The organism is Candidatus Aquicultor sp., from assembly GCF_054640775.1.
Genome location: NZ_JBTSLF010000003.1, coordinates 1 through 44,757 on the forward strand (window position 1 = coordinate 1; position 44,757 = coordinate 44,757).

The 44,757-nt window shown below is 49.3% G+C and carries 42 protein-coding genes; 29 read left to right on the top strand and 13 right to left on the bottom strand.

What is annotated here, in order from left to right:
- Positions 1–38: 38 nt before the first annotated feature.
- Complete coding sequence (locus ACYC56_RS00505) at positions 39–326, bottom strand: type II toxin-antitoxin system RelE/ParE family toxin (protein WP_461372213.1); 288 nt, start codon at positions 324–326, stop codon at positions 39–41.
- Between the two features lie 319 nt (positions 327–645).
- Between ACYC56_RS00505 and ACYC56_RS00510 the strand changes: the two genes are divergently transcribed.
- Positions 646–987, top strand: a complete 342-nt coding sequence (locus ACYC56_RS00510) for a hypothetical protein (protein ID WP_461372214.1) — start codon at positions 646–648, stop codon at positions 985–987.
- Between the two features lie 218 nt (positions 988–1,205).
- Here ACYC56_RS00510 and sat read toward each other — a convergent pair whose 3' ends face one another.
- The 5 genes from sat to ACYC56_RS00535 all read right to left on the bottom strand — a co-directional run bounded on the left by sat (position 1,206) and on the right by ACYC56_RS00535 (position 6,805).
- The gene (gene sat, locus ACYC56_RS00515) at positions 1,206–2,426 is read right to left on the bottom strand and encodes a sulfate adenylyltransferase (protein ID WP_461372215.1); all 1,221 of its coding nucleotides are present in this window, start codon (positions 2,424–2,426) and stop codon (positions 1,206–1,208) included.
- 432 nt (positions 2,427–2,858) lie between these two features.
- Positions 2,859–3,434: a hypothetical protein gene (locus tag ACYC56_RS00520; RefSeq protein WP_461372216.1), complete on the bottom strand. Its 576-nt coding sequence runs from the start codon at positions 3,432–3,434 to the stop codon at positions 2,859–2,861.
- A gap of 48 nt (positions 3,435–3,482) precedes the next feature.
- Positions 3,483–4,451: a sulfite exporter TauE/SafE family protein gene (locus ACYC56_RS00525; protein WP_461372217.1), complete on the bottom strand. Its 969-nt coding sequence runs from the start codon at positions 4,449–4,451 to the stop codon at positions 3,483–3,485.
- Positions 4,452–5,322: 871 nt separating this feature from the next.
- Positions 5,323–5,808, bottom strand: a complete 486-nt coding sequence (locus tag ACYC56_RS00530) for a hypothetical protein (RefSeq protein WP_461372218.1) — start codon at positions 5,806–5,808, stop codon at positions 5,323–5,325.
- Between the two features lie 94 nt (positions 5,809–5,902).
- On the bottom strand, positions 5,903–6,805 hold the full coding sequence (locus ACYC56_RS00535) for a sulfite exporter TauE/SafE family protein (protein WP_461372254.1): 903 nt from the start codon (positions 6,803–6,805) through the stop codon (positions 5,903–5,905).
- A gap of 667 nt (positions 6,806–7,472) precedes the next feature.
- Here ACYC56_RS00535 and ACYC56_RS00540 point away from each other — a divergent pair.
- From ACYC56_RS00540 to ACYC56_RS00560, 5 genes are all read left to right on the top strand, one after another.
- Positions 7,473–7,715 (top strand): hypothetical protein, encoded by a 243-nt coding sequence (locus ACYC56_RS00540; RefSeq protein ID WP_461372219.1) that lies wholly within the window; start codon positions 7,473–7,475, stop codon positions 7,713–7,715.
- Between the two features lie 72 nt (positions 7,716–7,787).
- Positions 7,788–8,960 (top strand): sulfite exporter TauE/SafE family protein, encoded by a 1,173-nt coding sequence (locus tag ACYC56_RS00545; protein ID WP_461372220.1) that lies wholly within the window; start codon positions 7,788–7,790, stop codon positions 8,958–8,960.
- Positions 8,961–9,043: 83 nt separating this feature from the next.
- Entirely contained in the window at positions 9,044–9,925 is an 882-nt protein-coding gene (locus ACYC56_RS00550; protein ID WP_461372221.1) for a universal stress protein, read from the top strand.
- Positions 9,926–10,150: 225 nt separating this feature from the next.
- Positions 10,151–11,005, top strand: coding sequence for a universal stress protein (locus tag ACYC56_RS00555; RefSeq protein ID WP_461372222.1), 855 nt, complete (start codon positions 10,151–10,153; stop codon positions 11,003–11,005).
- Positions 11,006–11,238: 233 nt separating this feature from the next.
- Positions 11,239–12,096, top strand: coding sequence for a universal stress protein (locus ACYC56_RS00560; RefSeq protein WP_461372223.1), 858 nt, complete (start codon positions 11,239–11,241; stop codon positions 12,094–12,096).
- Here ACYC56_RS00560 and ACYC56_RS00565 read toward each other — a convergent pair.
- Positions 12,083–14,104, bottom strand: coding sequence for a PAS domain S-box protein (locus ACYC56_RS00565; protein WP_461372224.1), 2,022 nt, complete (start codon positions 14,102–14,104; stop codon positions 12,083–12,085). The genes ACYC56_RS00560 and ACYC56_RS00565 overlap by 14 nt on opposite strands.
- A gap of 14 nt (positions 14,105–14,118) precedes the next feature.
- A complete protein-coding gene (locus ACYC56_RS00570) occupies positions 14,119–14,772 on the bottom strand; it encodes a response regulator transcription factor (protein ID WP_461372225.1) in 654 nt (217 codons plus the stop codon).
- Between the two features lie 417 nt (positions 14,773–15,189).
- On the opposite strand from ACYC56_RS00570, the gene ACYC56_RS00575 reads away from it, so the two are divergent.
- The 10 genes from ACYC56_RS00575 to dsrP all read left to right on the top strand — a co-directional run bounded on the left by ACYC56_RS00575 (position 15,190) and on the right by dsrP (position 27,954).
- Entirely contained in the window at positions 15,190–15,489 is a 300-nt protein-coding gene (locus tag ACYC56_RS00575; protein WP_461372226.1) for a hypothetical protein, read from the top strand.
- 66 nt (positions 15,490–15,555) lie between these two features.
- Entirely contained in the window at positions 15,556–16,059 is a 504-nt protein-coding gene (gene nuoE, locus ACYC56_RS00580) for an NADH-quinone oxidoreductase subunit NuoE (RefSeq protein WP_461372227.1), read from the top strand.
- A complete protein-coding gene (locus ACYC56_RS00585) occupies positions 16,060–17,847 on the top strand; it encodes an NADH-ubiquinone oxidoreductase-F iron-sulfur binding region domain-containing protein (protein WP_461372228.1) in 1,788 nt (595 codons plus the stop codon).
- A gap of 11 nt (positions 17,848–17,858) precedes the next feature.
- Positions 17,859–21,542, top strand: a complete 3,684-nt coding sequence (locus ACYC56_RS00590; protein ID WP_461372229.1) for an NAD(P)-binding protein — start codon at positions 17,859–17,861, stop codon at positions 21,540–21,542.
- Positions 21,543–22,270: 728 nt separating this feature from the next.
- Positions 22,271–22,894, top strand: a complete 624-nt coding sequence (locus ACYC56_RS00595) for an RsbRD N-terminal domain-containing protein (RefSeq protein WP_461372230.1) — start codon at positions 22,271–22,273, stop codon at positions 22,892–22,894.
- Between the two features lie 23 nt (positions 22,895–22,917).
- The gene (gene dsrM / locus ACYC56_RS00600; RefSeq protein ID WP_461372231.1) at positions 22,918–23,982 is read left to right on the top strand and encodes a sulfate reduction electron transfer complex DsrMKJOP subunit DsrM; all 1,065 of its coding nucleotides are present in this window, start codon (positions 22,918–22,920) and stop codon (positions 23,980–23,982) included.
- 2 nt (positions 23,983–23,984) lie between these two features.
- Entirely contained in the window at positions 23,985–25,601 is a 1,617-nt protein-coding gene (gene dsrK / locus ACYC56_RS00605; protein WP_461372232.1) for a sulfate reduction electron transfer complex DsrMKJOP subunit DsrK, read from the top strand.
- Positions 25,594–25,989 carry a sulfate reduction electron transfer complex DsrMKJOP subunit DsrJ gene (gene dsrJ / locus ACYC56_RS00610; RefSeq protein ID WP_461372233.1) on the top strand — a complete coding sequence of 132 codons (396 nt, stop codon included), beginning with the start codon at positions 25,594–25,596 and terminating at the stop codon, positions 25,987–25,989. Before dsrK ends, dsrJ begins: the two co-directional genes overlap by 8 nt.
- Positions 25,989–26,789 (top strand): sulfate reduction electron transfer complex DsrMKJOP subunit DsrO, encoded by an 801-nt coding sequence (gene dsrO, locus ACYC56_RS00615; protein WP_461372234.1) that lies wholly within the window; start codon positions 25,989–25,991, stop codon positions 26,787–26,789. Before dsrJ ends, dsrO begins: the two co-directional genes overlap by 1 nt.
- Complete coding sequence (gene dsrP, locus ACYC56_RS00620; RefSeq protein ID WP_461372235.1) at positions 26,782–27,954, top strand: sulfate reduction electron transfer complex DsrMKJOP subunit DsrP; 1,173 nt, start codon at positions 26,782–26,784, stop codon at positions 27,952–27,954. Before dsrO ends, dsrP begins: the two co-directional genes overlap by 8 nt.
- Positions 27,955–28,071: 117 nt before the next feature.
- Here the strand turns inward: dsrP and ACYC56_RS00625 are convergent, their stop codons facing one another.
- Positions 28,072–29,565: an ASKHA domain-containing protein gene (locus ACYC56_RS00625; RefSeq protein WP_461372236.1), complete on the bottom strand. Its 1,494-nt coding sequence runs from the start codon at positions 29,563–29,565 to the stop codon at positions 28,072–28,074.
- A 1-nt stretch (position 29,566) separates the two neighbouring features.
- On the bottom strand, positions 29,567–30,793 hold the full coding sequence (locus ACYC56_RS00630; RefSeq protein ID WP_461372237.1) for an MFS transporter: 1,227 nt from the start codon (positions 30,791–30,793) through the stop codon (positions 29,567–29,569).
- A 123-nt stretch (positions 30,794–30,916) separates the two neighbouring features.
- On the opposite strand from ACYC56_RS00630, the gene ACYC56_RS00635 reads away from it, so the two are divergent.
- The 9 genes from ACYC56_RS00635 (at position 30,917) to ACYC56_RS00675 (ending at position 39,109) form a co-directional block, all read left to right on the top strand.
- Positions 30,917–32,287, top strand: a complete 1,371-nt coding sequence (locus ACYC56_RS00635) for a cobyrinate a,c-diamide synthase (protein WP_461372238.1) — start codon at positions 30,917–30,919, stop codon at positions 32,285–32,287.
- Between the two features lie 234 nt (positions 32,288–32,521).
- Entirely contained in the window at positions 32,522–32,854 is a 333-nt protein-coding gene (locus ACYC56_RS00640; protein WP_461372239.1) for a TusE/DsrC/DsvC family sulfur relay protein, read from the top strand.
- A 348-nt stretch (positions 32,855–33,202) separates the two neighbouring features.
- Complete coding sequence (locus ACYC56_RS00645; protein WP_461372240.1) at positions 33,203–33,496, top strand: hypothetical protein; 294 nt, start codon at positions 33,203–33,205, stop codon at positions 33,494–33,496.
- 270 nt (positions 33,497–33,766) lie between these two features.
- Entirely contained in the window at positions 33,767–34,954 is a 1,188-nt protein-coding gene (dsrA, locus tag ACYC56_RS00650) for a dissimilatory-type sulfite reductase subunit alpha (RefSeq protein WP_461372241.1), read from the top strand.
- Between the two features lie 60 nt (positions 34,955–35,014).
- The gene (gene dsrB, locus ACYC56_RS00655; RefSeq protein WP_461372242.1) at positions 35,015–36,094 is read left to right on the top strand and encodes a dissimilatory-type sulfite reductase subunit beta; all 1,080 of its coding nucleotides are present in this window, start codon (positions 35,015–35,017) and stop codon (positions 36,092–36,094) included.
- 12 nt (positions 36,095–36,106) lie between these two features.
- Positions 36,107–36,355: a hypothetical protein gene (locus tag ACYC56_RS00660; protein ID WP_461372243.1), complete on the top strand. Its 249-nt coding sequence runs from the start codon at positions 36,107–36,109 to the stop codon at positions 36,353–36,355.
- Between the two features lie 127 nt (positions 36,356–36,482).
- Positions 36,483–38,168 carry an NAD(P)-binding protein gene (locus ACYC56_RS00665; RefSeq protein ID WP_461372244.1) on the top strand — a complete coding sequence of 562 codons (1,686 nt, stop codon included), beginning with the start codon at positions 36,483–36,485 and terminating at the stop codon, positions 38,166–38,168.
- 167 nt (positions 38,169–38,335) lie between these two features.
- Positions 38,336–38,566 carry a hypothetical protein gene (locus ACYC56_RS00670; protein ID WP_461372245.1) on the top strand — a complete coding sequence of 77 codons (231 nt, stop codon included), beginning with the start codon at positions 38,336–38,338 and terminating at the stop codon, positions 38,564–38,566.
- A gap of 102 nt (positions 38,567–38,668) precedes the next feature.
- Entirely contained in the window at positions 38,669–39,109 is a 441-nt protein-coding gene (locus ACYC56_RS00675) for an SRPBCC family protein (protein WP_461372246.1), read from the top strand.
- A gap of 37 nt (positions 39,110–39,146) precedes the next feature.
- Here ACYC56_RS00675 and ACYC56_RS00680 read toward each other — a convergent pair whose 3' ends face one another.
- Positions 39,147–39,863, bottom strand: a complete 717-nt coding sequence (locus ACYC56_RS00680) for a hypothetical protein (protein WP_461372247.1) — start codon at positions 39,861–39,863, stop codon at positions 39,147–39,149.
- A 146-nt stretch (positions 39,864–40,009) separates the two neighbouring features.
- On the opposite strand from ACYC56_RS00680, the gene ACYC56_RS00685 reads away from it, so the two are divergent.
- The 3 genes from ACYC56_RS00685 (at position 40,010) to ACYC56_RS00695 (ending at position 42,792) form a co-directional block, all read left to right on the top strand.
- Entirely contained in the window at positions 40,010–40,255 is a 246-nt protein-coding gene (locus ACYC56_RS00685; RefSeq protein ID WP_461372248.1) for a GNAT family N-acetyltransferase, read from the top strand.
- Between the two features lie 120 nt (positions 40,256–40,375).
- Entirely contained in the window at positions 40,376–42,475 is a 2,100-nt protein-coding gene (locus ACYC56_RS00690; protein ID WP_461372249.1) for a PAS domain S-box protein, read from the top strand.
- Positions 42,415–42,792, top strand: a complete 378-nt coding sequence (locus tag ACYC56_RS00695; RefSeq protein WP_461372250.1) for a PP2C family protein-serine/threonine phosphatase — start codon at positions 42,415–42,417, stop codon at positions 42,790–42,792. Before ACYC56_RS00690 ends, ACYC56_RS00695 begins: the two co-directional genes overlap by 61 nt.
- 50 nt (positions 42,793–42,842) lie before the next feature.
- Here the strand turns inward: ACYC56_RS00695 and ACYC56_RS00700 are convergent, their stop codons facing one another.
- Positions 42,843–43,208, bottom strand: a complete 366-nt coding sequence (locus tag ACYC56_RS00700) for an STAS domain-containing protein (RefSeq protein ID WP_461372251.1) — start codon at positions 43,206–43,208, stop codon at positions 42,843–42,845.
- Positions 43,209–43,323: 115 nt separating this feature from the next.
- Positions 43,324–43,947: an LURP-one-related/scramblase family protein gene (locus ACYC56_RS00705; protein WP_461372252.1), complete on the bottom strand. Its 624-nt coding sequence runs from the start codon at positions 43,945–43,947 to the stop codon at positions 43,324–43,326.
- Positions 43,948–44,368: 421 nt separating this feature from the next.
- Between ACYC56_RS00705 and ACYC56_RS00710 the strand changes: the two genes are divergently transcribed.
- The coding region (locus ACYC56_RS00710; RefSeq protein WP_461372253.1) for an aminotransferase class III-fold pyridoxal phosphate-dependent enzyme at positions 44,369–44,757 on the top strand (389 nt) is incomplete at its 3' end.

The window sequence follows — 44,757 nt, forward strand, 5'->3', positions numbered from 1 at the left end:
GTTGGTTGTCTTTTCATTCTTCTCATGCTCTTACCTCTTTAGTGATAATCATCATAATCGACGACGTAAGCATCGCTGCCGATAAACTCGAAAAAGACTCTCCAGTTTCCGGATACCTTCACAGCATATTGGTCTTTTTTATCCCCTGTCAGCCTGTGTAAGTTAGAGCCCGGATAATTCATGTCTTTTATGTCTTTTATTTCATTTGCAGCGTTTAGTCTATCAAGAATTCTCTCAAGCCGGTCAGCGTGTTCGGGCTTTATGCCTTTCTTCTTTCCTGTATAGAAGAAGTCTTCGAGTTCTTTGTGTTTGAACGACTTGATCATGAGCCAATCGTAACCTATTAGGTTACGATTGTAAACAGCCCCGGTGACATCCGTCAGCTTAACTAGCAGGCTATATAATTCTTAAATATTGTGAATTTGTGCAATCGCTAAATCAAGGAGAATAAAACCTCCGGTATCACTGCCAGGGCTATCCGTGGAGGATAGGGGACTCGAACCCCGGATTTCTCGGTGTGGAAACGTTCTCGTGATGACACGAGATATACCTCTTTCATATAAGCGACCATGCGGCCGGGTTTTTGGTTAGCGGCCAAGTGGGCGCTGCCAAATCAGAATCACTACCGTTATCAGCACAAAAATAATGATGAGCGCGGGTAGGAAGAGTTCCCTTGCGGGGAAGGAAGGTGGACTCACCGTTGTCGTAGTTGTGCTTTGGCGGGTTCTTAATCTAGCCGGCGTTGTTGTAGGGGTAGTTACGGTTGTGCTGGGGCCCAACGTTGTGGTCGGCGCAAGTGTTGTGGTTGTGGCAAGGGTGGTCGTGGTACTACTTGTTGTGGTAGTGGATGGGGCGGTTGTTGATGTTGTTGTGGTCTGTCCCATACCAATATGCCCAAGCAATGCCGGGAGGATAAACAGTGTCGTTATAACAACTATTGTAGCAAAGAGCAATAAACGCCGTTTCATTTTGTCCTTTTTATCTTAGCAGCGCTTGTGCTGCCAATTTATGATTCGCACCGACCGGTAATCATCATGCCGGTTCAATCTCTCTAGGGGATTATTCCCAGGAATACGAGTTTTATAAAGGATTCACAAGGATACGTTTGTTGCCTGATAGCAGGGTAGTAATAGAGACGCAAAAAACATACCCCCACAGAATGGGGGTATGTTTATCTATATGTTGGCTTGAAAGAAACCGTATTTCTACTTTTCGCCTTCGGCGTATTTGTGAAGCTTGACTTCGACTTTTTCCTCGAGGCCTGCATAGTATTCTCTTAAAATCTCGAGAACCTCTGGACGGCTGAAGTGATCCGGCACTTCTTCGTTCTTTGAGAGCATACTGCGAAGCTTGGTACCGCTGAGCAGCAGGCGATCTTCTTTGCCATGCGGGCAGGTTCTCATTGAGGCCATACCGTCGCACTTGGTGCAATAGAAAGTCCAGTCTATTTTAAGTGGTTTTGTCTCGAGAGCGCCTTTGGGAATCTCATCGAAGATGTGGTGAGCATCAAATGGGCCGTAATACTCGCCAACACCAGCGTGGTCGCGGCCTACCAGAAGGTGGCTGCAGCCGTAGTTCTGTCTGAAGGTCGCATGCAGCAGAGCCTCGCGCGGGCCTGCATAGCGCATCTCCATCGGGTAACCTGCTTGGATGACTGTATTTGGAACGAAGTAATGCTCGACTAACTTATCGATGGCTTTAACCCTGACTTCCGCCGGGATATCGCCGGGTTTTAATTTTCCAACGAGCTGGTGGATGAGAACGCCATCGGTGATCTCAACAGCGATTTTCGCGAGGTACTCATGAGACCTGTGCATCGGGTTTCTGAGCTGAAGTGCAGCTACTGTGCTCCAGCCTCTCTCATCGAACGCTTTTCTGGTCTCGGCCGGGCGCATATAAACGCCACCGAACATTTCAGGGAAGTAGCTCTCGCTAAATACCTTTACGGTACCGGCAAGGTTAACATCGCCCTGTGCCATGACTTTCTGAACACCTGGGTGACCTTCCATATCATCTGTTCTAAATACCTGCTTGCACTCGTGAACTTTGTCGATCTCGTACTTCTCGGTGATGGTCATACTACCCATAAGTTCGCCGGATTCCGTATCGACTAGTGCGACTTCCTGGCCCTCTTTAAGATTGTTGGCCTGCTCTTTAGAAGTCGATAGTGTAATCGGGATCGGCCAAAAAACTCCGCTGGACATTGTGTACTCATCGACAACACCCTGCCAATCTGCTTTGGTCATAAATCCGTCGAGTGGGGTAAAGGCACCGATACCCATCATGATAAGGTCACCTGTTTCACGTGAGGACAACATAACCTTCTCAAGAGTTTGGGCCTTTTCGTATTCTTGCTTCAGCGCTTCACCACTGAGCAATAGCGGCTTAAGATCACCACCGCCATGAGGGGAAACTAGACCTGACATAATACCTCCTTGTTTCAATTGATGGTTGTATTTAAACAAGTTATAAGAAGATTCTTGGTAAGCCGTGATGGCTCACGCACAGCTTGCTCATTCGCTATGCAGACGAGTAAATGTTATGCAGACATCATTCACACCAAGCTTGCCAAGAAACTGTGCCCGCCAATCAACCAGTATTAAGTTTTATAAATGACACCGCCGAAGTTTAAAGTAAACCGGTTGTGCCATAAGTTAATAAGGAAAAAAGATTGTAACAATTGTTCCATTCAGGATAACATTGCGGCACTTATTTGTCAAGCAAGTAGCAAGTGTTGATTTTAAGGAATTTTAAAATATGGGCTGGTGAGGTAATTACCTTATAGGATTGAGGATAGGCACCTAAAGAAGGAAGGACGGTCCGGGAGGACCGTCCTTTTGTGCAGGAAAAATACGTTTTTAGTGACCGCCGCCCGATATAAGACCGGAAGCAGCGCCTATAAGAATAAGTACCTCCAGAATCGCAAGAACAGCGTAAATTGTATCGCCCTTTTTAAGGAGCGTCGGCACAATCGCTATATAGCAAAATATAGTTATGGTTGCCAAAAACGCGATAGGGAAGAGGTTGATGAAATCACCAAACTTGTAGAGGTTAACCCACGTCCATCCGTGATGAATGCCATTCTCCTCTAGCAGCTTGTCATAAGCGGTCTTCTTCGCTTCACTGCCGGCTTTTTCAGTAGCGCCTCCGCTTACGCTCGCTTTGACTGTTTTGCTTGCGTCTCCATTAGCGCTTGCGCTAGCTTTTGGAGCATCACTCCAGTTATTAATAACATCATCGATGGCAAGTTTAGGGGGCATGAACCCCGTAACGTACACTAAAAAAGTTAATGCAATACCTATAAGGCCAATCTTCATGCAAATGTTCAGGATTCTACCGTAGATAAGTTGCTCTTCGATTGCCTTAATGCCGGCTTTCTCCGAGCCGGTCTTGGCCGAACCTTTTATCTTGCTGACCTCAGTTATTTCTGCCATGTTTACACCTCCCGGGTAAAGACTTTCCGTGTAAAGGGAAGCCTAAGTTTACTTCATGATATGGACACCTTTAAGTATCGAGCTAGTGGCCGAGACGCACAGGATAATGATAACTATGACCTTAATTACATTCGGCTTAGTTTTTGGCAGTAACCGCACTCCAATGAATGAGCCAAGCATAATTCCTATGATGGACGGAACTATGATCAATGGAATAGCTGCGCCATTGTTAAAATAAACCCATGCGGCTGAGGTGTCCGTTATTGAAAGCAAGAACTTGCTTGTCGCTACCGATACCTTAAGGGGGGCACCCATTAAGAGGTTTAACACGGGCACGTTTGCCCATCCGGCGCCAAGGCCGAACATTCCGGCGAGTACGCCTATGAAAATAAAAGAAACGAGGCCGATAGGCGTTTTATGAATCTTCCAATCGATCTCTTGGTTGGTCGCACTCTCATGGTAGATGCCGGTAAGTTTAAGAATCGAAGAGAGCTTATCGGGTTTCTTGACTTCAGGGAAGTCGGATTTCTTGGCTTTAAGCATTACCACGACGATTCCCAAGACGACTACCCCTAAGGCAATCTGCATGACGTCTTTTCCACCCGGTAACCCCGAGACAAAGATTCCTAATTGCGCGCCTATTATCGAGCCAATGGATGCCATTAAAGCAACGGGTATTGCGAGGCGCAGGTCGGCAAGCCCCTTCTTTAATAATCCCGGCCCTGCCGCAACAGATCCCGAGAGCGCTACTAACAAGCCGGCGGCTTTAACAAAATTCATACCGAACGGAAAGAAACTGCCGACTATCGGTGTGAAGAGAACGCCACCGCCGACGCCTCCTAACACAGCTACAACGCCCATAGCTAAAGTAGAGAAGAATAGCACTAAGGGCCACATCCACCACTGCATACTAGAGCCTTTTGCCACACCGTCCGCAGCTAATGCAGGTGCTGCGAATAGCATCAAAAGCATTATTGCTGCAAGAAGGGTTGCACTGAAGGTTTTCTTACGTAACATAGATCATCCTTCCTTCTAGAGTTATTTGGCCCAACGATCGTTATCCGACTGAAATATTGAGCGCAAGAACCCTACAGCAAAAACCCCTAAGTACGTCACTCTTGTTACATGATAAAGCCTAAAAAAACTAAACTTATAAATAAATTAACTTTAGCTTGCGAAAGCCATGGCCATGGTTTCTCGCGGGTGGTTTGCGTGCAGTATTTTTGCGCTCAATATGAGTCTTAGTCGTCGGATAACGCCGGTTTAGAGCCATAAACCGACCGACATCTCTACTTGAGCACCGTAGGAATGTAGATTTGCATAGAGCCTGTGTATGCGAAGGGGTTCCTAACGATACCTGTCATAAACAATTGGTCATTGCGGTGTTCTTGTTTATTGTTGGTCTTATAGGTTGCCTTCGCAAACACAGGCGCCGCGACTAAGACTTTTTTTCAAGAGATGTCTGCATAACAGCTTGCAAGCTACTTTTAATATAAGCAACACTAGGTGCTATCGTCAATAGCATTCTACGTATATTTACGTAGAATGCATAAGGAAAAACACAAATCCATAGGTAAGAGGATACCCATGCAGTGAAATAGTTAAAACCACAATTTTTAAATCTTTAAAGTTTTTTATGTGGGGCAGGGTATTCGCGGATCAAGAAATGAGGAACTTGCAGAAAAGGGCAGAAAGTAGAGCGAAATAAAAGAAGGATGGTCTCCCGAACCATCCTTCTTTTAAAAAGGGAATGCATCATTATAATATTTTGTAGCTGCACATGCGTAGGTTGGTCTTCCTGAAACCGTCATAAACAATTGGTCATTGCGGTGTTCTTGTTTATTGTTGGTCTTATAGGTTGCTACGCATGTGCAGAAAACACAAACAATTATTCACCTATATGGATAATTCCTGATGCCGCAAACGCGAGCACCAACACCTCAGCAATTGCGATAATCGCGAAGGTCATATCTTTTTTGCGAAGCAACTTGGGCAGTATCGCAAGATAACAAACTATGCTTATGGCTCCCAAAATTGCAATACCAAAGAAGTTAAGCATATCTCCGTGCTGGTACATACCGAGCCAGCTCCATCCCGGCGTAATCCCCGCGATCTTCATGTATTCACTTGTGGATAGATGCCAATACTGCGGTACTTGATCCAGCGGCATTTTCGGCGTTAAGATTCCGCTTAAATACACTATGAACGAAATCCCGATACCCGCGAGCCCTACTTTTCTTCCCATGGAAAGGATATTGGCGTAGACAAGCTGCTCTTCTGTGGCTCTAACCGCCGGAGCGTCACCAGTCTTTACTTCGGTTTTTGGTTGGGGCTCTATCTTTAATGCCTTACTTCTCGTTTTTGAAGCGGCCATATCGACCTCCTTATCTATAGAACTTTCATGTGCTCATAACAACAGAGCTGTAAATTGATCTTAGACTCCATAATGGAGCAACCTTAGAAAGCTACTAAATTCCAAATCCTTTAAGAAGCGCTCTAAAGCCGGATAAGAACAGCATCGTAATAACCGCGTATCTGATTACCTGTGGTTTGGCCTTTGTGAGTAGTTTCGCCCCTACAAAGGCGCCAAGCATCATGCCGATAATCGATGGTGCAACCACAAGTGGAAGAACCGCTCCCTTGTTAATATAAATCCATGCGGCCGATGTGTCGGTTATTGAAAGTAAGAAACTGCTGGTCGCAACCGACAATTTTAGTGGTGCGCCCATAACTAGATTTAAAACAGGCACGTTTGCCCATCCGGCGCCTAAACCAAACATGCCAGCCATAAAGCCGATAAAAGAAAACAAAATTAAGCCAACCGGAGTCCTATGAATTTTCCAGTCGATATCCTGCTTAGTTGAATCCTCATGATAGATGCCTGTAATTCTAAGCGCTGTTGATAGGGAATCGGGAATCTTTACATCGGGGTACTCCGATTTTTTCGCCAAAACCATTACTACGACGATTGCAAGGATAACCGCACCTAAACCTATTTGAACAACCTGTGCTGGAAGCGCGAGGCCTACGGCGGCTCCAAAAATCGAAAATATCGATGCTATAAGTGCAACCGGCATCGCCAGTCGCAGGTCAGCCATGCCTCGTTTTAAGAGGCCCGGTCCGGCCGCCAGTGATCCCGATAAAGCGATCATAAGGCCGGCCCCTCTAACAAAGTCGAGGTTAAAGGGGAAAAAGCTACTGACTATCGGTACGAAGAGAACGCCGCCACCTACGCCGGCTGGAATCGCCACCACTCCCATTACGAAAGTAAGCGCGAATAATCCCAACGGCCAAACCCACCAGGGGGTTTCTGAATGCACACCAGGCACTACGCCGACGGTTGCAGCTAAAGCCGCGTTGGTAACGACCATAATGGAAATAAAAATAGCCCCGAAAAGAACGCCAAGTAATTTTTTCTTCAAACTGTGTCCCTCCTTTCTTTTGGGATTTCCGAATTTGGCTTTAACTTCCATTCCACCACGATGATCGGGAATGCACATCGGGGCGATTGCTGAATTATTAGCAAAATATTTACATTAGATTTACTACCGATGACCTGGGGTAATGGCATGGCCGGCATAAGAGTAATAACTCTCGGCGTCTACAGCGATATCAAGTGGGTAAAGTAGTATATATGACTCATGCACAATAAGGGTATAACACGCGACATAAGTGAGAAATTGTCTTGTGATTAAGTGAAGGGTTTTTACGTAAACCGTTGACGAAAAAACCCATAGTGGTAATATGAAATTAAGGCTGCAAGCTGGATAAAACTTTCTTTGATAAGCGCCTCGAACGCTGACTGCTAAGGCACACATATCGCGGTCGATTTGTTAGAAATTCCTTACCCCACAGAGTAAATCAGGCCTGGAAAAAGATAGAGAACGCATTTCGGGCGATAATCGGGCGAATTTATTTTTTCATTCGGATAGTAACAATAGTTACTTATTGGGAAACTGCATCAGCAGAGCGCGCATAAGCGATTGCTGAAGACGCGGAGAAATCAAGGAAAGTTAAAAAGAAAGGAGGTTGGTGCTCATGGCTAAGAGTTCTGGTAAAACAGGGAAGAGACCGTATGTGAAAACAGCGCTTTACGGTATCGTATCTCTGGCGCTGTACGTTACTGTATTTGAAAACGAGAGCTTTGTTAGAGAGACCTGGGCGAAAGGTGGAGTATATGCAGTTTTACCGCTCGCTACCGTTTTCGTTTTCTCGTTTGTACACGGGTCGTTCGCAAACCACTTCATGACATCATTAGGTCTAGTAGCGAAAAAGCATTAAAATTGCGGTCCTTGACAATCGTATACCGGGCAAGGCTTTGGATGGATAATTCAAAAGAAGGAAGGGTGGTAAATGTCCAGAAGAAAAGTTATCATCCCGGCGCTTTTAGCGGCTTTTGTCCTGCTGCTGGTCACAGCAGGCCCAGCGTTCGCGACTGGTGAAGCGGTTAAGGCGTTCTCGGGAAATAAGTTTATTGAACTTACTATTTTTAATGCGGTGTTCTTGTTTATTGTTGGTTTTATAGGTGGATTAGTTAGCGGATTTATAGGATCGGGCGGCGCTTTCGTATTAACGCCCGCAATGATGAGTCTTGGCGTGCCCGGATTAGTTGCGGTGGCAAGCAATATGTGCCATAAATTCCCAAAGGCACTGGTTGGTGCGATCAAGCGCCGTAAGTACGGCCAGGTCGACCTCAAGCTAGGGTTAACATTAGGCGTATCTGCGTCGGTAGGCGTAAAGATCGGTATTGTTTTTCAACAATATATCCACTCTCTGTGGGGGGATGCCGGCTCGAATCTTTATGTCAGCTTTGCGTTCCTCGTAATTCTAATAACGGTAGGGGGCTATGTCTTCTACGATGCATGGAAAACCAAGAAAAACCCCGGCGCTGCAGGGACTCCCCGTTTAGCGCAACTCGTTCAGAAGATTAACATCCCGCCGATGATGAACTTCAAAACGGCAGGCATAAGGGTATCTATGTGGGTTACTATACCTGTTGGTCTTGCAACAGGTCTTCTTGCGGCGACAATTGCAGTAGGCGGTTTCATCGGTGTCCCCGGAATGATCTACGTACTTGGCGTATCAAGCCTGATAGCGTCGGCGTCCGAGCTTGTTATCGCATTCGTTATGGGCTTCGTTGGCTCGACAGAGTGGGCGCTGGTCGGTAACATCGATATCAGGCTGGTGCTGTTGATCCTTGCCGGATCGCTTTTCGGCGTTCAACTTGGTGCGTTAGGGACAACTTACGTAAAAGATCACATGATTAAGGTTGTAATGGGAAGCATAATGCTCATAGTTGCTCTCAGCAGGGGCTTTGCAATTCCAAAATATACGAATCAGCTTGGCCTAACACATGTAGCTAAAAGCCTTATACCCACACTGGACTCTATAAGCTTCTATATTATGGCCTTTGCTCTTTTGCTTGGTGCTGCAATAATCCTGGGTAGCATGGTAAAAGGAATGCGACAGCAAAAGGCTGCCCCGGGATTTGAGGAAGTTAAGAGCCTAGAGAAAGCCGTAAACTAAAGCATTATGGTTATTAGATATTCAGCCGGCGGTAGGCAAAGCAGGATATCGCGTTACTGCCGGGTAGTGAGGAAGCGATGATTATGGGTAAGTTGTTACCATTTAAAAAGGTGAAGAATATATTGATTCTCGCCGCATTGGATGGGTCCGATTCTGGCAAGAACGCTTTTAGACAAGCTCTAAGGTTTGCACGTAAAGAGCGGTGCTCGATTACAGCTGTAACGGTTATGCCAACATACGAAGGCGAACTTGAACTAATCGGCATCCAAAATATGAAGGAGTCTTTTAAGGCACCCGCCGAAACGATTCTAGCAGAAGCACGACGGATAGCCGAGAAAGAGGGTGTCCAAATCTACACGTTTCTCGCCGAAGGTGATATCCACGAGTCGATAATCGATCTGGCGGTTTCTCGCGATTGCGATCTAATCATCATGGGCAGGAGGGGTCGTACCGGGTTTGAGCGGGCCTTCATGGGAAGTGTCACGGCGCGTGTTATCGGCTACAGCCCGATAGATGTGCTTGTCATGCCACATGACAGCATCATTAAATGGGACAATATTTTGCTAGCGGTGGATGGCTCGCACTATAGCGAGATCGCCGCAAGCAGGGCGATAACGTTTGCGCATACGTACGGCAAAGAGATTAACATCCTATCGGTCGTCGATATACCAGCCGAAGCGTATGGCGAAGCCCCGGACTACGTTGAAAAGATGGTCGAGAGGGCCCGGGATAATACCGAGCTGGTGAAGATCTCGTCGGAGGTCGCCCGCCTGCAGGCAGAGACGTTTGTGCGCATCGGCGATGCCCATGAAAAGATAATGGATATCGCCGGTCAGGTAAAGCCCGACGTTATCTGCGTCGGCAGCCACGGGCGAACTGGTCTCAGGCGGTTGCTGATGGGAAGCGTCACGGAGAAAATCATCGGTAACGCAAAGTGTCCGGTACTTGTTGTTAAAGGACAGTAATCCCTGGTAGCAGACGCGTTGTTTTGCAAAGCTTAAGAAGAAGCTAATTGACGCAAAACAACGCGTCTGCTACATTAACGTCGGCGGTTGCGTAATATTCTAAGGCTCACGTCCTTGTTTTCGGAGTGAGCCTATCTTATTATTAATTGGCCGGTAGGCGGTTTGTAGTGTTAAATATTTGCCTACAACACGTGCGGGGAGATTCGGTAAGGGGGCTTTAAGGCCGTGGGAAAGTATACATGCATGCTGGTTGCGTTCGATGGCTCTGATTGCAGTAAGAACGCGCTTAAGCAGGCGATAAAGTTTGCCGAGGGCGAAACATGCAGGGTCACGGCAGTCACCGTTCTGCGATCGAGCGAAGGCGAGCCCGAACTGGTTCGCGTGCGCCATTCCAACGGCTCCGGCCGGTCGCGAGAACATACGCCGATCAACTCGATAAAATTAATAGTTGAAGATAAAGCGGAGATTCAAACCATACTTGAAGAAGGCGTCATACACGAGGCCATCATCGATGTTGCGGATAAGCGGAACTGCGATTTAATAGTCATGGGGCGCCGCGTGCTCTCTCGACTCGAGCGGGCGTTTGTCGGCAGCTTTACGGCGCGTGTTATAAGGTACAGCCCTATAGACGTGCTCGTTATGCCGGGAAAATCCGTGATCGGCTGGGATACCATCCTGCTTGCCACGGATGGTTCCAAGTACAGTGATGCGGCGACGGAACGCGTTCTCGAGCTGGCATCGGCCCATGGAAGCGCTCTCAAGATCGTCTCCGTTTTTGATACGAGCGATAACTTCTATGGCGAGCTTCCGGGTGCCGTGGAGCGAATGCTGGAGCACGCCCAAGAAAACGTCGATGTCGTAAAACGCAAGGCTGAGCAGGTCGGTCTGGATGCAGAGACGTTTATCCGTGAAGGTGAGCCGCACGAGCAGATTGTAAAACTGGTAAACGAGCTTAAAGCAGATGCCATCTGCATGGGAAGCCACGGCCGTACCGGTCTCGAACGCATCCTTATGGGAAGCGTTACGGAGAAAGTAATAGAGAAGGCGAAATGCCCGGTGCTCGTAGTTAAAAGTAGATAACGGCGAAACGGTGAACGGGCACAATGTAAACCGATCGATGATTAAATAAATACAAACATTTTAAGTAAAGATTCCGGCGGATTGTAGATCCGCCGTTTTTTTATTTTTGAAATCAACCAGGCAAGCACATGCGGAGCGATTAAGTTCTAATGAAAGTGGGAATATTATGCATAAGAAGTGGGGTATAAGTTACTACGTGAACTTGTGATAGAAAGGCCGGGGAGGCGGAAGGTATGTATGAGAATATTCTGGTTGCATTCGATGGGTCTGAGTCCAGCAAGAATACGCTGGTTCAGGCGGCGCATGTTGCAAAGGAGAGCGGATGCAATATAGCGGCGGTAACGGTCGTTCCAAGGGTTGAGGATGGGCTAGGCGCTTTTGGGGCCGATGAGGTAACCGAATTCTATATGTCATCGATTGGTGAGGCGGTATCGACATTAGAGGAGCCGGCGGCGGCATGCCCGATGGTCCAGGCGATAGAGCTTGAAGGAAATACGCATAAGGCGATAATCGATGTGGCCGAGGAGCGGGACGCCGACCTGATCGCGGTCGGGCAGAAAGGACGCTCCGGGCTTGGCAGGCTATTGTTGGGAAGCGTTGCCGCACGGGTTATCGGATACAGCCCAATGGATGTTCTGGTCGTGCCAGATAACACGGTTCTTAATTGGAATACTATTTTGCTGGCAACTGATGGGTCGGCGTATAGCAAGAGCGCAGCCGATAAGGCGATACAGATTGCAAGCCATTATGGGTCCGCCCTTAAGGTCGTGTCGGTTGTCGATGTGCCGTATGAGGCGTATGGAGATGCGCCCGATACGCTGGAGCGGATGGAAGAAAAGGCGCGGGCCATCGTTGAAACGGTTAAGGGTAGAGCACAGGAATTTAACGTGAAAGCCGAAACGTTCGTCATGGATGGGGTCTCCCAAGATAGGATCATCGAGCTTGCCGAGGAGCAGCAGGCCAACGTAATAGTGATGGGAAGCCACGGAAGAACGGGGTTGGCACGCCTGCTGATGGGCAGTGTAACCGAAAAAGTAATCGGCCACGCACCGTGCCCCGTGCTGGTCGTGAAGACCACTACGCTGGGATAGTCACTGTAATCGTAGTGCCTTCGCCGTTACGGGAATGGACGTAGAATGTGCCGCCTACCAGCCGTGCCCGGGTTTGCATGCCGTCGATACCGAGCTTGCCATGGCGAGAGAGATCGCCAAGTGTCGGCGGCAGCCTGAAGCCCTTACCGTTATCGCTGATAGTCACCCTGGTTTCGGTATCTTTAAAATCAATGTTGACCTTCGCTTTTGTCGCTTCAGCATGCTTGGCTATGTTTCTGAGGGCTTCTTGGATGATTCTAAACAGCGTCACCTCGATCTCGGGCGTAAAGCGCTTTTCACTACCGGATACCGTGAGATCTGCGGTTATTCGATGCTCGACTTTGATCTGCTCGGTAAGCCAGTCTACTGCAGGCAGAAGGCCGAGGTCGTCAAGAATCGACGGCCGTAAATCCCGGCTAAGCTGCCGGATCTCTTGTAAAAGGTCTTTGAGCTGCTCGTGAAGGCTCCAGAGCGAGCGCAGCTTGGGCATCGGTAGATATTCATCGGTTTGGCAGAAATTCTCGAGCTGGTGAAGGGTGGCGATCAAGTTCTGGGCGGTCGAGTCGTGCAAATCGCGTGAGATACGCTGGCGCTCTTCTTCGTGGGCGCGCGTGATTTGCTGAAGGTAAAAGCTCAAGTTCTCCTGCATCCGTACTTCCTTGGTTATATCCCTGCCTATAAACTGAAATCCGTTGGGATGACTGTTATTTGAAATCAAATTAGTGGTGACGGTAAGTATCGCTTCATTACCGTCTTTCTTTATGAGCTTCTTTGTGTAAGGCTGCTTTATTGTTTGCCCGGCTAAGAGCCGCTCACGCACTTTTTGGGACATACGTATCTCATCTATCGGTAAGAACTTTTGAGTGTCGGCCCCTATCAATTCGGGGAGCGGGCAGCCGAAAAGATTGGCCGCGGCATGGTTTGCGGCTGTGATCTTGCCGGATAAGTCCTGAACCCAGATGGCGTCCTGGGCGTGCTCGAACAGCTCCCGGTATTTCTTTTCGGATTGCTTGAGCTGCTCGGTTGCCGTTTCACGCTCGTTGTTGAGGCGCGCGTTTTCCATGGCGATACCGGTGAGGTTGCCGATAGCGGTAAGTAACTCGATCTCTGAGTGTGTAAATTGGCGTGGCGACCGTGTTGATGCACACAATGTGCCGGTAATCTTGCCCCGGGAGCGCAGCGGTACGCTTAGCTGGGTCCTTATCTTTTCTCGCCGTGTATCATCGGTGGTAAGCTCGGAGTCGGTCGATGTGTCCTCGATGAGCAAGGGCTTTCCCGTCTTGGCGACGCGTCCGCAAAAACCTTCACCCAGCTTCATTCCGTCAACCGCTGTAGCGTATTCCTGCTTAACGCCCTCAAACCCCGTAACCCTTAGCTCCTTAGCTTGTTTATCCAGTGAGAATATGAGAACGACCTCGACTTTCATGACCTCCATGACCATCTCGATGGCGGTTTCGATGACCTGTTTTATATCAAGCGATTGGCTCAGCATCGCGGAGAAGGCCGTGATGACGGCAAGGCGGTTCTCCTGTTCTATCGAGTCGCGAACCTTTAGATGAAGCTTTTTCTGCGTCGACTCGAGGCGTTGCATAGTTATTCGGGCGCGTTCACGATGTAATTTTTGAGAATTGATTCTGAACAAAATGGCGATACTTACTACACCGATAATGCATATTTCGATGAAGGCGCTTGTTTTATTAGGGGAGATGAACAAAGCGTCAGGGAGGACCACCAGTAACGAGACCAATAAGGCGATAAGGCCGCCCCTTAAGTTAAAAGCAAGGTAGCTGTATACGACCGGGATGAGATAGAGTAGATGATCTATCGAGTGCTTCGTAAAGCCGAAAGGTAACGACAAGGCCGGAAACCAGGAGCTGAGTGCCTGGTCGCTGTAATAATAGACGGTTATAAGGAATGTTATGAGGGCGATGAGCCAGAAATGCAGATCTCGCACGGGATGTTCGGCGTATTCCACCGCTTTTACATTGTTCTGGTTCGAGCTTTTCACACTACAACCCCGCTTTACGCCAACCCTACCCAGCCCTTTTTAAGCGCTAGTATGACCGCCTCTGTACGGGAGCCCACGTCCAGCTTGTTAAAGATATGCCCGACGTGAGATTCGATGGTGCGCACGCTTAAGCAGAGTTCATCCGCAATCTCTTTGTTGGTCTTGCCCTGGGCCGCGAGTCTGAGTACGCCGAGTTCTCTGTCTGTTAAGAGCTCGAAGGATTGCAACTCCTGATTCTTATGCATCTTTCTAAAGCGTTGAGTTACCTTGCGGGCGACGGTGGGGTGAAGGACGGAATCGCCCCTGTGAATCGCATAAATACCGTTTATCAACTCTTGAGAGCAGATATCTTTAAGCAGATATCCCGCCGCCCCGGCCTCGAGAAGGGCAAAGACGTACTGGTCGAAATCGTAGGCGGTAAGGATTAGGATAGCTATCGAGGGGTCGAGCGCTTTGACTTGTTTTGTCGCCTCGATACCGTTGATCTTCGGCATCGCGACATCGGCAACGATAACATCCGGCCTGAGTTCCCCGGCCAATGCCACCATTTGTTCACCGTCCCCGGCTTCGCCGACCACTTCGATATCAGTTTCCTTTTCAAGAAACTGGCGGATACTTTCGCGCACAAGAGCATGGTCGTCCGCTAGTAGAACCCGAATCTTCGTCATACTACTCCCCTTGACCCTACCTAAAACACATGTGATGGAACCACGCGGCGCTTGTGAAACGCACTATGGTAAGGCTCTATCAATCCGTGTAAACCATTAGATTCAGTTGCACACGGCGTTCAAGATAATAGCCTGGTAGGGAACCCACCACTAGTGTTTGTAACTCCCGATACTATGTATTATGCGCTTAGATTGTCAAATATGCAACAAAGTATTTGCCGAGAAACAGCCCGTGAAAATACTGAATCATTTACTGCAGCTTACCCAGAAGCAGGGAGTCTAAAACCGCAAATAGGGCGAGCCAAGTTGCTAGTTATTCATGAGGCAAGACGGGTACGGATGCCGATGCGTCTCATGGCGGTTGGGTGATTAAATGGATTCAATGGCATGAACACCGGCTTAAGAAGGGGGAGGAAAATGGGATTAAGAGCTTATCTAATGGTGGACGTGGTTGACGACATGGACCAGCAGCAATTCGTAAAAGCGGTGAGGGAACTCGAAGAGATTCAGGGCGTCGATTTTGTCGACCCGGTAATCGGCGATTGCGACATGGTCATCATGGTCGAGGCGCCGGTTAGCATTGAGTCGCTGTCCAACAAAATCCGTGAGAACTCGTGGGTTAAGAACATCGAGATGCTTCGCATCGTAAGCATTTACGAGCGTCACCGCTCATCAAAGAAGCAGCTCCTCAAGGCGCTGACACACACCGGGTTTTAGTTTGTGACCCTATTGGTTTGCTAAAAAACGAACGAACGATAATGACGTTATCAGGAGGTGTGAAATTTGGTTACACAAACTCGAGCCAGAGAAACGCCCAGTTTCTCGGTTATCGATGGGATAGTACACAAGCATAATGCGGATCGGGGTGCGATCATCCCGATCCTGCAGGAAGTACAGGAAACCTACGGGTATATCCCGCCGATCGCAATCGACCGTGTTGCGAAGATCACAGGTATCACAAACGGCGAGATTTATGGGACCGCCACATTTTACAACATGTTCAGGCTTGAGCCGCTGGGCGAAAACCTTGTTAAGGTATGCCATGGGACCGCCTGTCACCTGGCCGGGGCGGAACGAATCGCCGAGTCTATCGCAATAGAGGTTGGCGCACGAGAGGGCGAAACGAGCCCGGACGGTAAATTCACCATAGAGCAGGTGGCCTGTCTCGGCTGCTGCAGCTCGGCCCCGGCGTTGATGATCAATGAAGAGATTCACGGACATTTAACGCCCGAATCGGTTCGCAAAGTTATCAAGAAATGCAAGTGCAAAGACGGGGATGGTGCATAGATGAAGACCATAAACAGAACCAAAGTCGTTAAGGTGGGTCTGGGCTCGTGCGGAATCGCCGCGGGCGGGCGTGCGGTCTTTGAGGCCCTGTCCGCAAAGCTTAAAGATACAGAGGTCGAGTTACAGCAAACGGGCTGCATCGGCATGTGCTATAAAGAGCCGCTTGTCGAAGTCTCGCTTTCTGAGGGCGAGCGCTATATCTACGGCGACGTCACTGCAAAAATGGTCGAACGCATTGTCGACGAGCACATTGAAAAAGGAGAGCCGATTCTCGAGTGGCTGGTTATGGCTGAGGGTGGCGATACCTCCCTTCAAGAGAAAAGCCCTATGACCGGACAGCAGCGCATCGTGCTCCGTCACTGCGGGATTATCGACCCCGAAAGTATCGATGACTACATGACCGCGGACGGCTACCAGGCTGTCGAAAAAGCGGTAAAAACCATGACGCCCGAAGAGGTAATAAGCGTGATTAAGGAAGCGGGCCTACGGGGACGGGGTGGAGCCGGCTTTTCTACAGGAATGAAATGGGGATTTGCGAGAAACGCAAAAGGTTCTCCAAAGTATATAATCTGCAACGCCGACGAAGGAGACCCCGGAGCGTTTATGGACAGAAGCGTTCTTGAGAGCGATCCTCATAGTGTCATAGAGGGTATGCTAATCGCAGCTTACGCCATGGGCGCCTCCGAGGGCTATGTCTATTGCCGCGCCGAGTATCCGCTTGCGGTCCGCAGGGTAAAACTTGCGATTTCGCAGGCGAGAAAGCGCGGCCTTCTTGGAAAATCTATTCTGGGGACCGATTTTAACTTTGACCTGAAGATACGCGAGGGCGCTGGTGCGTTCGTATGCGGTGAGGAAACGGCGCTTATGATGTCGATCGAAGGCAAGCGCGGCATGCCGAACTCACGGCCCCCGTTCCCAACCGATGCCGGGCTTTGGGGAAAACCGACCAGCATCAACAATGTTGAAACGTTCGCTAACATAGCATGGATTATCCTTAATGGCGCGGCGGCGTACAACGCTTTCGGAACCGAGAAAAGCAAGGGCACCAAGGTGTTCGCGCTTGCCGGAAAAGTAGCCCGCGGCGGCCTTGTGGAAGTTCCCATCGGGATGACCATCAGGGATATTGTTTTTGACGTGGGCGGCGGCACTTCATCCGATTTCGCATTTAAGGCGGTTCAGATGGGTGGCCCATCCGGTGGATGCGTTCCCGCGAGCCTTGCCGACACCCCGGTCGATTACGACTCATTGCAGGCGCTCGGCGCCATTATGGGCTCGGGCGGTATGCTCGTTATGGACGAGAGCACCTGTATGGTCGATCTCGCAAAGTTCTTCCTGAACTTTACACAGGACGAGTCGTGCGGGAAGTGCGTCCCTTGCAGGATCGGCACTAAACGGATGCTCGAGATACTTGAGCGCATCACCAATGGGGACGGCAAAGAGGGCGATATCGAGCTTCTTGAAAACCTTGCGGCAAGTATCAAGCGTGCCTCTTTGTGTGCCCTGGGGCAGGGTGCTCCAAACCCGACGCTTACCACTATCAAGTATTTCCGGGAAGAGTACGAGGCCCATATCTACGATAAGAAATGCCCCGCAAAAAAATGCCAGGCGCTTATTACCTACGAGGTTATCCAGGATGCATGTACGGGCTGCATGCTCTGCGAGAAATACTGCCCGACCGGAGCGATATCCGGCCCGAAAAAGCAGGCCCACACGATTGACGATGAAAAATGCGTTCGCTGCGGTCTCTGCATGAACGTATGTAAACAAAAAGCGATTACTGTCTATTAAGGAGGGTAGAAATGGCGAAACTTAAATTTGAATTAAACGGCAGGCCCGTTGAGTCCGAAGCCGGAAGCACGATATTGGAGGCAGCGAAGCAAAACGGCGTCGATGTGCCGACCTTGTGTCACGACCCGAGGCTCAAGCCGTATGCGGCCTGCCGTATCTGTTTAGTTGAAGTACAAGGTGCGCGCGGTCCGGTTCCGGCCTGTGCAAACCAGGTAAGTGAAGGTATGAGTGTCAGCACGCATACCGATAACATCGCTACCCTCCGGCGTGTTTGCCTGGAGCTGTTGGCCTCCGACCATTATGGGGACTGCGTGGCTCCTTGCAAACTCGCTTGTCCGGCCGGCATAGATATCCAGGGGCAACTCGCGCTTATCGCCGATGGACAATACGAGGAAGCGTTGAAGCTTATAAAAGAGAGCAATCCGCTGCCATCGGTGTGCGGTAGGGTCTGCCCGCGTTTCTGCGAGCAAAACTGCCGCAGGAACCTGGTCGACGAGCCGGTTTCGATCAATGCGTTGAAACGGTTTGTAGCCGATTATGATATGGAGCAGGCGAACGGCCCCGTGATGCCGGCGGTCAAATCGCCGACAGGTCATAAGGTAGCGGTTATCGGCGGCGGCCCGGCGGGATTGTCGGCGGCATATTTCCTGGCGCTTGAGGGACACGGGGTAACTATTCTCGACTCGGCTCCGGCGCTTGGCGGCATGCTCCGCTATGGGATTCCCGAATACCGTTTGCCAAAAGCGGATCTCGATAAAGAGATAGCGACAATAACGGCGCTCTGCGATGCCGTCCATTTAAACAGCGCACTCGGAAAAGAGTATACGATCGAAAGCCTGAAAAACAGCGGGTTTGAAGCGATATTCGTAGCGCTCGGCTCTCACGCTAGCCAAAAGATGCGCGTCGAAGGAGAAGACCTCGAGGGGGTTCTACCCGGAATCCACTTCTTGCGCGATGTCGTACAGGGAAAAAAGGTCGAGCTGGGAAAGCGGGTTGCGGTTATCGGCGGAGGAAACACCGCCATGGACGCAACACGAACCGCCATGAGGCTGGGCGCAGAAGAAGTCATGGTGCTCTACCGCCGCTCGCGGGATGAGATGCCGGCTGCAGCCGAGGAGGTAGAGGAGGCCGAGCATGAAGGGGCGCAATTCCACTTCTTGACGGCTCCCGTAAGGATAGTCGAGGAGAACGGTCGCGCCACCGGTATCGAGTGCATAAAAATGGAGCTTGGTGAAGCCGACAGTTCGGGACGGCGCAGACCGGTTCCCGTAGAAGGCTCCGAGTTCGTGATGCGGGTGGATACCGTTATCGCGGCTATCGGCCAGTCGCTGGCTATGCCGTATCTCCATGGCGGCTTAGCCCCGAATCTTAACTCGAGAGGTAATATCGAAGTCGATAAAGAGACCATGCAGACCTCGGTAGACGGTGTCTTTAGCGGTGGCGATTGTTCAAGCGGGCCCGCTACGGTCGTTCAAGCAGTCGGGGCCGGCAAGCGCGCCGCGTATTCCATGAACCGGTATCTAAATGGCCAGCCGGTCATCCCGCCGGTAAAACCATTCAACTCTTCAAAGGGTGAGCTGAACGAGATCGACCCGACGCAATTTGCGGATAAACCGAAAATCCCAAGAGCTACGATGCAGGCGATCTCCGTCGCCGAGCGAAAACATAATTTCCGTGAGGTAGAGACCGGACTGTCCGAAGAGGATGCTCGCAAAGAGGCGATGAGGTGTCTCTCGTGCGGCTGTACGGATGTTTTTGATTGCGAACTCAGAAGCCTTGCGACCGAGTACGGTGTCGAGGCCGCCAAGTTTAGCGGGGAGAAGCACCGGCTGCCGATTGCCAACGACCACCAGTTTATCGAGAGGGACAACAACAAGTGTATCCTGTGCGGCAGATGCGCCAGGATTTGCTCAGAGCTTATGGGCCTCGGTGCGATAAGCTTCGTGCACCGCGGGTTTGAGACGTTGATACAGCCATCGCTGGGCATTCCGCTGGCGGAAACCCAATGCGAATCATGCGGCCAATGCGTTTCGACGTGCCCGACCGGCGCGCTTACCGTGAAAACATCTCTGCCAAAACCGGGCCCATGGAAGACGGACGATATCCCATCGGCGTGTCCGCAATGCAGTATCAACTGCTCGCTCGATCTCAGAGTAAAAGGCAACAGGGTGGTCGAGGTGATCTCGCCGCTCGCCAACAAGGTAAACGATGGCAACCTGTGCAAGAGGGGCGCGTACGGTACGTCGTTCGTGCACGGACCGCATCGCTTAACCACGCCGCTCGTGAAACGCGACGGGCAGCTTGAGCCGGCCACCTGGGAAGAGGCGCTAGAGGCGGCCGTCGCCGGCCTTAACGCGGCCCAGGCGCAATACGGAAGCGATAAACTAGCCGTTCTCGTATCGCCCAAACTGACGAACGAAGAGAATTATCTGGCGCAGAAGTTGGCCAGGATGGCGCTCGGGACGAACAGCATCGGCAATTCGTTCGGCCTTCCCGAGAACAATGCGCTGGCTCAATGCTTCGGCAAAAATTCATCCACTTGCTCGTTCCAGGATCTTGTAAACAGCGACCTGGTGTTTGTGTTCGGAAGCGATGTCTGCACCGATTATCCGATCGTCTCGCTAAAGATAAAAGAGGCGGTGGATAAGGGCAGTAAGCTTATCATCGTCAACTCCGAAGCGACCAGACTCGACCCGATAGCGGAAGCGACGCTTAAAGTAAGCAAACGCATGACCGAAGAGCTGCTTCAGACCATGCTCAACTACGTCTTCCATTACGACCTGGTCGATAGGGAGTTCGTCGAACAGCGCACCCTGGGCCTGCAGGTACTCGAGCACAATATGAAACCGTATTCACTCGAGACCTGGGACGAGGCGTTCTGGGTCAAACCGTCCAAGGTAATAGAGCTGCTGCATATGTACCTGCGCGCCAAGAACCCGATGATCGTGGTCGATGCCGACGCGATAGGGATGGCTGAGTTGGCGCTGGTAAGCAACCTGGCATTAGTAACAGGAAATGTCGCCAGAAACGGCTCGGGTATTATCGCCCTGCGCACCTACGGTAACAGCCAAGGACAAATAGATATGGGTGTATCGGTGGAGTACCTCCCCGGACAAGAGCCGGTGTTCGATGCGACTCCGCGCGAGCGGCTCAAAGAGCTGTGGGGCAAAAGCCTACCGAACCGCAAGGGCATAAGCGCCCAGGAGATGATGCAGAAGGCGGGCTCCGGCACTATTCGCGGGTTTATAGCCATCGGGGGCAGTAACGATGACCTCGATATCGAGCACATCGGTACCAGCCGGGCGTTCTCGGTGCTGATATCCCCGGTATTTACTGAGGGAATGGGGCAGGCGGATGTCATTCTGCCGGGCAGCACCTTCGCAGAGACCGACGGCACGTTCACGAGCGCCGAGCTGAGAATCCAGCGCCTTCATCAAGCGGTACCGCCCGAAGCGGGCAAGCAGACCTGGCAGGTACTTAGCGAACTCTCAACGGCTCTGGGGTATACCATGAAGTACAAGGGCGTACCCGAGATATTCCGAGAGATAACCAAGGCGGTGCCGGATTACGGCCGTCTAAAGTTCGATAAAATACCCGAGGGCGGGATACAGCTGTCGACATGCGATGAGAACACGACATTTATATCGCCGCTCTGGCTCGAAGGAATGGCCGAGTATGGGGCGAAAGGAAAATAGAAAGCATTGCTGGTATTAATCGCCAGCGTTGGATTAGGGTAACGGGGTTCCGACGCCAAGTTCGCCTGCAATGGTTGCTCCCACAACAGCACTCCGGCCATTAACGGCGTCCTATCTTTCACAAAAGCAGGCTCGGCAACCTATGAATACCATAAGTAAGGGCGGGATCAGCTCCGCCCTTACCTTTTTTCACCGCGCCCAGCATGCGCAGCGGTCATCGGTGAGCGAATTAACGAACTCAATGAATACCTCATAGGGTGAGCAGGTATGTTTTCCTTGCTGAAACCCCATAAACACTGCAAAGGCTCGATAAATGGATACGGGCTAGACTCGGTTGGTAGGTTATCTAACGTACCGGAAGTACTCAATCAATTCCCAGGAAATATATTTGCTACTCACTTGACAAGTATTTGCGGCAATGTTACGCTGATTGGAACAATTGTTACATACTATATGTGTTTTTATTGCGCTTCTGATAAGGGCTGAGAGTTGCCGTTGTCTTTTGGTTATTTTAGATCAAAATTGGCTGAAACTTATACCCGCAGGGGGCATAGTCTTGAAAATTAATCGTAACATTTCGGCATAAACTTTGGTTTTCCATTTATGATGGGTATCGGAGCCTTCACCCCAATTACTCTGTCCATCTTAATTATGACCCAGGGCAATGTGGGACCCGAACCAAAGACCGTTACACCCAAAATACAGAAATTACTAGAAATGGAGGTGAAATGGAGATGAAACTGGAGGACATCTTAAAAGAGAAGAAGCCTGCTATTTTGCAGAAATGGTTTGATGCGATATTGGCGACATATTCTCCCGAGTATGCGGGTCTCTTAAAAGGGCGAAAAAACAGGTTTACAGATCCGGTAGGATATACACTTTATGATGGGATGAATGGTCTTATTGATGGACTCATCAAGGAGGCGCCTTTTGAAGAGATCACGCCTTTTTTGGACGAAATCATCAAGATCAGAGCGGTACAGGATTTTTCTGCTTCCCAAGCCGTAGCCTTTATTTTCGATCTGAGAAGGATCGTCAATGAAGAACTTCAGAATATGAGCGGTCAGAGTAGCGTCATAGATGCTTCGATAATATCTGCGTTTGAGTCAAAATTAGATACCCTTGCACTTATGTCTTTTGATATATACATGGAATCGCGCGAAAAGCTCTATGAACTAAAGGCGAGCGAGGTACGAGATAGGGCCTTCAGGCTGTTGCAGAGGGAATACCAGCTATTAGAGATGCAAGAAAAAGAAAGGTCGGAGTTTATTATCACCGATCTGCCGCGCGGAGAAAATCATTCGCACGGGACGCAAGGGCAAGGCCCAAAAATGGTGAAACAACAAATTTAAAGTAAAGAAAAGAGGTGGATAGAATGGGAGCCTTATTTTCCTTTGTTGTAGTTGTATTGCTTATCCTACTGGCTTATGTTGGCGTTGCAGCTGCCGGTATGCAGTCTTTCTTCGGAATTGTTATACCTTACGTTGCGGTTCTAGTATTCCTCGTTGGAGTCGCTTATCGCGTAATAAAATGGGGAAAGTCACCCGTTCCTTTTGCTATCACTACAACCGGTGGCCAGCAAAAATCCTTTGAATGGATAAAACAAGCTAAACTGGATAATCCCTCCAGTGGCACGGGCGTAGTTGGCAGAATGGCGCTTGAGATACTTCTTTTCCGTTCGCTTTTCAGGAACACTAAAAGCGAATTGAAAGATGGGCGGCTTGCCTATGGTTCCGCCAAGTGGCTGTGGTTGGCGGCGCTAGCATTTCACTGGTCATTCTTAATTGTTCTGCTCCGACACACCAGGTTGTTTATAACACCTGTTCCTTCATTTGTAAGTCTATTTGAGAGCCTCGATGGTTTATTTCAGATCGGCGCCCCAAGGCTTTATTTAACAGGCGTAATATTATTGGTGGCTGTGACGTATCTCCTACTCAGAAGGTTTTATGTACGTCCGGTCCGCTATATTTCCCTTGCAGCTGATTATTTTCCGCTCTTCTTGATCATAGCAGTTGCTTCTACAGGTATTCTTATGAGGTATTTCTTCAAGGTGGATATTGTAAGCGTCAAGGAGTTAACAATGGGTTTGGCAAGCTTTAACCCGACCGTCCCGGCGGGAGTCGGCGCTATATTCTACGTCCACGTATTTCTTGTTAGCACCCTGTTTGCCTACTTCCCGTTCAGCAAACTAATGCATGCGGGCGGCATATACCTCAGCCCCACAAGGAATCTGGCGAATGATAGCCGTGCGGTAAGACACGTTAACCCATGGGATTATCCCGTCAAGGTCCATACATACGATGAGTATGAGGATGAATTCAGAGAGAAAATGATAAAAGCCGGGATACCGGTCGAACATTACCCAGCGCCATCGCCCGAAGAGCTTGAGAAGGAATTCGGGGATCAAGACGCTGGGGTACCAGTAGGAAAGGAGGAGTGAGCATGGCAAAGACTCCAAAACCAGAGGAGCTTTCAAAGATAGATTATAGGCGCCCTAGAACGGGATGGATGGATGATCCTGTCGAATTTAAAGATGGAATGTTTTGCAACGGAACACGGCCCGAATATCTTGAGACTCTTAGTATGCCAAATCCCAGGAAGTGGGCTCCAACGGATGAAGATTGGAAACTACCCGAAAACTGGAAAGAGATAGTCTTAAACGGTATGCAAGAAAGGCTTGAAAAGTACCGTTCCTTTCGTCTTTTCATGGATATCTGTGTGAGATGCGGTGCGTGCGCCGATAAGTGCCAGTTCTACCTTGGTACGGGAGATCCCAAGAATATGCCTGTTCTCAGGGCAGAGCTTATGAGATCTGTGTATAGAAGATATTTCACGACATCAGGCAAATTAATGGGGAAATATGCGGGCGGCAGAGAGCTTACATTAGATGTACTTAAAGAGTGGTGGTATTACTTTTACCAGTGTTCGGAGTGCCGTCGCTGTTCAGTCTTTTGCCCGTACGGTATCGATCAGGCCGAGATCACTATGATCGGCAGGGAGATACTGAATCTGCTTGGTCTAAATACGGACTGGATCGCAGGCCCTGTAGCGAACTGCTATATGAAGGGAAACCACCTTGGGCTTGAGCCTCACACAGTTAAAAGCAATATTGAGTTTATGGTAGATGATATAGAGGAGATAACGGGCATCAGGGTTGATCCGACCTTTAACAGGGAAGGGGCCGAAATCCTCTTTGTTGCGCCTTCCGGCGACTTGTTTGGTGACCCCGGCACATTTACCGCCATGGGTTATATGATGCTCTTCCACGAAATCGGTCTTGACTACACATGGAGCACATTCGCATCTGAGGGTGGAAATTTTGGTTCTTTCACCTCCATGGAGATGGGTAAGAGGCTCAACTATAAGTTATACGCTGAGGCCAAAAGATTGGGTGTAAAATGGATTCTCGGCGGTGAATGTGGCCATATGTGGAGGGTCGTAAATCAGTACATGGACACATGGAATGGACCTGCTGATTTTCTTAAGGCTCCGGTCTCACCTATAACAGGTACCAGATTCGAAAACGCCGCATCCACAAAAATGGTTCATATCGCCGAATTTACCGCTGATCTAATTAAGCATGGCAAGTTAAAGCTTGACCCAAGCCGCAACGACCACCTGAGAGTGACCTACCATGACTCCTGCAATACCGCACGAGGCATGGGGATTCTTGATGAACCGAGATATGTTCTCAACAATGTAGTCAAGCATTTTTACGAGATGCCTGAAGAAACCATCAGAGAAAAGACCTTCTGCTGCGGCAGTGGCTCGGGCTTAAATGCAGGAGAGAATATGGAGCTGAGGATGAGGGGTGGTTTCCCAAGAGCAAATGCGGTTAAGTACGTTCAGCAGCACCACGGCGTGAATATGCTGGCGAACATATGCGCAATTGACAGGGCGGCCCTTCCACCCCTGATGAAGTATTGGGTTCCCGGCGTGGATGTCACGGGTCTTCACGAACTTGTGGCGAATGCTTTGGTAATGAAGGGAGAAAAGGAAAGGACACAAGATTTGCGTCTTGAGGATCTCCCTGAAAAGGAGGGTGCTGAAAATGTATAATGGCGGCAAAATCATCCTCGGAATCTTTGTATTCCTGGCCCTTGCGACATATCCGTTTTATAACAATATCGGGCATGCCAATGCAAGGCCCGAACCGAATACCGACACGCCTGCAATACAGAAACTAGCACAAAAGAAGTGTATCGAACCAACGGCATTTATGAAATCCGAGCATATGCAACTGCTGAACCAGTGGCGCGATGCGGCGGTGCGCGATGGTAATAGAATCTATGTGGCCAGTGACGGCCAGAGATACGATATAAGCCTGCAGAATACATGCATGAAGTGCCATTCAAACAAGAAGGAATTTTGCGATAGTTGTCATAACTATGCGGGTGTAAGCCCCTACTGCTGGGATTGTCATTTGGCACCGAAGGAGGGGAAATAATGAGCATCGATAGAAGAGAATTCCTGAAAATGGTAGGTGCCTCCGCCGTCCTTGCAATGGGCGGGATGGCGATAATGGATGACATTGCGAAGGCTGCCGCTGAAGTGGAGGAGTACATGCCAGCGCCGGGCGCCCTTACAGCAGGGAAGTGGGCTATGGTTGTTGACGTGCGGAAATTTAAGACAAAGGACGATTACGATAGGGTCATAAATTCGTGCAACAGTATCCACAACATCCCGGTTATTGGTGACTCGAAAGACGAGGTTAAATGGATATGGACGGACTCGTTCGAGCATACCTTTCCTGAACAACAGGAGCCAGAGTATATGCAAGAATCTCTGAAGGAAGTGCCCTTCGTTATGTTGTGTAATCACTGTGACAACCCTTCCTGCGTACGGGTTTGTCCGACAAAGGCCACATTTAAGAGGTCGGATGGGATCGTCATGCAGGACATGCACCGCTGCATCGGATGCAGATTCTGCATGGCTGCATGTCCTTACGGCTCAAGGAGCTTTAACTGGAGTGATCCAAGGCCGTTTATCAAGAAGGAGAATCCTGAATATCCAACGAGGACAAAAGGCGTTGTCGAGAAGTGTACGTTCTGCGTGGAAAGACTCGAAAAGGGCCTGCAGCCCGCCTGTGCGGAGGCTTCCAACGGTGCCCTGATATTCGGCGATCTGACAGATTCTAACTCAGAGGTCAGAAAGGCTCTCAAATCAAACTATGCTATCAAGAGAAAGCCCGAGCTTGGGACAGGCCCAAATATCTTTTACATAATAGGAGGTGCTGAGAATGCTTGAGAAGGCGCTATACGGAAGTCGTAACTACTGGGCATGGGTGTTGGCTTTGCTTGCCATTATAGGCGTAGGTGTCTTGTTCTACCTCCGGCAGTTTGGTTATGGTCTGGGGGTAACAGGCATGAGCAGGGATGTCTCGTGGGGTCTCTACATCGGCCAGTTCACCTTCCTCGTGGGCGTCGCAGCCTCTGCCGTTATGCTTGTCATACCGTTTTATCTGCATAACTTTAAGAAGTTCAGTAAGCTGATTATCCTCGGAGAGTTTTTGGCTGTAGCCGCTATTACCATGTGTATGTTATTTATCTTTGTGGATATGGGCCAGCCCACGAGAATTTTGAATCTACCGCTGAACCCAACCCCCAATTCTATGATGTTCTGGGATTTCTTGGTCATGTTCGGCTATCTGACGCTCAACATTACAATTGGTTGGACTACCATGGGTGCCGAGCGGAAAGGATTCCCGCCGCCGGCCTGGGTCAAGCCTCTCATTTATTTGTCGATACCGTGGGCGTTCAGCATTCACACGGTAACGGCCTTCCTGTATGCGGGTTTGCCCGGAAGGGAATACTGGCTTACTGCTATCATGGCAGCGCGCTTTCTCGCTTCTGCATTTGCCGCAGGACCTGCTTTGCTGATAATCCTGGCCATGGTAGTAAGAAAGCTGACCACGTTCGACCCCGGTAAAGAGGCTATCCGGTCAGTCGCAAAAATTGTAGCCTACGCAATGACCGCGAATGTATTTTTCTTGCTACTTGAAATGTTTACCGCCTTCTACAGCAACATACCGGGAGAGAAGCATCCCTTCATCTACCTGTTTGCCGGCCTAGAAGGGCACGGAAAGCTTGTCCCCTTGATGTGGACAAGCGCCATCCTTGCGGTGATAGCCCTCGTGCTTTTGATCAATCCTCGTACGCGGAACAGGGAAAATACCTTGGCAGCGGCCAGCGCCGCAGTATTTGGTTCTTTATGGATAGATAAGGGGTTCGGCTTGACAGTTGGTGGATTTGTGCCCAATCCCTTTGGCGAGATAACGGAATACTGGCCCACGATACCTGAGTCGTTCATAATCCTTGGAGTCTGGGCAATCGGGGCCCTGGTACTTACCATTCTTTACAAGGTGGCTATCGGGGTCAGGGAAGAAAACGCAGGCATAGAAATAGAACATTAAATAGTTCGGTATACAACGATCAAAGGTATATGCGGACCTTGATTTAAGGGACCCCAGGTATCAAAAGACCCGCAATAAGTCTCGGGTAAGTTGATACCTGGGGTCCCTTTTATCTGGTTAGATATAGCTTGCGGACCTGAATATCTCCATAAACTCAGGGTGAACGTTTAGCTCAAGATAAGTAATCTTATCCGCAATTCGTTCGGCTTCCACCATCATCGAACTATCGAGTAGGGTTTTTCGGGCACCAAGTAAAGAACCGTTACCAAGCTGGGTAAAACGTTCTGCCGGTAATCTTGGATAAAGGCCGATCGTCGTCGCAGAATCGACCGAGAGATTAATGCCGAAAGAACCTGCGGTGTAAATGCGCCGGATATCATCGAGCTGTAATCCGACGCTTTTGAGCAGAATCGTAAGCGCCGCAACCATAGCGGCCTTCGTTCTCAGCAAGTTCTGGATATCTTTCTCGGTAATATAGGTCGGCGGAATACCGTTCTTTTCATCACCATCCGTAATTAGGTAGGCGGTGCGGCCGTTTATCGTGCGCCACCGGTCCGTTTTCTTTTCGAGGACGAACCGTCCGGTGCTATCCATCAATCCCGACAGGTAGAGCTGCGCAATGACATCGATCAGCCCTGAGCCGCATAACCCGTAGGCCGGTGATTTTCCTATTGACTTATATGACGGCTCGAGCGTTGCCCGGTCGATTACCACACGCTCGATGGCGCCCGGAGCGGCGCGACGCGCACATTCGGCAACGCCCCCTTCAAGCGCCGGGCCCGCCGAACCTGCCAGCGCTAAAAGCCAATCTTTGTTGCCCAGGATAACTTCTACGTTCGTACCTATATCGAGAAGAAGCGATATCTCTTCGGCCTGCGAGATGCCCGATGCCACGGCGCCGGAAATTAAATCTCCGCCAAAATAGCCGCCCACACTCGGGAAGACATAAACGGTCGCATTAGGCAACACATCCAATCCTAGCTCTTTGGCCGAGAGGCGCGGGACATGGTTTATAGCCGGCGTATACGGTTCGAACCGAATCGGTGAAGGATCGATCCCTAGAAACGTGTGCATCATCGAAGTGTTTCCGGCAACAGTTACCGCTGATATTTGGCTCGACTCAATACCGGCAGAAGCGCAGGTTTTTATAATCAAGCCGTTTATCGTGTCCAAAAGAGCCGCATGAAGTTTATCGACCCCGCCCTGGCCCGCAACGTGGAGGCGTGAAAGTAGATCTTCGCCGAACTGCACCTGGCCGTTGACCTCACCGTCGCTGGCTAGCGTTTTCCCGTTTGTCAGGTCGACCAGCTCTACCGCTACCACCGTGGTCCCAAGATCGACGGCAAGCCCGAAATGCAACCCCGTAGTATCACCGGCCTCGACGGACACCGCATGTAAACGGTCATTATTAACCGCAACTGTGACAGTAATCTTGCCTGCCGATGCACGGATGATCTTTGAGGTCGCCCCCATGATATCCAAAGGCCAGGTTATCTCATTCGCACCGGTCACTTCCCTTAAAACGGCAGCAGCCCGGTCTATGTCCGCTTTGTTGTTGTCCAGTGAGCTACCGGGAACGACGATAAAATACTTTCTGGTTAATGTCATCATTCTACGTTGCATCCTTCGGTTTTAACTGTAGTTTGAAATCGCGGCCCGGCAATCCCAGGGCGAATAAGGCCGCGACGATCGGCAAGAAGCTGACCAGGGTGATTGCTTTCGATAATCCAATCACCGATGCGAGATGACCGGTAGCGCCGGCCCCAAGACCGCCAAGTCCCAGGCCGAATCCCAATGCCAGGCTTGAGGCCACGGCCTTGCTGTTAGGGAATATCTCTTGGGCCGCTACGACCGTTACCGAAAACGGGGCCAGCATCGAAGCGCCCGCCAGCGCCAGCCAGACGGCTTTCAGCGGGCCATTGGTTACCATGAATAACTGCAAAAACGGAACGCTTAACATAAGCGACCCGGCAATTACCGGCTTTCGCCCCAGGCGATCCGATAAGGTGCCGCCGATAAGGCCGCCGATTGCTCCCGAAAACATAAATATAGAGAGATATAAGCTCGCGAGCATTGGAGTATACCCCTGATCGATCAGCAGTTTTGCGAGGAACGTTGAGAAGCTGAAGAAAGCGAACGATCTGAAGGAAACCGTACCAAGCAGGCTAACGAAGGGACCCGGATTTGCACGAACCGCCGCGCTGAAAGATTGCCCGTTGGCGGGGCGATTTGCAGTAAGGGCAGGGGTTTTAAAAAACAACAATACCGAGACCAGTATTCCCGGAATCGCGAGAACCGGCGTAATCGTGAGTCCAAACAAGGTCACAAGCTTAACGGCTACGGGAGGCATTATCGCAATACCGATGTTGCCTCCAAGAACAAAAACCGACATCATCTTGCCGCGCTTCTCGTGCGCAACCGAACCAGCGGTCGATGAGGCGGGAGGATGAAACGCCGCTACCCCAAGACCGCCCATGGCTATGGCAAAAGCGAGCAGGGTATAGCTGTGGATCATTCCAATAGACGACATAAATATTCCGGCGATAAGCGGCCCAAGGAAGACGAATAAACGACCCCCAACTCGATCTGTTAAGAATCCAAATGCCAGTTGGGATAGAGAAGACGTGACAGAAAATATGGCGGCAAGCCATCCGGCCTCAGAAATATTTAAACCCAGCACGGGGATTATGAAGGGCAGAAGCGGTGGAAAAAGATTCATGTAAGAGTCGTTTACAGCGTGGCTTCCGGTAAGCAGGGCGATAGTCGTATTGCTTGTGTGACCCGGCCGAACTCTCGATTGTTCAAAATCTGCAGTTTCAACGTTCTCGCTTAAATCCAATACCATTCCTCTCTGCGATGTTCAGGTAATACATAGTAGTATAGGTAGACTATTAAATCTTGTCCATGTTACAAATAAATAAGCTGATAGTTTCTTGGCTATATAAAAAAGGAGAACAAATACGTGCAGTTGCCGCGAATTGTTATCTCGGCTCCGCACAGGAGTTCGGGGAAAACAACTTTAAGCATAGGGTTATGTGCTGCTTTAACGAAAGCGGGTTATGTAGTGCAGCCGTTTAAGAAAGGGCCGGACTATATCGACCCTATGTGGCTATCGGCTGCGACGGGTAGGGAGTGCCGCAACCTCGATCTCTTTATGATCGGCGAGGACAACATAAAGCGCTCGCTGCAGAACGGCGGAGCGGGAGCGGACATCAACATCGTTGAGGGAAACATGGGTCTCTATGATGGGATGGAGGTAGACGGCAAAGGAAGCACGGCTGACCTAGCCCGGCTTATAAAAGCCCCGGTTATCCTCATTATCGATACCAGCAATATGACTAGAAGCATCGCCCCGCTCATCCTGGGCTTTAAAAACTTCGAGACTGACGTAAACATAGCGGGAGTCGTCCTGAATAGAGTATCCGGACCTCGTCATGAATCAAAGCTGCGGGCTGCGATCGAGCGTTACTGCGATGTCGAAGTGGTCGGCGCTATCCCACGGTCGTCCGAGATAGGAATTATCCAACGACACCTGGGTCTCAAACCCGCGAAGGAAGATGAAGCCGCTATGGCTACAATAACCTCGATCGGTTCGCTTATCGAGCGTCACACCGATCTTACTAAGCTTATGCAGATAGCTAAAGCAAGCCCATCGCTTGATAAAGAAATAACAAGCGCGGTCGTTAAGCCGGCGTCGACGGTAAAACTCGGCATAGCCCGCGATCCGGCATTTACGTTTTATTACCCCGAAAATATCGATGCGCTTGAAGCGGCGGGAGCGGAGTTGGTTCCATTCAGCCCGATGTTTGACGAGCGCCTGCCGGATAATCTCAACGGCCTGTATATCGGCGGGGGATTTCCAGAGGTGTTCATGGCCGAGCTAGAGAAGAACCGCTCCATGCGCGAAGAGATAAGGCAAGCGGTCGAATCCGGCATGCCGGTTTACGCGGAATGCGGCGGCCTGATGTATCTCGCTCGCGGTATCTCATGGGAGGGCGTTACAAGAGAGATGGTCGGCGGCATCCCCTGCGATGTTCTTATGCACGAAAAACCAAAAGGTCACGGATACATAAAGCTTAATACTACCGGTGATAGCTGGATGGATGCGCCTTATGAGATCACGGGCCACGAATTTCACTACTCCGAAGTCGTCAACCTGGGCGATGTAAAATTCGCGTACAGACTGTCACGCGGGAAAGGGCTGGATGGCAGGAATGATGGCATCGTGTATAGAAATACGTTAGCATCATATGCCCATCTGCATAGCCTGGGCGCACCTCAATGGGCGGAAGAGTTCGTTGCTTTTGTAAAACACGTAGAATTTAACCTTTGATCTACCCTGCGCAGAAGAAAAACGACAGGTAAAACAATTTAAAAACGGCCTTCATCTATGAAGCAAAAACTTGAAATATTATTCGTTACGGTATTGACAAAAGGTCGTGTAATTGTTAAGCTCAACGTAACATTTGGTACATACTCTTTTCCGAGAACAGTTACAAATTAACAGCCGCTCTTTAAGAAAGCTATTAGACAAGAGAAAACAAAATATTAACAAGGAGGTAAAGACATGAGTTTCGAACTAGACGGCAAGGTTTACGAAACGGACGATGACGGTTACCTAACTAACCTCGACGAATGGAATGAAGGGGTAGCCAACTACATTGCAACGCAAGAAGGCGTTGAGATGACAGAGGCGCACTGGGAGGTTGTTAACTTTCTACGCGACTACTACCAGGAATACAAAATCGCTCCTATGATCAAGATCTTGATCAAAGAAATGAAAAAGATGTTCGGTCCTGAGAAGGGCAGCAATGCTTACCTTTATCAGCTCTATCCAGCAGGCCCTGCGCTTCAGGCTTGTAAGATCGCCGGACTTCCAAAACCGACGGGTTGCGTGTAAGAAATATATTTTCACTTCTATTGTAGAAGGATTGCAGAAGACCGACCGTGGGCTAAGAGTGGTCGGTCTCTGACTAAGAGGGCTCATACCTTACGAGGTATGAGCAGCAAAGGGCACGCCTTTAGCAGGTATTAGGTTTTAGCTTGCAAAAGATAATCCTATTACTCCGGAAAGCTTTTTCCTAATTTTAGGTTACATGGAAAACATAGCAGGTAAATCTTTTGCGTTTATGTTATGTAACAATAGTAGCATATTATTAGAAAGCCTTAGGGGTACCGGCTAAAGGCGAGCGGGCTTTATTAATCAATCCGTGGGACAACGGCTCCTTAAACAAAAAGGGAAGAGAAAATGGACGGTATATCGTTGTTTTATAGTGTTTTTACATACTTGGCTTTTGCTATTTTTCTTATGGGTTCTATGACCAAGATATGGAAGTATGCAGTAACGCAGACCCCATTGAAAATTCCTCTTACCTCTGCTCCGGTGGGTGGCACCGGGGTTGTCTACACTGGATACGCAATTCATCTTGGCCTTGCGCTTGCTTTAATAAAACATTTAAGGTTCTTTTTCGCAACAACCAACGCTGCGCTTAACTGGTTCACCACATTTGAGGTTTATGCGGGCTTTGAAAGGATAGCGTAAGATGGCCGATATTACCATTAAGTCCACGGAAACCCCAGAACAGTTAAAACAAGAACAGGTTAAAGAAAGACATAAATGTTATAAGAGTAATCGGTGAAAGAATCCTGCTTATCTTAGCGGGAGAGTTTTTGCCGATACCGCTATTTAAAAGAGCACAAGCCGGAAGTTACAGAGTTACTAGAGTTTTCAAAGGTAGTTACACCAGTATAGAGAAACTAGTCAGTACGTAGACCGAAAGGTTAGCGCAACAAAGAAAAGGAGGCTAAGTAAATGTCAGACGAGCTAAAGACTCCACTCTTGGACGAGTTGGAAAAAGGAGCATGGCCAAGCTTTATTACGGACTTAAAAGGCATGGCCGGAAAATCGCCGATGGTCAAAGACTTGTTACGTCAGCTCGAGAAGTCGTACCGTGACAAAAGAGGTTACTGGAAACACGGCGGCTTGGTAGGCGTTATGGGGTACGGCGGAGGTGTTATCGGGAGGTATTCGGCATTGCCGGAGGAGTTCCCTGGTGTCTCTCACTTCCACACGGTTAGAATTAACCAAACCTCTGGTTGGTTCTACACATCAAAAGCCCTTAACGAGCTTATGGATATTTGGGATGAGCACGGTTCGGGTCTTCTCAATATGCACGGCTCAACGGGCGATCTAGTTATGCTCGGAACGGTTTCAGATGAGCTTGAGCCTACGTTTAGGGCCGCTACCGAGAAGGGTTGGGATCTTGGGGGTTCCGGTTCAGACCTTAGAACCCCAAGCTGTTGTGTAGGCCCGGCAAGGTGCGAGAACGCATGTTTCGATACCTTGGCGTTCACCTATGATGTTACACATAAATATCAGGATGAGCTGCACAGGCCGATGTTCAACTATAAGTATAAAATCAAAGCGTCTGGTTGCCCGAATGATTGTACCGCTGCTATAGCGCGTTCGGACATGGGCGTTATCGGTATCTGGAAAGACGATATCCGGATTGACCAGGCAGAGTTTGCAAAATACGTAGATTCTGGATTCAACGTTCAGGAATTCGTAGTAGAAAAATGCCCGACCGGTTGCATAAGCGTAGAGGGCAAAGAGATTAAGATCGATAACAGCAATTGTGTAAAGTGCATGCACTGCATCAACACAATGTCGAAAGCTCTTCGTGTCGGTACAGAGAAAGGCGTAGCCATCACACTCGGTGCCAAGGCCCCGATCGTTGACGGTGCACTGTTCGGTTCGGTTATGGTACCTTTCATGCCAATGGAAGCTCCATTTGAAGAATTCCACGATCTTCTAGAGAGAATCTGGGAGTTCTGGGATGAGCACGGCAAGAACAGAGAGAGAATCGGTGAGTGCATAGAGCGTATAGGTCTTGCTACCTTCATCGAGGGCGTTGGGCTCGACCCGGTGCCGCAAATGGTCAAGCAGCCTAGAGACAATCCGTACATCTTCTACGAGGAATACTACGAGGAAGAGAAATAGGCTAGCAATAGTAAGCACTATTGCTTAAGAGATTAAAACTTTGTATAGGAGGTAGAATACATGTCGACTACGACACAGAGAAAAACGGATATAGGCCCACCGAGTTATGAGCAATTCTTGCATCCGATTATCAAAGCCAACTACGGCACATGGAAATTCCATGAGACATTGGACGCAGGCATACTTGTTCACGTCGCGGAATCAGGGGACGCTATATATACGGTTCGCGCAGCATCACCGAGGTTGATCAGCACGAACTTTGTAAGAAAAATGACCGAGCTTGCTGATAAGTACGCTGATGGATACCTAAGGTTTACCAGTAGGAACAATATCGAGTTCCTGCTCGCAAACAAGGACAATATCGCTCCTTTGAAAAAGGATCTTGAGGATTACGGCACGCTCGTCGGCGGTACGAACAATGCGATATCGAACATTGTCCACACGCAAGGCTGGGTACATTGCCACTCATCGGCAACCGATGCTTCAGGTCTTGTCAAAGTTGTTATGGACGAGTTGCACGAGTACTTCACCTCGATGAAGTTACCGCATAAGCTAAGAATCGCTGTTGCATGTTGCTTGAACATGTGCGGCGCCGTCCACGCATCAGACATCGCTATCCTTGGCGTACACAGGACGCCACCGAGGATCGACCACAACTTGTTGCCGAACCTCTGCGAGATTCCGACGACCGTTGCATCGTGCCCGAACAACGCGATCAGGCCGACATCGATCGAGGGAAGAGCAACTGTTAAAGTTGACGAGGATAAGTGCATGTACTGCGGTAACTGCTACACGGTCTGCCCGGCGATGCCGATTTCCGACGCCCTGAACGACGGTGTGTCGATCTGGGTCGGAGGCAAAATATCGAACGCCAGGACAGAGCCGATGTTTACAAAATTGGCTATTCCATATATCCCGAACAACCCGCCGCGGTGGCCGGAGGTTACCGATGCGGTCAAGAACATCGTGGAAGTTTACGCCAAGAACGCTAAACCTTACGAGCGTATGGGCGAGTGGATTAACAGGATAGGCTGGCCGAAGTTCTTCGATTTGACAGGTATTGAGTTTACAAAATACCACATCGACGACTTCAGGCATGCCGGTACGACCTACAGAAGGTCGCTACAGAATAGATATTAGGAGGAGTGTAACATGGCTGGAGAAATTACTGTCGAGCAAGTTGCGGAGGATATGTACAATCTGGTTGCCGAGAGCGCAGGACAGAAGAAGCTAAAAGCAACCGACCTTACGAAAGCGATGATCGCAAAGTATGGTGACAAAGTATCCAAGCAGGATTGTAAGGACGCAATCAAGCAACTTATTGACTCCGGCCGGTGTATCTATGGTTACTTTGGCGGAAGTTCAATCGAGCTTCCCCATACAGAGGGCTCCGCTAACTAATAAGCTAGGGTAAATAAGTAATCACGATATTCGCTTAGGCGTAAACACACCGGTAAAAGGAGAAGGGCTTTCACTAAGCTGCCTTAAACGGCGGTGTGGTGACGCCTGAGAGCAAAAGGAGGGAAATATGGCGGTAGTACTAAAAACAAGGAAGCGGCCAGTAGGCGCGGTTAGTTATAGCCATTCGGGCGACGACGCGTATCTAAGGCCGGCGTACAACGAAAAAACTCCGCCTTGCAAGAACGCCTGTCCTAGTAGCAATGCCATACGGTCGTTTCTGACATCGATCGCTCAGACTGAGTACTATGGGAGAAGCTACGAGGAATCGTACGAACAGGCATGGAGAATACTGACGGATACGAATCCGTTGCCGGCTGTTCTTGGAAGAGTCTGCCCGCATTTTTGCGAGGGCGACTGTAATAGAAAAGAAAAAGACGAGGCCGTTTCGATAAATCAGATCGAACGATTCCTCGGAGATTTCGGAATCCAAAACAACCTGCAGCATCAGAAGATAACAGATGAGACTCGCTCAGAGAAGATCGCTGTTATAGGTTCTGGTCCGGCCGGACTCTCTGCCGCGTTCCAGCTTGCAAGACGAGGTTATCCGGTAACGATATTCGAAGCGTTCGATAAATCGGGCGGTATGTTGAGGTACGGTATCCCAACATACAGGCTTCCCGATGATATTATCGACGCCGAGGTTGCGAAGATAGAAGCGCTCGGTGTTGAGATCAAGTACAACACCAAAGTCGGCAAAGACATCTCTGTCGACGACTTGAAAAAAGAATACAAAGCGATATTCGTTGGAATCGGTGCGCATGTAGGCTGGAAGGTAGGCGTTCCGGGTGAGGACGCAGAAGGCGTGATGAACGCCGTAGAGTTCTTGCACAAAGCCAATGCGGGCGAGAGCATGGATCTTAAGGGCAAAAAAGTGCTAGTCATCGGCGGCGGTAACAGCGCAGTTGATGCAGCGAGGGTTGCCCTAAGGCTCGGAGCAACAGCACAGGTCGTTTATCGTAGGACAAAAGAGGAAATGCCAGCGCTTGACGAAGAAGTCAAAGATACCGAGGATGAAGGAATTCATATCGAGTTTCTCGCTGCGCCGGTTGAAGTAATCAGCGATGGCGGCAAGGTCACAGGGCTCAAGTGCCAGAAGATGGAGCTTGGCGAGCCGGATGCGAGCGGTCGTAGAAGGCCTGTACCGGTCGAGGGCTCGGAATATGTCATCGACGCGGATATGGTTATCCCGGCTATCGGCCAGGGTCCGGATTTTGCGGGTCTCGAGAGCTTTAACGAGAACGGCTGGATTACCACGCAGAGTGCGTTCGGTCAGACAAGCGATGCAGCAGTGTTTGCAGGCGGCGATGTCACCAACAAACTCGGTACGGTAACCGAAGCGGTCGGCCTCGGCCACAATGCGGCGAGGGCTATCGATGCTTTCGTTAAGGGCGAGGATATGCCGAAGGTGTATCCGCCGAAAGTGGTAAAGTACTCGACGATGGCGATGACCTATTACACGGGTCTGCCGCGTGCAGAGAAGCAGCACATGGCTGTTTCAAACCGCACAAGCAACTTTGACGAGGTCGTTTCAACTCTCGTCAATGAGGCGGCAATCGAAGAGACAAAACGCTGCTTAAGCTGCGGTATGTGCTTCGACTGCGGCAACTGCTACAACTTCTGCACCTACAGCGTCTTTAAGAAGACGCCGGAGAAGCACGAGTTCGAAGCACGCTACAAGATGAACCTTGATATCTGTGTAGGCTGCAAGAAGTGCGCCGAAGAGTGCCCTTGCAACTACATCGACATGACATAGTGAGGCTATTCGTTTAGCCACATTCATACTCCAAAGACCCGCCTCTAATGCGATAAAGAGCAAAGAGGCGGGTCTTTATATGATCGTATGATGAAAAACAATCAACGTGGTTTAGCGGGGGTAGTTGAAAATCAAAGCGTTCTGCCTCTTTGTGCTAAACTTTAACCATGGTCTTAAAAATCATTCTTGTCATTGTCATAGTCGGCGGGTTAATCCTGCTGACAAAATGGACGGATAAAAGAGGCTGGACGACCTTCTATAGGGAGGGCGCAGGCGGCGCGATGTTGTCGAGCGCTTTGTCGGCCTACGACCAAATATTATTTCAAGAGAAAAAAGCTGCGGTTGAGTATCAAAAAGAAGAGAAAACCGAGCAGCAAGAATCGGGCGACACTCACTAACTCTTCCAAGAATACGATGCTCTTATCTGATCACACGACCCCTGACTTGGGTATGACACGAATATAGTGGTAAACAAGAAAAAGCGATCAAAGTAGGGATGCGTGAGAGAGCTGAGATCACAGATCGATATAAATACGTCCGCTGAAACAGTGTGGCAAATCCTTATCGATTTTCCTGCGTATCCGACCTGGAATCCATTTATACGTCGAATCAGCGGAAAAGCGGAAGTTGGGGAGCGGCTTAAAGTATACCTGCAGCCTCCTAGAGCAAGGGGTATGGAATTTCGACCCACCGTCCTTAGCGTTGTATCTAACCGTGAGCTTCGATGGTTGGGAAAGCTATGGATAAAGGGCTTATTTGATGGTGAGCACAGCTTCACCATCGAGCAGCTTGACGAGAACCACGTTCGGCTCACTCAGCAGGAACAATTCTCAGGCTTACTCGTCCCTTTCACTGGCGGCATTTTAAGAGAAACGCTGCGTGGCTTCGAAGAGATGAATCGTGCACTAAAGGAGAGAGCAGAGCGACGTTCTGGCGGCTAAGGCCGCCAATTGTCCAATCAGGGTATTTTTAACCAATCTATTTTAGGTCGCCTTGCCAGCCCATTGATTTCGCAATTGTTGGCAGCTCAGGTAACCTAACACCTTTGGGGCCCACGATTTGGATAAAGCGACCATTTTCATACCAGGCGAGGCTCGAACCATCCACCGAATCAGCCCCATGGCCTTTGAACCCTCGAACCGTTAGGTTGCTGGACATCGAGCCCGATTCTGCATGGTAGACTACGTAGATATCGCCCTGATACCGCAGGTACAGTATTCGGTTCTCCTCAACGTATATACCTATTAGCTTGCGATCATTCGCTTTTGCGGTGAAGGGGACATCGTAGCCCAACAGTTCTTGAGCTTCTGCAACACTCTCAACTTTTACCGAATGTTGCTCTATGTCTTGTTGTAGTTCACTTTCCCCACTCCTTATTAATAAGGGATAAGTGTCATAGCGGGAGGAAAAGGGCTGCGTTTGGTACTTTGTAGATTCAGCTATCTCGATCAAATCAGTTAGCTTTATTCCTGGGCCTATAAGTGAGTACATAACGCCGCCTTCCCACCAGGCAAGGCTACCTGGATTATGGTGCTTACCAAACAGACCTTCTGTGATATTTGGATTTGATCCACAAGCGGGGTTTCCATGTATCTTGATAAGGTTTGAGAAACGATTCTTTGGTTGATTTACCACTTGCTTGAAGTGCTCCAGCTGCCCTTTTTCTGTAGAGGGCTCAGGATAAGCCGAGAACACAAGGCCGCCTTCATAGGTTGCCTTGATACTACGGTCTTTCAGCGATGGTCTTTCAAGATATTTATAACGCCGCGTGATGCAAGGATTGTGGCGTATTCGTTTGTTATATTATAATAATATAGATTACAGTCCACTGGCTCCCTTATTTGTTTTTGCCTGCCCCGGAAGGATATATATCCGAGCTTATCGTTCTTGAGCCTGAGCGCAACAAAGGCATCGGCCGAATGCTCTTAGGAAAAGCTAAGGAATTAGCGGTGGCACATGGATGCTCGCGGCTGATGCTTAATAATGGGCGACACAGGGAATCGTATGAACGGAGTTTCTATGCGAAAACCGGCTGGAAAGAGCGCGAAGAAATGGTAAATTTCATTCTTCCGTTGAAGAATTCGTAAAGCGCTTTTGGGTAAACACTAGTGGGGTAATCATGCGCTGAGTGATTGCAAGCACATCCAAATACTATTTTCGATGGTCCTTATAGTAAATGCTCTAGGGAGATTAGCAAGGGTGCCAAGATGATGCGAAGGTTAAGCATTACCCGCAAGCTCATAGTTATTTACTTTATTATAGCCATACCGCTCATGGCGATTATTACTGCAACATATTATAGCTGGTACCGTGGAAGGGTCGATAGGGCGCTGCTGGAGCGAACCGAGATAGCCCAACTAACCGGCACGAGCTTCGCTCTTTTTATTATAGACCTGGGTAAAATGATGAATCCGGTTGGACGAGCAATCGTCGATAATCAGTATCCATCGGCAAAAGCGGCAATTGCCCTTAGCGAGCTAACTTCAAACTATCCCCTTGATCATGCGGTTTTCATGGACTCATCCGGTCGGGTTATTTCGTCTACCGATAGCAGGATTTTGGGCCAGAACCTATCAAAGCATCCGGCTATTGCGGCGGTTATTCTCGATAAAAAGCAAACCAGCATCGAGCCGGCCGAGCGTCACGAAAATAAAATCGGCTTTCATGTGACCCGAGCTATTGAAAGCGGTGGGCGGCTTCAGGGCATCGTCGCTGCATTTGTTAACGTGGCTAGTCTAAATAGCGCATTACCGGCACCGGTCATAACCGGGGGAGCGAATATCATCGATTCCAACGGACGCCTTATTTATCAAAGTGAGTTTCATAATCTTCCGTTAACCATGCCGTCTTGGGGCCGCTACGGTTTTGTTAAGAGAGCCTTATCTGGGAAAAGTGCAACAGCCACCGACTTTGTCTTCCCATCTACCGGGAGGGTAAGCCTTGTAGCCGAGGTTCCCATCAGCGGTCTTGGCTGGGCCGCGGGGTCTTCTATTGACAGCAATAGGGCGCTGCTCCACGTCAGGCGAACCGCAATAGAATCGGCCGTTGCGGCGACCGTATTTTTACTGCTTGCTCTTGCGATAAGCATCAACATAGCCCGCGGCATCGTCGGCTCGCTTTCAGTGCTTGTAGCAAGAGCAAGGGCGGTAGGGGAAGGTAATTTTGATGAGCCGGTTGAGGTTAGCACAGGGGATGAGATCGAAGACGTTGCCACTTCACTGGATATGGCAAGAGTTAATCTGAAGCAAAAAGTGGAAGAACTTCGCAGGGCGCGCGATGAATTGGAGAAAAGGGTAGAAGAGCGCACGGCGGAACTAGCGGGGCTTACCAGCAGAATGCAGTCATTGCTCGACTCGACGGACGAAGGTATCCTTGGAATAGACCCTGAATACCGGGGCACGTTGTTTAACAGTTCGGCATCAAGGATGACTGGATTCGAGCCTGATGAGGTCATGGGGAAAATCGTGCATGATTTAATTCACTATAAACGCAGCGATGGCTCCTCATATCCAATAAACGAATGCCCAATTATCAATACCACAAAGACCGGCAAAGGAGTCCGCATTGATACCGAGGTATTCTGGCGAAAAGACGGGACGTCCTTTCCAGTCGAATACTCAGCGTATCCGATCCTCGAAAATGGGCTCATCAAAGGTGCCGTTATCGCCTTTACCGAGATTACAAGACGTAAACGGACAGAAGCGCTAAGCAACGCCCTTGATGATATCAACGCTTCCATAACCTCAACCCTTGACTTTAACATGATCCTTCAGACCATCGGAACCGAGGCGACAGAAGCGATAGGCGCCGAGACCACGGTAATCGTTATGCGTGAAGATTCCTACTGGGTTCCCCGGTATGTTCACGGGTTGCCCCTAGACCTGGTTGGAAAACGATACACGGATGAAGAGACGATTGCTGCATCGTTAATAGCAAGATATAGAAAAACTATTGCCATTCCCGACGCCTACACAGATGAACGAATCAATAATGCTGAGATAAAGCGTCTTGGGATTCGCTCCCTGATCGGTGTTCCCTTGGTAGTAAAAGATAGTGTAATCGGGATTCTTTATTTTGAGTACCGGTCGAGACAGGTTAGCTTTGACGATGCCCAGATCGATTTTATAACAAAGCTGGGAACTTCAGTTTCTCTTGCCCTAGAAAACGCGCGCCTGTACGGGGTGGAGAGAACTATCGCTGATACGTTACAAGAGGCGCTGCTTATATTACCAGGGAATTTGGAATATTGGATAGGGCGACGGGAACTCTTACCTACTGCAATGCAGGGCATCCACCGCCCGTCATAAAGAGGGGAACATCCGAACCTCTACTCCTAGCAGCCAATTCACCGGTTATAGGTGCTTTTCCTTACCTTAATTTCGAGGAGGAGCAGACTGTGTTAGAGAAAGACAACGTTTTAGTCCTGTATACCGATGGCGTGATCGAGGCGAGGTGCGATGGAGGGTTCTTTGGCGAGGAGCGGCTCATAAAAAGAATAAAAGATATGGGGCCGATATCGGCAACGCAATTACCTCAGCCGATATTTAAAGCGGTTATCGAATATACCCAAAATAAATTATCCGATGACCTAGCCATCCTTGCAGTTTCATTAAGGCCCGGGTAAGGACAGCTATACAAACATTGGCAAGGCTCAATTTCGAAATATAAGAACAATCAAAACTCTCGGCCGATGAAGTACTCGCGGGCTTCATCAAAACTACTAAACACTAAGAAACCATAAGTACGTTTTAGCCGCTCACATACCGCTTGTTGGCTTTCAGATGGGCAAGCCAGGACAACAGAGCCGCCAAGTTTTGCGACCCGGCTATGCACCTCACCAAGGTAATCAAGGGCGTTCTCGTTTAATGTTTCAAGACTACCGAATTCAAGAATAAGTTTTAGCCTGTTGTTTCTGATAAGCGCATTGAGCATTTCTTTCATCAGCACGATGTCCTCTTCATCGTAGGTTCCCGAGAAGAGCACGGTCGTGATGCTTTTTTGCTCTGTAATCTCGATTCTGAGCCTTCTTTCTTCTGCCATGGGCATCCTCTCTGTCATGCTTCAAGCAATGAAATCTATCTTCACAGTCATATACTTATTTCCGTTTAACCAGTTGGATATTCATGTTCGCCCGGAATCAAACGAATCGTAGAGTTTACTGCTGTTTTCCTTCGACTGCGCACAGAAGAACTGCTGCAGCTATTCCCAGGCGCCTATCCAGGAGCCCTTGGGTGTCCTGTGCAAAATCGAGCGTTATTTTCATAACGAACGGGTTGAAATTCTGCTGGAAGGTGCAGACCGGTGTGCCATTGACATCCCCATGATATTTCTGCGGGATCAAATTGACCAGGAAACGACGAATTAAAGCTAGAACTAAGCTATCTTCCTTTATAAAACCTATCTCTTGGTCGTTGGCATCCATAAAGAGCCACTCATCTATGAACATAGACTTGAGACCTTTTCTTTTCAATACGCCGACCTTTTCGTTCGTCGCCGGATCGATTACATCGTAGGCCGAGGAGACATCGAGGATTTTGCGGGCTTTGATAGTAAGAACCTCGGTTTGCATGCTCTCGTCGGCGTAAAGTCGAATGTCCTCTCTTAGCTTGAAGGCTTTCATCTTTGAGTAGAAGGCCAGTTGGTTGTTTGAATCGTAGATATGAAAAGCCCCTCCGAATAGTTTAAAAACTTTTTTGCGAACCAGGTATTTTGTATCCTGAAATGCGGTTGCCACGGGCTTAGAATCGGTGGCAGTGTAATCAATTGCTTCGTTCGTCATAAACTTGTTCTCCTCCTTATTGATCATAAACTTGGTGTCATAAAGTATTTGCCGACGGTTACCTAAGAAGCGTTATCAGCTGTTAGAATAATGACAATCGGTGATAAACATGGCTCACCGCAAGGCTACTACTATATCGAACCAAGCAAAAGCTTACTTTAGAAGATTAGGAGGCGAAGTACTACAAAGTACTCATTGCCATGCACAAAATCACACTGCGCCTATCAAAAGTCGGTTATAATAGAGACTTAAGACCTATAGATGTTTGCTTTACTGTAAGTAGTAATCATCGTAATCATCGTAATCATCTAATAGTATAATGCTTAATAAATCTATGCTTAAACAGTCTATGCTACGCAAGCCAATTGCGCTATATGATCGACGCTATTAACAAAATCAGTTACCAGACTTGGAGGCGGCAATGAAGGAAGAGCTGATCGATTTAGGTAAAGAAGTGCCAGAAGCGGAAGCCGAGCAGATAATAGAGGAAACCCTCGAAAAATATGAGAAGTATGTAAACCCCGGTTTTGCGCGTCTTATGAGGTTTCTCGGGACTACGGTCGAGGTAAAGACCGAAGGGCCGTATATGTATGATATCAAAGGACACAAATATGTGGATTTTTTAAGCGGCCACGGTGTCTATAACCTCGGGTATTGCCATCCCAAGGTGGTCAAAGCGGTTGAAGAGCAGCTTAAGATGATCGCTCAGACCAGCGCCCGCACCATCATGAACAAGCCGATGGCCGATCTCTGCGAGCGGCTCGCCAAAATCACCCCCGGGGATTTGACCTACTCGTTTATCGGCAACAG

Coding starts and splice junctions, on each gene's coding strand:
- dsrO (WP_461372234.1), top strand. CDS start 25,989: ATGAGCATCGATAGAAGAGAATTCCTGAAAATGGTAGGTGCCTCCGCC.
- ACYC56_RS00535 (WP_461372254.1), bottom strand. CDS start 6,805: ATGGTCGTTACCAACGCGGCTTTAGCTGCAACCGTCGGCGTAGTGCCT.
- dsrM (WP_461372231.1), top strand. CDS start 22,918: ATGGGAGCCTTATTTTCCTTTGTTGTAGTTGTATTGCTTATCCTACTG.
- ACYC56_RS00505 (WP_461372213.1), bottom strand. CDS start 326: ATGATCAAGTCGTTCAAACACAAAGAACTCGAAGACTTCTTCTATACA.
- ACYC56_RS00665 (WP_461372244.1), top strand. CDS start 36,483: ATGGCGGTAGTACTAAAAACAAGGAAGCGGCCAGTAGGCGCGGTTAGT.
- dsrK (WP_461372232.1), top strand. CDS start 23,985: ATGGCAAAGACTCCAAAACCAGAGGAGCTTTCAAAGATAGATTATAGG.
- ACYC56_RS00660 (WP_461372243.1), top strand. CDS start 36,107: ATGGCTGGAGAAATTACTGTCGAGCAAGTTGCGGAGGATATGTACAAT.
- ACYC56_RS00525 (WP_461372217.1), bottom strand. CDS start 4,451: ATGTTACGTAAGAAAACCTTCAGTGCAACCCTTCTTGCAGCAATAATG.
- ACYC56_RS00530 (WP_461372218.1), bottom strand. CDS start 5,808: ATGGCCGCTTCAAAAACGAGAAGTAAGGCATTAAAGATAGAGCCCCAA.
- ACYC56_RS00585 (WP_461372228.1), top strand. CDS start 16,060: ATGAAGACCATAAACAGAACCAAAGTCGTTAAGGTGGGTCTGGGCTCG.
- dsrP (WP_461372235.1), top strand. CDS start 26,782: ATGCTTGAGAAGGCGCTATACGGAAGTCGTAACTACTGGGCATGGGTG.
- ACYC56_RS00575 (WP_461372226.1), top strand. CDS start 15,190: ATGGGATTAAGAGCTTATCTAATGGTGGACGTGGTTGACGACATGGAC.
- ACYC56_RS00540 (WP_461372219.1), top strand. CDS start 7,473: ATGGCTAAGAGTTCTGGTAAAACAGGGAAGAGACCGTATGTGAAAACA.
- ACYC56_RS00595 (WP_461372230.1), top strand. CDS start 22,271: ATGGAGATGAAACTGGAGGACATCTTAAAAGAGAAGAAGCCTGCTATT.
- ACYC56_RS00625 (WP_461372236.1), bottom strand. CDS start 29,565: ATGATGACATTAACCAGAAAGTATTTTATCGTCGTTCCCGGTAGCTCA.
- ACYC56_RS00510 (WP_461372214.1), top strand. CDS start 646: ATGATGAGCGCGGGTAGGAAGAGTTCCCTTGCGGGGAAGGAAGGTGGA.
- ACYC56_RS00700 (WP_461372251.1), bottom strand. CDS start 43,208: ATGGCAGAAGAAAGAAGGCTCAGAATCGAGATTACAGAGCAAAAAAGC.
- ACYC56_RS00705 (WP_461372252.1), bottom strand. CDS start 43,947: ATGACGAACGAAGCAATTGATTACACTGCCACCGATTCTAAGCCCGTG.
- dsrJ (WP_461372233.1), top strand. CDS start 25,594: ATGTATAATGGCGGCAAAATCATCCTCGGAATCTTTGTATTCCTGGCC.
- ACYC56_RS00545 (WP_461372220.1), top strand. CDS start 7,788: ATGTCCAGAAGAAAAGTTATCATCCCGGCGCTTTTAGCGGCTTTTGTC.
- ACYC56_RS00590 (WP_461372229.1), top strand. CDS start 17,859: ATGGCGAAACTTAAATTTGAATTAAACGGCAGGCCCGTTGAGTCCGAA.
- ACYC56_RS00645 (WP_461372240.1), top strand. CDS start 33,203: ATGGACGGTATATCGTTGTTTTATAGTGTTTTTACATACTTGGCTTTT.
- dsrA (WP_461372241.1), top strand. CDS start 33,767: ATGTCAGACGAGCTAAAGACTCCACTCTTGGACGAGTTGGAAAAAGGA.
- ACYC56_RS00670 (WP_461372245.1), top strand. CDS start 38,336: ATGGTCTTAAAAATCATTCTTGTCATTGTCATAGTCGGCGGGTTAATC.
- dsrB (WP_461372242.1), top strand. CDS start 35,015: ATGTCGACTACGACACAGAGAAAAACGGATATAGGCCCACCGAGTTAT.
- ACYC56_RS00570 (WP_461372225.1), bottom strand. CDS start 14,772: ATGACGAAGATTCGGGTTCTACTAGCGGACGACCATGCTCTTGTGCGC.
- sat (WP_461372215.1), bottom strand. CDS start 2,426: ATGTCAGGTCTAGTTTCCCCTCATGGCGGTGGTGATCTTAAGCCGCTA.
- ACYC56_RS00550 (WP_461372221.1), top strand. CDS start 9,044: ATGGGTAAGTTGTTACCATTTAAAAAGGTGAAGAATATATTGATTCTC.
- ACYC56_RS00690 (WP_461372249.1), top strand. CDS start 40,376: ATGATGCGAAGGTTAAGCATTACCCGCAAGCTCATAGTTATTTACTTT.
- ACYC56_RS00520 (WP_461372216.1), bottom strand. CDS start 3,434: ATGGCAGAAATAACTGAGGTCAGCAAGATAAAAGGTTCGGCCAAGACC.
- ACYC56_RS00560 (WP_461372223.1), top strand. CDS start 11,239: ATGTATGAGAATATTCTGGTTGCATTCGATGGGTCTGAGTCCAGCAAG.
- ACYC56_RS00640 (WP_461372239.1), top strand. CDS start 32,522: ATGAGTTTCGAACTAGACGGCAAGGTTTACGAAACGGACGATGACGGT.